A 57,671-nucleotide genomic window follows, 5' to 3' on the forward strand; every position below is an offset into this window, starting at 1 on the left:
ATACTTTGGCATTCTTAAAACTTTCAGCCACATGATTATTGGTGACAATTGTATTGGTTCCAACAACAAAGCCTGTTCCTAAAGAAATATAGCCTGGTTTACTGGCAGGGGAAATGATTCTTCCGATTGACGCAAAAGGCGCTTCGGTTGTATCTGCCACTTCTTGTCTTCTGTCTTCAGGGTCCAGTAACGATCTTTTTTGTCGTGAATGACTTTCGGCAGGAACGATATACTCTTCTGCATTTGCAGAGAGGCTAAAACCGGCTATCAAAGTTACTAAAATCAGAAACAAAAAACCAACACTAATTTTTCGTATGGAGAACTTTTTCATAAGATTATGCCACTCCTTATCCATTTTTATTTAATTGGGGAATTTTTTTCATTCATTGACCAGAACAGATTCACTTGGTTGGTTTACCTGAATATCCTCTTTAGCTCCGATTCCAGCAGAGTTAAAGGCTGCTGACACCACTGAAGCTGCTTCATCGCCATATTGAACTTTTGCAGCAGCAAGCATCGCATCACGAGCATCACTGAATTGTGCTTTAGGTGTTAAGTAATTTACTAACGAGCTGTAGAAAATAGTCTGTGCTTTTTCAATGCCTAAGTTCTGGATAATGGTGTAACCAATCCGATTAATAATTCCACTGTTATAATGAACACCGCCTTGATCATAATAAGGCGTTCCTTTATACCGTGCTCGATCGTCGTATTGAGCCATGGTTTCTGGTTGTCCGTGTTTACTTGGCGTTTGTAAATTTCGAATACCTGTTTTTCGGTCAACACTCTGAGTATCCGCACCAATTTCTGGATTAGATGCACCCGAAATAATATAACCCATCAAATCAGAATAAGATTCATTCAACGCACCTGATTGTCCTAAATATTCTAAACCGGCAGTATGTTCCGTCACACCATGTGTCATTTCATGACCAACTACATCTAAAGAGGAAGCATACGTTTTTCCTGTTGGTGTACTTGTTTCACCATAACGCATTGCTTTTCCATCCCAAAAAGCATTGTCATAAGCATCTGGATGTTGTTCATCAACAACTGACAAGATGGGCATCCCTCGATCATCAATACTGTGTCGTTGGAAATGATCTTCATAATATGTTTTTACAAATTTTCCATGCGTATAGGCGTCAACAGCATTCTGATTTAATGTCGCTAGTGATGGCGCTTGAATAATAGAATAATTATTTTTGCCATCAACTACTGCATGGTAAACCCCTGTGTTATCCGTTCCGTGTAAAGCAATTCCCGTATTGCTTTTTTCAACTGGTACATTAAACGCTACTTGAAAAGAGTTTTTTAACGTTACTTCGCTACCGACATGTTCCGTTAAATCTTGTTTTTCCATAATTGTTCCATCTGTAGCGTTCACTTTATAAACCAATGATACGGGGTCACCAGTTGGTGAAGAAGTTACTCTGACTTTATAAAATAATTGCCCTTCATTATTTACACGTTTGTCAATAGCTAAAAAGACAAGATCTTTAGTTTCCGGATTATCAGAAGCAATAATTTTTTTAACTCCTTCTTCACCGATTGCATCAACCGATTGAATTTTCACAACTTGATCAACTGGATTTCCTGTAACACTTGTTACTGCACCATTTTTATCTAAATGAATAATTACATTATCTGAATCAACAGTAACGCCTTCCGTTTGCTTTTCTAACTTAAGATGCTTCATCCCCCACGCATCTTCTTTTCGATCTACAACCGTATATTGTTCAGCAGCTGCCTCAGAAATTGCCTCCTTTTCCAACTTCGATAAAACTGTTGAAACTTCACTTTCTGAATAAACTTGTTCTTCTGCTGCTACAAAAAGTGAAGAAAATAGACATGAACTTCCAACAAAGATGCCTGTACCTAAAATGTATAAAATTTTATTTCCCTTCATTAAACGATTAACTCCTTCCCCAGTTTCCTTTTATTTCTTTTCCCAACAAAAGTATTGCTTTATCTTCCCTAATCTTTCCCGTTAAACGACCGCCCCTTTCCCTGCGTGAATATTTTGTTGCTATTTTCATTATAGATAACTACCTAACCGGCACTATCTAAATTCCTTAATTAGCCGACATTTTTCCCTGTATTGCCCCTCATAACTCAATACCATAGCAAAAAAGTTGTTAACAAATTCATTCGTTAACAACTTTTTTACTATTATGTTTTTTTTCAATAATTAAATGTTGAGTGACCGATCCTTCATTGAAGGACGTTTGTAAATCAAATTGATCTGAAAAATCAACAATTTCTTTTACATATAACAATCCCCAACCATGCTCTTCAGGGTTACTTTTAGAACTAAATTTGGTTTTCTTCATAACCCTAAAATCAAATTCGGCTTGAACACTATTTGTTATCACAAACTCTTGTGTTTCATTTTTATTGAAAATTGAGATAGCGAACATTTTCAATTCTGATTTTGCACTGTTTTCAATCGCGTTATCTAATAGAATAGCCAACAAACGAATCACAACCACTAAGTCGATTGATGTATCGAGAATAAATACTTCTGGCACATCAACAATCACTTTTAGTTTTGCTTGCTTTGCGGTATTAATTTTCATACTTATGAGTGCCTTAAGTTCCATATTTTTCAAACGATTTAACTTCATAAGTTCAAATTCTTCATTATCAATAATTTTTTTGGTTGGTGCAATCGTTTCTTCATAAATTCTTTTGATTTCCAGAATATCTTCGTATGAAATAGCAATTTGTAAACTATACAATAAATTTTTATAGTCATGACGAAACATCGCTAGCTCTTCGTTAATGGATTCTATTTTTTCAGTATAAATCGTTAAATTATTCAATAATTGAGTGTTGATACGTTGTTCTTCCAAATAAGCTTCAATGACTAAACCAATCAGAATTAAAAATAAACCTACACTTATTAATAACTCCAATTTAGAACTATTTACCGTGACAAATCCTCGCATAAAGTCAGGTGAAATCTCTGGCGAAATCAAAAACACAAAAAGTAACAACAGAATCAACAATAAAAGTAAACAACCAAAAAAAATTCGGCTATTTTCTAACACACGATTTAATCTTAAAAAAACACTATTGGGAATTTTTAAAGCAATCCAGATATTTATAAGCAACAGAAGAACATTTGAGGCAATCCATAATAATTTATTTTGATAAATCTGTTGAAAAAAAACACTTAAAATCGTTTGCTCCGTGTAATTGATAAACGAAACCATAAGCAATGTAAAAACGGATAAAAATATCGCTTTAAAAATTGAGAACCTCTTTTTGTGAATGAGTAAAAATCCTGTAAAAACAACGACTGTCAGCGCATAAATCAACCAAGAGTAGCCCAACATTAATGCCGCAAACGAACAAAGATTAATGACAATAAGCAATGAAAGTAACGGTATTTTACATTCAATCTTGATCAATGTTACTCGTAAAAAGACAAAAACGATAAAGCTAGATGCCAGCAAAACGTTAGTAGCTAATAACGACAAAATCATTTTTCAATATTCTTTTTAGGTTTTTCAGTTTGTCCCATCCATTGTCCAAATATATTGGGCGAATTTTGATTTAATCTAGGCTTAGTTCCCACACCATCACTGACTTTTGCAACTCTTTTTTCAATAACATTTTTAATTATTTTTTTACCAAATTTCATAAAAACACTTCCTTCAATTAAATTTTTTGTTACAGGGAGTATCATCAGACCTTGGATGACGAGACCGTAGAGTATTACTGAAGCAATCTTTTCTTTGACAAACAGACTACATAAAATAAGTAAACACACCCTTATAAGGCTTTGCTTTTTGAGCACGTTTAAATCAGATGGCTGAACAGGTTCAATCGCTGTTCCTTGTGGCGCATACCAATAAAATAATACGACTAAGAGGCACATCAATAGAATTTTATAAATAAACGGTAAGCTCACAGAAGAATTTTTCAATACAAATGGTATGGCGACATAGATAACCATGCTTTCTAGACGACAGAGCCATTTGGTTTTTGCATGCCAGCCACCTGCGACAGGCCGTAAAAAAATCAGTACGACGTATACAATAAAGGTTTCGCTTAACGTCCCAAATAAAACTGATAAAATCAGAATCATCAGAAAATTAAATAAGCCAGAAAAATAAACGGTTAGATAATACTTTGTCCATTGTGTTTTTCCTGATTGATCTTCCTGATCCATATCCATAATATTTTTTAGAATCCAATCGATTAGCATATCGCCCTCCTCTTCAAGTATTGCACTAAATTATAACGAATATAGCGACTAATAGATAGATAATTCCTTAATTAGTCATTATCCCTCCCTAAGTAAGAAATAGTGCCTTGACCTGAGTATAATATCTTCTTGAGACTGGTACTTCCGTTCCGTCTCTCATGGTTAAAAGATGCGTTTTATAATTTAATTTTGACGCATATTTTTTATTGATGATGATTGATTGATGGACTCTAATCAAATCTGGATGCAGTTGTTCAATTTTTGATAACGTTCCATAAAATTCTCTTTTAAAATTTTTACCAACCATTGATACACGATGATCGTATTCCGTTTGAAAGAAATAAATATCATTAATATCCATTTTTATAGAAGACGCTTTTAAGTTAATGATAATATATTCACTTTTTGTCTTTATATTTTCTTTTTGTTGAATATATGCATCGACACATGTTTCAACTTCTTTTTGGAAATCTAGAAAATCCACGTTCTTTTGAATAAATTGAAGAGCTGAAACCATATATTTGTAGGAAGTTAAAACTAATTCTGTGTGAGTAGAAATAAATACAATCAGACTTTCACTGTCTGTTTTTCTGATTTCTTTAGCAACCTCAAATCCTGCCTGGATATGATTGTTCATTTGAATATCTAGGAAAAAGATATTTAGTTGGGCGTCCTGGTGTGCCACTTGTAATAATTCATCTGAACGTGAAAATAAATGGATTGTTTCATTATAAATATTTCTTGAATGTAGGATATTTGTTAACAATGCTTCTAACGCTTTTGCTTGAATAATTTGGTCTTCTAATATATAAATAGCCATTTGTTCACTCATCCCTTTCTCAAGAAGATATAAAATTACACAACAAAAGACAAATGATTATAATGTTCAATCAATTTATACACCAATAAAAGAGATAAAAAAATTGATTGTCTGTTAGTATATTCACATAAATTTAGTATAGCGATTTCAGTAGTTTCCTGCAAACAAAAACATAAAATAACAAAGTATCAAGAAAGAGTACTTTGGACTATTCATCTTTTGCTAACGAATCATGAGGACTATTGTCTCTTCGTTGATGAAAAACAAAGAATCAACCGCCAAACTGTTCTTGTCATTTTATACATGACAAAATCAATTCATTGGTCGATTCTGGTTATTTTAATTTGTTAGTTCACACATGGATCATTGTGCTAATTTTTTACTTAAACATCCACAGTTCTTCCTGTTGAATGAGTCGATTAAGCGCCAATGTAGGTCACGCCACTACTATAAGCAATTACATTAGGTAAGACACGATACGAAATCGTTTGATCATTGATGACATTGCTTTCAGAAATAATGATTCCATCAGAAGTGACCGCTTCAACAAAAGCAACATGTCCATATTGATTATCTGCGCCAGCAACTCCTGGTTGGAAACTAATCGCACGACCAGCTTTAGGCAATGAACTAACTTGATAGCCTAATGCACGTCCTTTTCTTCCCCAGTCACTGCCATTTCCCATAAATTCATCCACAGAAGTGCCCAACTGTTTGAAACGATTATAGACATACCACGTACATTGGCCCACGGGATAGCTACCACTTCGATTATAATTGATCCCATCATAGACTGGAAAATGCATTTGTTGCTGTTCCGCTTCCGACAGCTCATTTTTAGATTGGATAATCAAACCGTCCACTGTTTTTGGTAAATCAAATTGCGTTAAGTTATAAACCGCAATTAACGAATTTAATTTATTATCGTATTGCTTGTCTGTTGCATATTTACCTGTTAAAAAACGCGTTGCTTGAAGGTAGTTTTTGGCTTCCGAACGCCACGCTGGTTTATAAAAATCTTGATTTCCGTCAATCCCTTGTCGGAGTAATTGAACATAATCTTGCAGTGAGTCATTATAGCCACCGTAATCGCGAAACCCAGCGGAAATTGTATAAAGTTGGCCCCTCTGATCAGCCTCTTTTGTTGAAAAGCTAACACTATTTCCTTGGAACGAACCTTTCACGCCAAAGAGATTATAATAAGGTTCTTTGGCTAGTTGACTTTCGCCAGAGCCACTTTCTAAAATAGCCTGAGCTATCATCACTGATGCAAAAACATCGTATTTTTCGCCAAGTTCTCTGGCTGTCTCACCAATTTTTTTAATAAACGCTGTGGTTTGTTCTGACTTCTGCATTTCAAATGACGCACCATATGTTGCTAAAACTTCTTTACCATACTCCGTTAATGTGAACTCCTTAAAAGGATTAGTCACTACCAAGCGTTTTTCCTCTTTTGAGTCTGGTTGTTGTTTGGCAGTATAGATATTCTCTAACTGAGCGATTACTTCTGGTTTCTCTTTAGAATCCGCTTCCGCTGCGGCAATTAAATATTTTCCTTGGCCAAGATAAACACCATTTTGAAGCGTTTTTCCTTCAGCTGTTTGCCAAAAAATCAGATCACCAGGTTCTGCCTCCTCTATAGAACGAACTTTACCAAATGTCATTTGTTCTTGCGGCGTACTGCCAATGTCTATTTTAAATAATTGTTGGTAAATTTTTTGGGCAAGGAAACTACTGGTCAATACTTGCTCCGTCAAATTAAATTCTTTTTTTGTTTTCCCAACGTGTCTTAATGCTTCAGCCACCACAACTGCCCGTTTCTTTTCGCCAAAAGACGACAACAGTGGAAGTTCGTAGCCTTTTAAATTTGAAGAAGCTATTTCATCTACTTTGAGGGACGGATTTAACGATACAGCCTGATTTTCTTCAACAACGTTATTGGTGGCTTCAGGAACTTGAATAGGTTCTTCAGGTTCTTGCTTGGTCACAGGAACTTGTGGTGGTTGCGATTGTTCAACAGGCTGCGTGATTTCTGATGATACCGTTGGCTCTGTAGGTTCTTTTTTTGTTTCAGAACTAGTATTTGTGGTTGTCGTTTCTGTCGTTGACTGACTCGTTGATTCGGTAGTCGTATCGGTAAAACTACTTGATTCAGATGACGAACTACTAGTGGTCGTTGTCGATGTAGCAACAGTTGTTTCGGTTGTTTCAATTACTTTTTCTTCCGAAGTAATTGTCGTTGCTGAGGACAGAGCTGTTTGTAGCGAGCTACTTGGTAATTCTGCAGCCAACGTAACAACTGGAGCGACTTCCAAACTCAGAAGAACGAGAATACTTGTTAAAACAAGTAGTTGATTCTTGATTTTCTTTCTTTTCATTCGTAAAAATCCTCTCCTATTACTTACTTGCGCATTTGCACACTGTTTTTGTACAAATGCGCCTTGTAAGTTAATGATACGCTAATTTTGGTCTTTTTTATTTTTGAAGAATAATTTTCCTAAACCAATACTTACTATCAATAGAAAACCACTGATTGACCAGATTGGCGAAACAACTTCATTTGCTTTTGGCAAAGTACCAGAAGTGGTGGTTTTTGTTGTCGTTCCACCTGCTGCTGTGCCCTTTCCTGGACTGGTTACACCACCAGTCCCGCTAACCGTGCCATGATTTCCATTGTTGCCTGTAGAGTTGCTACTGATTGGCTCTTCTGCCATTGCTTCAATGGCTTGTGCTAAAATACTTAAACATTTGTCCACAGCTTCTTGCGTCGCATTTGGGTCCTCAACAAGTGCTTTTGCTTGTTTAATTGCTTCAGCTAAAGCTTCTTGCGATGCTTTTGTAAATTGTTTTGCTGCTTTAGGTTTCAAGGTTTCTGCTTTTTGAAGCAGTTCTCTCAACTTTGTTTTATCCGCTTGAAGGACTTGTTCCTCTAAACTATCCAAAGCAGTTTTTACATTTTTTTCAGCAGTATCAATTTGTTCTTGCCGAGCATTTTTATCAGCTAAAATCCCTTCCGCTTGGTCAATTGCTTCAGTTAAGCGCGCTTTAGACTCGCTGGTAAATTCTTTTCCGGCAGATGGTTTGATTGCTTTTGCTTTGGCTATCATTGCCTCTAAGGCTTTTTTATCTGTAACTAACGCTTCTTCTTGTAACCCATCAATGGCACTAGTTAATTCAGCAACCGCTTCCTCAATCATTTTTTGATTAGCTGCTGGGTTTTCCAATGTGTTTTTAGCTGCTAAAAGCGCTTTTTGTAAATCTTGTAACGAGGAGGCAGTAAATTGGTGCCCTTCACTTGGAGTGACTTGCTGCGCTCGTTTGACAACTTCTTGTAATTGGTCTTTATTTACAAGGGGTACTTCTTTTAATTGAGCCATTGCAGTTTCCAATGCGTTTAGAGCCGCTGAGACTTCTTCTTTTGTCGCCGTTTCTTTCGCTACGATTGCTTCAGCCGCTTGAATTGCTTCTTGCAATTGTTTTTCTGTTTCTTTTGTAAATTGGTATCCTTCTTCCGGCTTTCTTCCTCGGGCTTGAGCGATTTTCTCTTTTAAGGTTTCCTTATCAACGGCGACGGGTTGTTCTTTTAATTGTGCAATTGCTTCACGCAATGTTTTAGTCGCTTGGTCTATTTCTTCTTGGGTAACTTTTTCTTGAGCAAATACTTTTTGAGCTGCTGCTAATGACTCTTCGAGAACTTTTTTAGTTTCTTCGGTGAATTCTTGCCCATCACTTGGTTTCTTTGTTAGCCCCTCTTGAATTGCTTTTTCTAAATCAGCTTTATTCGCTACATCAGGCATTTTTTCCAACTGTTCTACAGCCTTTTCTAGATTTTCCACAGCAGCAGAAACGTCTGTCTGTGTGGCTTGCTCATTGGCTAGAACAGCTACTGCCTCATCTAAGATTGGTTTAAAGATTGCCCAAGTTTCAGGTGTATATTCTTTTTCGACACGTGCTTGATTTAGCGTAATTAGCGCTTGTAATAACTCTTTATCTACTAGCTCTGTGGGCTTCACTGTTACAGAAAAATCTGAAAGTGTGGCTTGTTGGAATCCTTGGCCCACTAATAAGCCTTGACTCATATCAAATTGTAATGACTGCTCAACAGTTGTCGCACGTTTTACGCGAGTTGTTTCTTTTACTTTAACTTTAAAGGTAACTAAGTCCATTGAACCGTTTAACAATTGTTTATTTCCTTGATTACTAAGAACTAAATATAGATTCTCCACATCATTTGAATGTTTCCGATATTTAGAATAATTTTCCATGTGTTGTGTATTATTCGTGGTTGCAGGCTGACCGACAAGTTCAAATTTGCTAGAATCAAAGGACATTTTTATGCTTAACGCATTAATGTTTTTTAAGTCTTGACCTTTAAGTGTAAAGGTTAATGTATCGCCAGGAAGATAAGTATCCTTGCCATTTTCATTAACCACAGCAAGGGATAAACCGCCCGCAATTTCTTCGACATCAGGTATCTCAATCCCACCATCTAATTGTCGTAAAACATAACTGATATCATAAGCATCAATTACCCCATTTTTATTTAAATCGCCTTTTTCAACATAGCCATTAAAGTCACTGTCCGCCGATTCTAAGCCTGTATAGTTTCGATAACTCATTGCATCATTTTCATCAATCGTTCCATCGTTAGTAATGTCTCCATGTAAGATTCCTTCTGTTCCTGGTTGTTTGTAAAAGAGCATCTCACGACCAGAGCCAAAATTACCCACCGATTTTAATACCTTCATTTCAACAAAACGATACGCTTGGTCCTTCGTTTCAATGGTTTTTGTCAAAGCATCTTGCTTCCAGTTAATAGGTTCTGAAAACTCTGTCCAATTAGCTCCATCTTTCGACGTCCGATACTGGAGTTGCAAAATATTTCCGTTGCCGGCATTGTCTCTTGGCAAGTATTCAATTTTATCCATTTGATACTCCGCACCAAGATCAAATTTTAAAGTCAAGAAATTCCCATCACTTGGATTAGCGATGCCAGTTGACCAGTTCGTATGCCAGCCTGTACTTAAATCTTTATCTGTTAATTTCTTCAATTCTGCACCCGGTTGTTCTGGTAAATTACTTGTTGCTTTGACTTGATTAATTGTTTCTTTATAGGGATCATCTTGTGTTTTCCCTTTAATCGGTTCACTCCATTCAGAGACCCCGTTTTTTCCAACAGCTCGAACTCGAAAAGTATGTTCGCTTAGGAAGGAAAATCCATCAAATGTTGCTGTATTCGTTTGAATATTTCCGAAAACAGTCCCGTCACGCTCTACTTCATAGCTTGTTGCCTCAGTTACTTGATCCCATTGAAGAGTCAAAGAAGATGGCGTTGTTTTTTCTTCATTGATTGCGACATTTGCCGGAATAGTTAACTGGTCATCGACCGTTGTATTTCCTCCGTCAACCGTTCCTTTATTAATGAAACCTTTGACAGTTATTTGAACATCTTTGGCGGTCACAGATTGTTTCGCTAGTTTTACTGATAACGCTGATTGGTTCAGTTTTTCTCCTGAAGCTTCAGAAAGATACTGATTCACTTGGAATTCTTTATCAAAATAATATAGATTTGTGCCAGCTAAAAATTCTTCTTTATTAGCTGCTTGTTTCAAGGTTACTTCTGTTCCCCCCACCATTGCTGTTACGCTTTCGGGCGCTTCTGAAGCTAGCAAATCAAGCGTGGTGCTTCGTTCATCAACAAAGCCTTTGTAACTTCCTTTTGTCGGTTCGATAGTAACGGTCAGATCCCCTTTTTCGTTTGATTTAGGGCCTTGACTATTTATTTTAGTCGTAGCTGATTGCCCAGCTTCATAACTAGTTGAAATTCCGTCATCTTCATACATATTAAAAGAAGTGGCGCCATTTGGATAAATCAAGAAAGATCGTTGATCCCGTTGGATTTCCTTTGGATTGTTGTTTGGATTCGTCATTGGGATAATACTGCCATCTTTGACGAAAACAGGCACCTTCCACAGCGGTGTTTTTACTCCATTTAAGACACGGCCACCTTGATATTTTTCGCCTGTAAATAAGTCAACCCAGACTTGTTTTTCATCTGGTAAATAGATTCCATCACGGATTGAATTTCCTGCCTCATCTTGATTGCCATTATAAATTGGGGCAACGAGTAAATTGGGTCCCCACATATATTGGTATTGAGAATCTTTTGTATATGCTGTTCCTTCATTAGGAAATTCTAAAGCCATGGCCCGTACCATTGGTAGTCCATCAACTGATTCCTTGGCAATACTGTAGTTATAAGGCATCATCATTGATTTTAATTTTAGATACGCTCGGTTCAAATCTGTGGCTTCTTGATCAAAAGCAAATGGCGTTTTTGGATTGGAGCCCCAGCCGTCCATATTTAGCTGCACTGGTGTAAAAGTTTTCCATTGGAAATCACGTATGTTGACCTCTTTATTTTTTCCACCAAAAATTCCATCCATATCTGAACCGACATTTGGTTGTCCAGACAACGAAGTCCCGATATATGTTGGGATATGGAAGCGAATATATTCCCATTGACCACCCGTTTGATCGCCTGTCCAAATACCAGCGTGCCGTTGGGTTCCGGCCCAACCATCTAATGAAACAATCATCGGACGAACTGCGCCGTCTGTTTCTTTTACAAAAACATTCGCGGCATCTTCTACACCATTTAAGCCAAAGGAATACCCATACCCGACCCACGCCACGTCAGTTTTGAGGGCTTTAACACCAGCGACACTAACTTCTTTCGCAATATCCCGTTCTCCTTTTTTAGGTTTTTTAGGATCCGCTGGATGGAGATTAGATTGAGTCCATAGCCCCACTTCAACACCATTTGCTTGAGCATAATCAGTAAATTCTTTTAAGTTTTGTACATCGCCATCCAATGAATCTGTTTGACCATAGCCAGCACCGTAGCCGTCATTTGGCAAGAACCACCCTAATGGCATATCGTTTTTCTTATACCGATCAATAACTGCGCGTGCAGAAAATTGATAATTCTCTTTTTCTCCATTTAAAGATTCTAGCGTGCCATTTAAGTTTCCTAGATCGCCTGGTTGGTATTCTTTGTAAAAATTACCATCTTCAAACTTAACTGCTCCCGCGGTTCCTTCTGCTACTTTCACCCAATAGTCCCGATTATACGCGTTTAAATGCGCTTCATAGAACCCGTATTCTGGCATCAAAGCTGGTTTCCCGGTTAATTCATAGTAATCTTTTAAAATACCTGCTGAGGAATCATTAAAGAAATAAAAAGCATCAAAATCTGTTCCTTCGTGCGTTGTTGTGGTTGTCTGTGGATCATGACTGCCAAAATCATAGTTGCCAGGTTTCCATGTATTTCGAACAACGCCATACCCTGCAGTTGACCAATAAAATGGGTTAGGCGATGCTACTCCGCCATCTACCCAATTGTTCGTATTGACAATCTGGATAGCTGTTCCTTTATGCGTAAATCGACCATTTTGAGTTCCTCCGCCAAAATAATTTTCTTGACTACTTTGTTTTAACGTTTGTGTAGCTTTATCATTTTTAAAGGATAGCGGAGCGGTTTCTTCTAAAATGACTTGATTCTTTTTCTTGTCTAGAACCTTCATTAAAGCGCTTTCTTTTTCGAATATAATTTTTAAACCATTATTTTCTAGAATAAATTGGTTTCCTGAATCTGTGACGTTCGTTTGCTCAAAGGCTTGTGTACCATAGTCGGCCATTGTTTTAGCCGTAATTTTCGCAACATGCTTTGGATCATTTGGCGTTGGATATTCTTCAAATTTACCAGTTGGATCTAGATGATAGCGAAAAAGATGGTCGTTTAAAATACTAATTTGTGCTTTTTTTCCAGAAGCATACGTAATGACAAAGTTTTTCTCCGCTTTTTCAATCGACACAATTGCTCCGACTGACGTTGCTGAATCAGCTACGTCTTCTTTTGCTGTTTGCTCTTGCGCATCAACCACTTGAGAATCCATCGTAACAAACGAATGGAACGCCAATACAGACGAACTCACTAATAAAAATGTCAACCAGTGCTTTTTACCGTAAATTTTTTTACCCTGATACTCTTTGTTCATTTTTTCCTCCTTAAAATTGCTCCCCATAAAATAGTTCCGACACAATTACTCACAAAATCCAAAACCCAACAAAGTTTTATCCAGATGAAAAGTCATAACGATTTTCTTAGTTTACTGAGACTGTTAGAAAGTCAGTTTCAGTACCCCCTCCATAAACACATCCTTTCAATAAATTATTAAATGAAAACAATCTATTTTCATCTTATATAAAAATTTTAGTACAGAATCACAATTTCCCAATAAATGCGTTTTCATTTGTTGACTACCAATTTTTCACTTTTTTAATAACATAATTATCGTATGATGGTTTTTTTGTGTTTGTCAACGGTTAATTATAGCAGCCACCATTAACAAGTATTAACCCTTGATAAACCTGTTAATTCACTTATAATAATGATTTTATTGCGAAAATATCCACATCAGAAAAAGAAAGACTTTTTTCAAAAATCTAATACCTGTTGCTCAAATTTAGTCTATTTAAAAATAATCAACACCCTCCTGCTCAGCAAGAGGGTGTTAATTACTCGTTTTTTAGTGATTGATTTGACTTGCTGGTGTGAAAAGCAAACTAATGATTATGCCAACTATCAGTACCGCTAGCAATATAAAAATTAACTTTCCAAACCGGTGATAGGGATTGATCGAAAGCCCAATCCCATAAACTTTCGGAACCCACAAAGGAGGCGTTGGATTATCTTTTTGATCTTTATAGGCTATCTTTAAAATCTGCCACGCAAAATACAACAATGGTAAAACCATAATTACCCCAACTATACCTAGCCATTTTGCTAATAAGTCACTAGTATGCAAAAGACTGATTGTCAGAATTAGTACAAACAAAAGAATAAAGCTAATTGTGGCTCCCACTTGTGCTTGCTTAAGCAGTCGTCTCTCACGGAGAGTAAGATTCGCAAACATTCCATCCATCCTTTCATGGTTTTCAGATTAAATCAACGAATCACTAAAAAACTAAATTAACTGCGAAAATCAATGACCATGCGCCCGCGAATTTTTCCTTGTTCCATTTCTTCAAAAATAGCATTAATTTCTTCTGGTTGACGTGTTTGACAAACAGGAACAACTTTTCCTTCTGCACCGAATTGGAAAGCTTCTCTTAAATCTTGACGGGTTCCAACTAACGATCCGACTACGTGAATGCCATCAAGAACAAGACGTGGAATAGATAAATCCATTGTCTCAACAGGCAATCCAACAGCGACAACCGTTCCTCCCGCACGGACTGCATCGACTGCGCCATTAAATGCTGATTTAGCTACCGCAGTGACTACTGCTGCATGGACACCACCAATTTCTTTTTGAAGTTGTGCAGCAAAATCAGGATCTTTAACTGGATTAATTAAAAGATCAGCACCCATTTCTTTCGCAAAAGCTAACTGATTATCATTCACATCAACAGCTACTACTTTTGCATTAAAGACATGCTTGGCATATTGTAAAGCTAGATTACCTAGCCCACCTAATCCTGAAATCATTAGCCATTGACCTGGACGAATCCCAGATTCTTTTATCGCTTTGTAGGTTGTTACCCCTGCACAAGTAATAGAGGAAGCTGGCTCTGATGCTAAATTTTCTGGCACTTTCACTGCATAACCGTCTGTGACGATGCATTCTTCGGCCATGGCACCATCAACTGTATATCCAGCATTTTTTACTGAACGACAAAGCGTTTCTCGACCAGAAGTACAATATTCACAATGCCCGCAACCTTCATAAAACCATGCAACAGATGCACGATCACCAATCTTTAAACTAGTAACGTCTTTTCCAACCTCCGTCACAATCCCAATTCCTTCGTGACCTAAGGTACAACCGCTAACATCGCCAAAATCTGCATTCTTAACGTGTAAATCCGTATGACAGACACCACAGACTTCCATTTTCAACCGCGCTTCATTATCTTTCAATGGACGCGATTCTTTTTCAACAATTTTTGTTGTTTTTCCTTTTGCTGCGACAATTGCTTTATACATGGTTCTTTCCTCCTTGTTTCTATTGTGAATCATTGAACAATAATAGTATAATACTACTTTCCAAAATAAGGAACACCAATGACTTGCGTAAATTAACGCTAATTTGACAATTTATCCTTGCTAGACAGCTATTCTTCCCTTATGTCATAGATAATTCATACTGGCATGATTTTTTCTGCATAATTGTCAACTATTTTAAAGGCAGGTTTTACAACCTCATTTTCCCCTTCTTTTTTCCTAAGATATAGCAGACGGTACCTAAAATAACTAGAATTAAAAAGGCCATGAGGTACTTAAGCCAGTGAAGGTTTTTGGCTTTATGATCAACAGAACGCTTATTATACTGATCAGCTTGCTTCTTGTTTATCGTGAAATCCTTTGAGAACGTCCAGTTCCCCTCATGATTTTTCAACTTAATGGTATAGGTATAGTCTCCAGGTTTAAACGAATCTTTCAGTAAAATAGGTAGGTCAAACCTTGTGTTTGGTGCAAAACTCAGATTATTTTTCTTTTCGTGAATGATCGTTTTGTTTGTTCCTTTTTCTTTAACAAAAAAATCTCCTTCGACTTTTGACAATAACTTCCGCTGTGGATTTTTAATTTCCATCGAAACAGTATTGTGGCGGTTAATTTGCCCAATTTTAACAGAACCACTTTCCAATTTTGCAGGTCTGGTCTCTGCTGTTTCATTCACCCGAATAGCAATCGTATGCATATAAACATTTTGAATCCCACCCTTGCTTTGGTCCCCAGCTATCTCTACAGGTCGAATCGTCACTCCACCTAATAAAATTCCTGAGAATAACTTTTCTGGCATCGTTATTTGAAAATCAATCGTTTGTGATTGTTTACCAGGAACACTAATATCCTTCCAATTAGGACTAATCAAATCACTAAGTACCAAACTCATCGATGAATCTTTTTCAAAGCTACTTTTTGTATAGTCAACTATCCCATTACTATTTGTTGTTGCTGTATTTACCTGAACTTTAAATTTTTGAGGGTTCGGCGTAGTATTGGTTATCGTTAATTTGAATGTATCTTTTTGTTTCGGAGTTAATGTCATATCAAAAAAATTACTGGTTTTGTTATTTTGAGTTGCTCCGAAAACGGGTGTGACTGTATACGCATTCGCATTGTCAATTGTTGCTGAACTATTGGTATTAGACGGCTCTGCCCAGGCACGCATCGCTCCACCTAAACAGAGAATAGTCAATATAAAAAGTATCTTTAAAATTCTTTTCAATTTATCTGCCTCGTTTTCTTACATCGTTTTATGTTAAATTCTTAGGCGGGTGCTCCATCGATGGCATTCCAGACGATGGTCCCAGAGTAGGTATTTGCAGCAATACTTTTAGGTATATTTAACGTTGCATTTAAATCGGCTGTCGTGACAGTGTCTGATAAACGGATATCACTTTTATCTAGCGAAATAATGGTTGAAGCATCTGTGGTTAAATCAACGCCCGTAAAGGTACCTTTTTCAGAAGATCCGTCAGGTTTTTTAGTGTCTAAATGAAGTGTCATTCCGTCTAAGCCAGTGACACCTTTTCCTTTATCTTCTAAATTCGCTGTCAGATACCAACCTGTATTCGTTGTCCCACGATTATCATTAATGATAAGTTGCGACTTGCTTTGATCTGGTTGCGTATGATCTTGGCCGTCTTTTGTCACCGTCCCAAAGTTAATTTGTGCTAATGGTGTAATGGTTAATCCGCCACCTAAAACCGACACATTCGCTGTGGTATTGGTATTATCAGCCGCATTCACAGTTTGTTGTCCAATTAAAAAAATCCCCGTTCCTAAAGTGACAGTTAAACCAATTATTTTTTTATTCATTATTTTTCCTCTTTTCTTTATAAAGTCCGACGATTAATGTACCTCCGAGTACCACGATCCCAAAAAGCGTCTCTTGAGACGTAATCTCGTTTGTTTTTGGTAAAAAATTAGGTTGTCCTCGTGAAGTTGGCATATCGTTAGTCTGCGGTATAAGCTCATTGGGATGTGGAACAATATCCTCACTCTCTTTCACTATTACCATGACTTTTGTGCCAGCTTGTGCGTCAGTTGTCTTGTCTTCAGCTTGTGCTTGAATTGGCAAACCGAGAATAAAGGCAACAAACAATAAATCATAGATAAACCATTTCACAGCTATTCCCTCTTCCCTTACGGTGTTGCTTCTAAGTTCCAAATTAACTGAGCTTCATATTTATCAGCAGGTGTGACTTTTGAAATAGTTAATGTGGGCAATAATTGTAATTTCGTCAAAACTTTTTTATTTTTGATAGATTGGTTACTTACATCAGCTACTAATTGTTGCTCATCGTTAACCATAATATTTTGCTCAGTTGTTACATAATCGACTGACTTTGGATTTAGCGTGAGATCAAGCCCTGCGTCTTTCCACGCTTGTGTTTTCTGATCATTTAAATTATAGGCTACTTCAAGCTGCCAGCCAGTTGTCCGATTAGGATCCCCCGTATCTTCAATGTTCATCTCACAACTTTTTAATGTCTGTGTTTGATCTTGGCCATTAAATTTTACGTTCTCAAAAGGCATTAGTTGTTCAGATAAGTGATAAAAGTCTAGACGATTAGAGTAATAGTAGGTCCAATCAACGGTAATATTTTCACTAAAACCTACTATTTTAGAGATATCATAAGTAATTCTATAAATGCCCGCTACTTCATCGTTTACCTGCTTAGGCGTATAGCGAATCGTTATCTTACTATAAGGAATGGACTGTCCATCATTATCTGTTGCACTATCAAAAAGACGTTTTGGATCGAAGGGCGTCCCCACAGAAAAGCTACCGTTATGTGCACCAATATGAGCTGAAGAGGGAATGACTTCTAGTGCAGTCTGCGCCTCTAATCCTAGGTAGTTATAATCAATTTCATATTTACCAACCACTTTTGTATCCACCGCATCTACTGGGACCTTTTGCTCTCCGTCCAGTTTATATATGGTGACACTTACGTCTCGAAAATCACCTTTTTTACCATCTGGTGTTTGTAGGATAGTCACTTCACTTTCTGGTTGCCATTGAGTATATTGATAAACCGTATCTTGAGATTTAACTTTAATTTGCGCTTGATCAATGTGCACAGCTAAACTTTTCTCATTTGAGTAGCTTTTAGATGTATCATCAACATCAAGAATTCTAAATGTTAATGTGTAATCTCCTGAAGTTGGTAAAGCATCTGCTAAACAGTTAAAACTAACGCAATCATCTGTGACTGGTAAATTTTTTAAATCTTGCTCCCCAATTTTATGAAAATCAGTTTGGGCAGCACCTGAAATTTTTTCTTCAATCTGAACTTTTCTAGTTGTCGGAGCCTTAACGGTTAGTTCTACTGGTATCTTTTGTTGCGGATGAAATGTTGTTTGACCTTTAACAAAAGCTGCCTTTTCTAAACTTGGCACTTGGTATGGATCTATTGTGACGCGCATATATGTTTTATCTGTGGGCTCTGAAGAATCCGTTCCTGGCGGATTGACTAACGGCAGCCCACAACCATCTTTGCCACTAAATAAATAGGTTGTTAACCCGTTTTGTTGTTGTGAAGAGACATTCACATTGGCCTTAGGATCAACTGTGTGAGTATGAAAATTAACTACGCGCGCAAACCGTTGAGCAACATACCCATCTGTCCAATTAAGCGGATTGTCTTGTCTTTGGTTCATCGTAAACTTTGGTGATAAAAAATCCCCTGGTAACATCGTTTTGCTTTCAGGTATTTCAGGATATTTAGAGGCATCTTGGGTATTGTAATTGGATAATGGATTGTCTTTATCGCCGCTGTCCCATGGCGAGATATAAGAAGACCAAGTAGCCACTTTCCCAGTGATTCCAGTGATAATTTGATGATTCAAATTATTTGGATCTTGCTTTGCTGCTGCCGCTAAACTTGTCGCACGTAACCACATATCCGAACTAAACAATAGCCAATTATGATTAACCGTATTCGTTGTATCTGATTCGTAAGTTCGACCAAAAAAATCTGCCGACAACGAAAATTGATCACTTTCAGTACCATCTGACAAAACATTTGATACTGGTAAGCGATGTTTCGTTAAATTTTTATTGAGGGAATAATCCTTTGAATCGCCATCCTTCATTAAAGTAGCAACATCTAAATCAAAATGAAGTTCAAATTTTATGGCCGATTTGTCAGGTTCATGTCGCCAAATTTCATAAAGTTTAGTAAAAGAAAAATTAATAGTGTCCCCCCGTTCACAAAACATCACCTGATGCTCAGTATCAATTCCGCTATAATCTTGATCAGGATCACCCCATCCCGGTGAACCATCTTCTGAAGAACCGTTAAACGTCCGCATTCCTTTTGTGTTAACAATTGGTATTTGTGTGTTTTTTTGTCCACTAATTGAATAAAAATTTTCTGGATTATCCGCAAAAGCCTTGTCATAAGCCGCTTTAAAATTATCTGCACTTATATTTTCTGGCAAATGAAACATCAGTCCATATTGCATTCCTACAGTACCAAAAGAAAGAAACTTCAATGCTTCTGTATGAGAAGTGTCCACTGTTCCGTATAATTTTACGTGTAATTTTCCTCCAAATGATCCATCAGGACCACCACCACCGTCATGGCTTATCTCCATTCCATAAGGTAAATCAGTTCTCAAATCAATGGCTATCCCTCCCGCTTGATAGAGCGAAGCTGCCTCGCATTTTTGAAAATGCACGCTCAAAAAACAAGAAATCGATACCAATAGTAGACAAGAGTAAAAGAAATAAGCAATGCTTTTTTTTCTTTTGTAGGTTGGCATTTTCATTTTTAATTGTTCGTTGATTTTTTTCATTGCTTACTCACCTTGACCTTTTTTGGAATTAGAAACTAAATAATAATTATTCTAACTACTGCTAGCTTATCAACATTGAAATTGCTTTGCCACACACAATTAATGTATAAGGCTGTACATTAATTGTGATGGCCGCTTCTTATTGCGCTTGTGTTAACATATCAATACAAAAATTTAAAGAAAGTAGACTACAATGAACCTAAATTTTACTTTTGGAGGTCCATAACATGTTTCCATCCTACCTAACGAATGAGCTAGAAATTTTATTTTATATAGTGAAGCGAGCTCATACGTCATTAAATGAAATTTCTTCCAATTTAAAAATTTCAAAAAGAACGGTCAAAGAAAATCTGATAAAAATAAATCAAGAATTCGAGGATACTTATCAAATCCAACATTTTATTGTCTCTAACAATAATGGCATTGTTTGTGTAAATCCAGCGTACCGAAAAAGCGCGGTCGAATACGCCTACACGTTAAAACTTAATCTTTTAAAAAACAATGTACAATTTAATTATTGCGTACAATTGGTCACACATTCTTCCATTGATAAAAACGAATTAATTAAAGTTTTATATATTTCTGAACATTATCTGGTAAAAATCACGAAACAACTGAATAACTTTTTTAAAATTTTTGATATAGTGATCGTTAGTATTAAGGGTATTTATCAATTAACTGGCAATGAATTATCGATTCGAGTGTTTTCTTTCATTTTCCTACAAGATTCCTTTCAAGAATTGGCTTGGCCTTTTTCTAAAATAAGTCTTGAAGAAATAAAAAAAAGTCTACCCGATGAACTTCTTGAACGATCCTATAAAAATGTCCGAATGAAGAAAAGAGCGTTTTATATTTTATATGCGATATTTAAAACTAGAACAAGTGCACAAAACTTCTTAAAGATGCCGCACTCTAAAAACCTGCATTCTTTTTTTATTCTGATCAATCAATACAGTCATGTGACTTTATTTTTTCTTGAACACTCCTTCGCTGACATTCAATGCGAAACAAGAAAAACTGAAATTTTATACTTTAATTTTTTATCTCGCATTTTTATCCCTTATATCTTTTCGGAAAAGCAAACGAAACAAATAGAAAAATTATTTATAGAATCTAACCATCCTTATTGTGTCTTATCAAAAAAATTATTTAAGCAAGTAGCCTACTTACTGACAAATCAGCATGATTATCAATACGTTTACTATCTTTCTATTTTTAATGCTTGGTACTTTTTAACGGAGGGCAATTATTATACTTTTTTAACACTTTATTTACCGCAGCCAGAAATTTGTACTCCGTCAGATGTGGCATACTTTAATCGAATAAAACGAACGGTGGCAAAATTAGTTCACCAAGAAACGCATTTAGAGTTACTCAGTCAACTGCTTTACACATTGTCTGTGTCCGAAAAAAAAGTACAAGTGAGAATCTATTTACAAATTATCAAAGATTTTTATGCAAGTTATTTTATTAAAACACGGTTATCCTCCTTATATAATACAAACGCAATCTCTATTACCGAAGACTTCACAAATGCGGATATCATCATCACAGATTCCTTCGAAAAAGCTACTTCTAATCAAGATATTTTCTACTTAGATTCCATTGAAAATGAAGAAAGTTGGCATGAGCTTACAGAATTTATTCAACAAAAATATATGGCTAAACTTAATGTTGGCTTATAATTGTGAGTTTTCTTAAAAAGAGCAAATTTGAAAAAAAAAATTAGAGGTGTATACTAGCAGAGGAATAATTTTTTAGCTTTTAATAAATTTTTAAAGAAGGAATGTTTTGTGAAATTATCTATCAAAAAATTTTTTGAGGTCTTCTTAGAATCGTCTTGGGCGTATAGTCGCCCTATACTAACTTTTGATACAAGACAGAACTGGTTTGCCCTTGTTCTTAGTATCATTATTGCAAATACTGTTGGTGCTGTTCTAACAATAGTCTTTCCTTTCGCTTTTGTTTTAGTAAATGTTGGTAGCTTTTTGGGCACTGTAATTTGTGTCTTACCACGACATAGCTCTCCACAAAGAAGTGCCATAGATGGTATTTTAATGATTTTTCTTGGTGCCAGTCTGGGGATACTTTTACAGTCGTCAAGTATATTCATTATTTTATTATTCGTCCTTGGTTTGTATTTTTCAGGGATTGTAAGAAACTTTAGTATTGGTCTGTATATTCGATGTCTCTTTGGGACCATTTCTTTACTAGCTGGTGCGCAATTAAAAGGCAATTTGTCTATTGGTCAAACTTTTGAAGGTCTGGGTGCAATAATTTTAGGTATGTCCATCCTTTGTTTGTTCTATTGTCTTTATTCTAAGCCGCAAAATAATGAAGCACGAAAATTAGTAGCCGATTTATATGAACAATTATATTTATTAGCACAAGGAAACCCCGCACGCTATGTCCATTTCAGAATAAAAGTACGCGAATCTGTTGAAACGATGCCATGGGTCAATCATCAAAAAACACCATGGATTTATCCCTTGGTTTCACAAGCAGATGCAATTGCAGGCTCGTTAGATTCAACCAATGCAGCTGAAAATCTTCCTGCTTTAAAAGCAATTCTACTCTTTTTAAAAGGAGAACAATTAACCCTGCCTCTTCAAGAATTTGCTTCAGCAAACACCGAAATAAAATCAGCAATCCTTTTGATACAAAACAAACAAACCTCTAAAAAAATCTCATTTAAATCTTTCTTACCCACAAAAGAAGGACTTGCAGAAGCCAAAGAGATCCTTCATTCTTACAAAGGCAGCTCTGCTAGATTCGCAATTCGTTTAGCTTTAACAGGTTTAGTGTGTCATTTTTGTTCGCTTATACTTAATTACATGTACCCTTTGCCTTTAGCTAATCACGAATTCTGGGTAGTTATTTCTGGTTGTTTAATGGTTATGCCAGGTTATCATGGTACACTCGGTAAAATCACTTCAAGAACTATTGGTTCTATTTTAGGTGGTTGTTTAGGCATCTTTTTGTCTCAATTAATTGCTAACTTAACAAACCTAAATCCTTTATGGCCAATGCTATTGTCTTGTTTGCTAGTTATATTGTATGAAAGCGTCCGTAAATTAAGTCAAGCATTTCTAATGCTAAGTGTGACCACTTGGTTAACTTTCACATTAGGTGGTAGTTCTGCAGGCTATACAAGAGTTTTTGATGTAATTATTGGTGCGCTGATTGCTTTTGTTATGTTTTTTATTTTCCCAACATGGCATAGTCAAGTATTAAGTAAAAATATCAATAGTTGGTCAAAAACGATCAGCTCTATTTTGCTAGCGTTAATCAATGAAGAGACCACGTTACCAAGTGATGCTTGGGTGCTAGCTTATCGAGTACAACGTAGAGTAAACTATTCTATTCAAGAAATTGTTCTTGAATCTCCTATTTATAGTAACGATGCCTCCGCTGAAAGCTTAATGCAACAAAAACAACTAAATGATCAACTGTTGGAAATGCAAACTGCTATGGAAGAGCTTCTTTTAGAACTTATGAAAACACAACACTACTTAAAAAAATTAACGCCAGTTAGGCCAGACACACTAAACACTGAGTTATTTAACTATTCACAGCAAATACTTTCACTCACGAATCCCCAAAATAATCGACTAATCAACCAGTCCAAACAATCCATTTATTTTCCTCAAATTGAACAATCACTGGTAATCTTAAAAAATTCTACAGCTAATTTCTTTTTAGCAAATATCAAATGATTAAATAGACAAAAAGCCTAGGAAAAATCCAAAGGGAATTTTTCCTAGGCTTAAAAGTTGATAAACTACTGGCAGAGTAATCAATGAAAACAACCGACCTAATCGAGCAGAAAACTTGGTTTTTGTAACGGAATGCCCCTGTCCTGACTCCGTTACACCGACTCAATTTTATAAACTTATCTGTCTAACATTCACAAAAAACTTTTTTTTCAGTTTCTGTGAGGATATCATTCATTCGGCCAGATTTAAATCCCTCTAAGTCAAAAGTTACATAATTAAATCCTTGTTTTTTAAGATAATCTGCAATTTTTCCTCTGTTTTCTAATAACAGAGAAAGTTTGTCTTCTGGAATTTCAATCCGTGCTAAATCATGATGTGCTCTGACACGGACAATTGGAAAACCTATTTCCCGTAAATATTTTTCACTAGCAAATACTTGATCAATAGCTGAGCGTGTTAACTTAATGCCATAAGGAATTCTTGAAGCAATGCTACATGAGGCAACTTTACTCCAATTGGAAATACCTGCGTCTTTAGCAAGTTGACGTATTTCAATTTTATATAATTTAGCTTGTTGTAGCGGACTGATGACCCCTTCTTGATCTCTTGCTCTTAATCCAGGACGAAAGTCAGTATTATCATCCATAATCATCCCATCGGCAAGAACATCAAATCCCTCTTTCTGAATAGCCGAACGAATAGTTTTATATAATAATTTTTTACTGTAGAACCAGCTATTAGGGTTATTTGCAACGATTCTATCATCCGCTAATTCGCTCATTTCAAGGCCTAACACATTTGCTCCCAATCCATTAGCTAAATCGACCGCTTTATCAAACTCATCATCAGAAAATAATTCTGAATTTACAACAACCGCAAGTACATTTTCAGCACCTAAAGTGTCCAAAGCTTTTTTTAGCAAGTAAGAGCTATCAATTCCACCTGAATATGCAACAGCCAACTTATCCATTTTTTGTAATTCGCGAACTAAATTTTGTTCTTTCGTTTTCATGACAGACATTTAAACCATCTCCTATTGATTTTCTTTTACATAATTAATTATAGACATCTCCACATTAGAAAAAATCACGATTCATAGTATCAATTATTGTCAATATTTGTACACTTAATACCGTTTTAAATGTTGTAACAAGTTAGCATTGGCTTCTATCTCTTCCTTTGAGTACCTTGTGACAGCCGAATCAAACAATAAAATGGAATCAGCTTCCTCGCAAATACTCAAATAGTCATGGGTGGAAAGGATAATTGTTTTACCAAGTTGATGCAGATTTTTTATTATCTTTTTAAATAATTTTTCCGATTCTTTTGTCAACCCAGCAAACGGCTCATCTAATAAATACACGTCTGGATTCATTACTAACAGACTAGCAAAAGCCACTTTTTTCTTTTCTCCTCCCGATAATTGATAAGGTACTTGATTGCTTAAATGGGTAATTTTTAATAAATTCAAACAATCATTAATTCTTTTTGCTGTTTCATGCTCGGATAGTTGGAGCTGTCTAGGGCCAAATGCCAATTCGTCATAAACTGTTGCATTAAATAATTGTGTGTCCGTCTCTTGAAATAATATACCCAAATGAGCATAATACTTCTTTTTATGAATAGGGTCTTTTTTCCAGGCCGTTAATGATTGTTCCATAAAATAAATCGTTCCCTCGGAAGGTTTTAAAAAACCTGCGAGCAAATTTAAAAAAGTGGATTTTCCACTGCCGTTATCTCCCATCAAAACCAGATATTCTCCTCTGGCTATTTCCAAATTACAAGGCGAAAAAACAGGCTTCGTTTGATAGCGATAAACCAAATGATTTACTCGATACATATTAGTTCCTCCCTAAATAAAGCAACCCCCCGAAAAATAAAAGATAGACAATACTAACCAAAAAATCTTTCGTTTTTAATGGTTGCTTTACTCGATAATATTGACCAGTATATCCTCTTGCTTCCATCACCATGTCCAACTTTTTCCCATACGTAAAAGATTTTAAAGAAATAAGACTGATTAAATTACTACCCGTACTCAACTGGATATTCCCACCAACTGCTCTAGCTTCTACAGCGGCAAGCAGTTGGATTAAGAGATTTCCAAAGAAAAAGATATATTTAATCGTAATATCTAATTGTAAAAGTATTATATTCGGAAAATGAAAGATTTTTAATGCTGCTATAAATTGATTCATGTTGGTTGTTTCCATATATTGACTAATCGCTATGGCTAAAAAAAACAAATGAACAATAAATAATAAACTAAATTGACCTAAAAAAAAGATCGGTAAATAGATAATCAGCGGCATCAAAATGAGGATACTAGCTTTTTTGACAATGTTTCGTAGAATAGTTGGTTTTTCAACTAAAAGTAACATGCCTAGGTAGATGCCTAAGAGCCACAAAACAAGAACCTTTTGTGTTGTGCTGATTAAAACAATTAGTAAAAAAGTACTGATCAGTTGAATTGCTGGGTGTATATCACTGAGAATAGTCTTATTGCGTTTCCCACTCACCTGAAATTTATTTAATAAAAAAAGGATTCCTTTTCGATTTTTAAGCATAAAGGTTTCTTTTTTATTAGGTTCAAAGGACGTGGAAGATTCTTTCATCCATTCAGGCATCAACTTTGCCTTCTTCCATTAAATAAACGAAAAATGAGTAAAAAAACGATTATGGCTGTTACGCCACTTAAAATATACCCAAGTGCTAATGGCAGTCCTGGAATAAAGTAATCACTGAAAAGTGCATGAAATGAAAAACCATTCACCATACCTTTTGGTTGTACTGCAGGTAAATGATTCTGTTTTAAATTCTTGACTAATTCAGATAAATCCCATTCACCCCAAGCAGTGGCATGATCAATCAAACCTAATGGACATAAAATTACCATAACCAATAACAGTCTCTTTAATCGCAACAACGGAGTCCTTTTCTTCTTTTCTTCGATAAAAATTGCATCTTTTGACACACTTTTTACAAAATTATAGACACACACGGTGAAGAGACCTTCAACAATTCCTATTACTAACAGATGGACACTCATCATTGCTGGTATAGTTATAGAAAGACCATATGGGCTATAAAGTGGCGTACCATTCGCTTCATGGAATAGTAAGGGTTGGATACCTAATAATACAGAAGTAGAAAATGCCGCAACATTTACACCAAGATACCCAGCTAAGAAAAGACCCATTGTTTCAAATTTTTTTACACGCGTAACTAGCTTATAAACTCCATATCCCACGAATGGCATCACAAACGCCATAGAAAAGGCGTTTGCACCAAAAGCTAATATACCACCATCACCAAATAAACAAGCCTGTAATAGTAAAGCCACCGAAACAGACAGCGTCGCGGCCCAAGGTCCCATCAATAATGCGATGAGAACAGCCCCAACAGCGTGCGCAGTTGTTCCACCAGGTACTGGCAAATTAAACATCATTATTAAAAATGACAAGGAGGAGGAAATCCCTAACATGGTCCCTGTATCTTTTTTTAATTTAATTTGAACGTCAACTTTTTTTACCGCGCGGTACCATACAGGTACCATAATCGCGCCCATCACTGCGCAAGTTTGTGGGCTTAAATAATTTTCTGGAATATGCATGTTCGTCAGACTCCTATCTTATCGATCAATATAATCAGCTAAATAACTTTGATCGTAAATCACAATTTTTTGTTTTTTGATATCGATGACTTTTTCCTCTTTTAAATCATGGATAATTCGGTTTACGCTATTTCTCGTTGAAATCCCGCAAAACCCCGCAATATCCTCATTAGTTACTTGAAAATCAATTAATATTCCTTCCTCTGTCTGTACACCAAACAAATCAATTAATTGGTAAATAAAAGTACAAACAGCCCCTTTCTTACCATTCATTGTCATATTCTGTAAGGAACTAATACTCTCCGATAATTTTGCTCGGTAGTAATCCCGTACATAATCTTGAAGAACAGCATCTTCTCTAACATATTCCCAAAATACAGTCCTTGGTATCCGATAAAAGCTAGCCTCTTCCGACTCAATGCGGATATTAAAAGGAGCAGATGTATAATTTGATACTTCATCACGTAACAATGAAATAATGTCAGGAGACACAATATACGACAGATTAAATTCTCGTCCATCCTTTAAAATAATACTCGTCTTAACGACCCCTTTCTTTAATACATAGGTGTACGCTTCCTCCAATCCATGATAAGCGAGATAAGTATGGCGTTTTTTTTTGATAATCGGCGTCTTCTTTCTATCTAAGAAAGCTGTAAGATAATCTGACTCCATAATTGTCACTCCTTTGACTAAGTTTCTGTTTGATTCGTTAACTATTATAAACACTCTCACCAACCTTTTGTTAGCAAATGTTACCCACAATAAGGACTGTGTGATTTCTAAATTTCATTATACTTAGTCTCGTAAAATATTACTTAGGAGATGATTGCTATGGTAGAAATTAACCTACCTTATGACAAGAAAATGATTACTGCAAGAATTCCCGATAAAAATTTTATTGGGCTTCTCGAATCAAAAGCTGAACATTTTTCAAATCCATATACTGAGAAAGAAACAGTCGAAAAATCGCTGGACAATCCTATTGGAAGCCTTCCATTAGAAGAATTAGCTAAGGGTAAAAAAGACATTGTCCTCATTAGTTCCGATCACACACGTCCCGTTCCTTCACATATTATCACCCCAATTATTTTGCGTAGAATTCGTTCAGTGAACAAAACAGCTAGAATCCGGATTTTAGTTGCTACAGGCTTTCATCGCCCTTCTACACGAGAAGAACTGATTAGCAAATATGGTAAAGAGATCGTAGAGAATGAAGAAATCGTTATGCATATCTCTACTGATGATTCCTCAATGGTCAAAATCGGTCAACTACCTTCAGGGGGCGATTGTATCATTAATCGCATTGCAGCAGAAGCAGATTTACTGCTGGCCGAAGGGTTTATTGAATCACACTTTTTTGCAGGATTTTCTGGTGGACGTAAATCTGTTTTACCTGGAATTGCTTCTTATAAAACCATCATGGCTAACCATTCTGGAGAATTTATTGATTCCTCCAACTCACGGACAGGAAATTTAACGGATAATCCGATTCATAATGATATGGTCTACGCTGCCGCTAAAGCGAATCTAGCTTTTATTGTTAATGTCGTTTTAGATGGTGACAAAAAAATTATTGGTTCCTTTGCAGGCGATATGGTTGAAGCGCATAAAGTTGGTTGTAACTTTGTAAAAGAAATTGCCCGTGTCAAAAAAATACCTTGCGACATTGCGGTTTCAACGAACGGCGGATTTCCACTTGATCAAAATATTTATCAAGCAGTTAAAGGGATGACCGCTGCAGAAGCAACCAATAAAGACGGCGGTGTCATTATTATGGTCGCTGGTTGTCGTGATGGTCACGGTGGTGAAGGTTTTTATGAAAATATTGCCAATGTTAAAAATCCAAACGAATTTTTAGAAGCAGCCATCCATACACCACGATTAGAAACCGTGCCAGATCAATGGACTTCGCAAATTTTAGCGCGAATTTTAGTTCATCATCATATAATTTTTGTTTCAGATCTTGTTGATCCTGAGCTTATCACTTCGATGCATATGGAAATAGCAAAAACGTTTGATGAAGCGTTAGAGCGAGCATTTGAAAGAGAAGGTCTAAATGCAAAAGTGACTGTGATTCGAGATGGCTTGGCTGTCATTGTAGAATAATGATCCTTGAGAAATCAGGAATAAGGAGCGTTGTATTATGCAACCGAAAGAAATTTTAGGAGCTTTTAAAGAGGGAAAATTATCTTTAGAAGAAGCAACAAACAAATTAAATGGCTTTTGCGAATTAGACTTTGCAAAAATTGATACGCAGCGTAAAGAAAGAACTGGTTATCCAGAAGTCGTTTATGGGGAAGGGAAAACAATTGAGCAACTCATCAAAATTATCAATAGCTTAAGAAAAGAAAACAATACAATCTTAGTTACTCGCGTTTCACAACAAAAAGCCCAACCTTTAGAGTCGAACTTTCCTCATGGAACCTACTATGAACTTGCACGTTGTTTCGTTATCAACCAAATGGAGACTACAACAAAAAACTATATTGCGATAGTTACTGCTGGAACGTCAGACATGTCCGTTGCTGAAGAAGCAGCAATCACTGCAGAAACTTTCGGGAATCAAATAAAACGTATCTATGATGTAGGCGTTTCTGGCATTCATCGTTTGTTCGCTCACCTAGATGAGATTCAACAGGCTTCGGCGGTTATTGTGATTGCAGGCATGGAAGGCGCACTGGTGTCCGTGTTAGGCGGACTAGTTAGCGTGCCAGTGATTGCCGTCCCTACTAGCATAGGCTACGGCAGCAATTTCCAAGGGCTGACTGCTCTTTTAGGAATGCTAAATAGTTGTTCCTCTGGCGTTAGTGTAGTCAACATAGATAACGGGTTTGGTGCCGCTTATAATGCAAGTATGATTAATCAAATAAAGGAGTCTTCACTATGAAAAGCTTATTTTTAGAACCATTTTCTGGTCTTAGTGGTGATATGTTAAATGGATTGTTGCTTGACTTAGGCGGGGATTTAAACAAACTGTTAATCGAATTAAAAAAACTTCCCATCGATGGGTTCACCATTCAAGCCCAACGAATTGCTAAAAGTTGTATTTACGGAACAGATTTCGATGTTCTCCTACAACATGGAAAAAAGGATTACGGTATAAAACACAGTCTCTCTCCTCACCACGAAAATGAACATCATGAAACGAAAGAACATGCACATCATCATAGCCATTCTAGAAATTTAAAAGATATTTATACATTAATTGAAAAAAGCGACTTGTCCAATTTTGTAAAAAAACATAGTAAAAATGTTTTCTATGACATTGCAAAAGCTGAAGCTGCTGTTCATCAACAAACAATTGACACTATTCATTTTCATGAAGTCGGAGCAATTGATTCAATTGTTGACATCGTTGGCTTTTTTATCCTATGGGAACAGTTAGAGATTGAACAAGTCTATTCAACGCCAATTACAGATGGAAGTGGTACTATCACAATTGCCCATGGAGTCATGCCAATACCAGTTCCTGCGGTGATGGAATTACGTAAAGAAACGAATTTAATCATTCAACAAGACTTTGAGATAAAAACTGAACTTGTCACACCGACTGGCTTAGCTATTTTTAAAGAACTTAATCCTCTATTTGTCGCACCAGAACAACGATTAATTGAAAAAATAGGTTACGGATTTGGCAAACGGGAAACAGGCAAGTTCAATGCCCTCAGAGGATCAATCTTTACTGAAACACATAGTAAAAAAAAGAGGACAGAACACCATGACCAAGTCTTAAAAATTGAAACAAATATAGACAATCAAACTCCTGAACAGTTAGGTTACGTAATGGATCTATTATTGGAACATGGTGCTCTAGATGTTTTTTTCACGCCCATTCATATGAAAAAAAACCGAAGTGCCATTCTATTAACGGTTTTAACAACAACAGAGGAAAAAGAATATTTTACAGAACTACTCTTTAAACATACTTCTACAATTGGTATGCGTTTTCAAACAATGGAACGTAGTGTGATGGACCGTTCTTTCAAAATCTTGGAAACACCTTTTGGTAAGGTCCATATTAAAAAAAATCATTATCATGGCCTATTGAAAGAGTCTATTGAATACCAAGATTGTGAACGAATTGCTAAACAATATAATTTTACAATCGAGGAAGTCTATCGCCTCGTCCAAACATTAAATAACAAAACTATTGATTAAAGGAGCTTTATCTTATGTTTCATCATATCTTATCAGAATTTATGGGAACTGCATTAATGATCGTATTTGGGGTAGGTGTTCACTGCGACGATGTCCTAAAACGAACAAAATACGCTGGTTCTGGTCACATGTTTGCAATCACTACTTGGGCTTTTGGAATCTCTGTTGTTCTGTTCGTCTTTGGCGGAGTCTGTATTAATCCAGCAATGGCCCTTGCTCAAGCTATTTTAGGAATGATTCCATGGTCTTACTTCATTCCCTATGTCATCGCTGAAATGTTAGGCGGCATTTGTGGCGCCGTCATTGTTTATATTATGTATGCTGATCATTTCAAGCTATCCGCCGATAGTGTCGATCCAATCGCCATTCGTAATATTTTTTCTACAAATCCGAACCAACGAAATTTACCAAGAAACTATTTTGTTGAAACTTTTGCAACATTCATTTTTTTAACATCTATTTTAGCGATTGCACATTCCTACGAAACACAACTACCCATTGCTGTTGGCTTGCTTGTTTGGGCAATCGGCATGGGGCTAGGTGGTACTACAGGATTCGCAATGAATCAAGCACGTGATTTAGGTCCTCGTATCGCCTATCAACTTTTACCAATCAAAAATAAAACCAATAATGATTGGCAATATGGGTTGATTGTTCCCGGAACTGCACCGTTTTTAGGAGCCATTTTTGCGACACTTTTCGTAAAATTTTTCCTAAAATTCTAATAAACCAACTAAATTTCTAAAACAAAAAAATATATAAAATAGAAGCTAGTCTCTAAATTTCTTCTATTTTATATATTTTTATTTTAATCACAAGATTTTTTCTGTGTCTTAGAGAGTAAGAATTTAATTTATTAGCTTTTTCGTCATCGATTTTCTGCAAAAGCCAGTTCACTATAACACTTAGAGTCCTTTTTGGTGATTGTTCAGTAAGTTAATCCTGGATTGAAAACACCTAATAAAACGCCAACGAGAGAAATAACAACTAAAATAAGCATCGTCCAAATAGCGGAAACATGTTTTTTTGACATTAACCACCAACAAAACAAGGTAACAAGTATCGTTAATAATCCTGGATAAATACTGTCAATTTTATCTTGCAGTTTAAGGAAAACTTTTCCGTCAGCACCTATTAATTTAAGAGAAGTAGTTACATTTACCCAAGATGCAAGGACCCCACCAACAACCATACTACCGATAACTCCGATAGCAACTCTAACGGCGGCTCCTTCTTTCCCAACTAAGAAACTTACTGCTTTATCGCCAAAATGATAGCCTCTAAAATACAAAAAGCGTTGGCCAAAATAGGAAATTAACGTCCAAACAATAATATAAAATATGGCACCAATTGGCGAACCGCCCGTGGACATTCCTAAGGAAATTCCTAACAAGATAGGAATCAAGGTACCATCAACTAATGAATCACCAATCCCTGCAATTGGTCCCATTAATCCTGCCCTCATATCATTAATGGTTTCTCCATCAATTTCATTCTTACTTGCTCTAGCCTCTTCCATACTAGCAGTCACACCAACAATGACCGTTCCAAGCATTGGATTTGTGTTAAAAAAAGCTGTATATGCTTGAATGGCTTTCACTTGGTCTTCATGTTTTGGATAAAGTTTTTTGATAATAGGAAGCATTGAAGAAAGATAGCCGAAGGTTTGCATATGCTGTTGTGAAAAACAAGTTAACGCTCCCCAAAACCATAAATGAAAAGAATGCTTTAACGTTTTTTGGTCTAATTTATTTGCTTTCAACTCTTCCATCTCATATGTCCTCCTCTTCATCATCATTCGTCAGACTTCCTGTTGAATCAACCAGTTTAGTATTGTTTTTAATCAAAGCAATTTTATAAAAAATTACAGCAAAAAGAAGCGCAATAATCGTTATTGAGACTAAATTGAGTTTTAATGAAGCAGCTAATGTGAACCCTACAAAAAAAGGGACAAAATCAATGTTCTTATTAACAATTTGACGTAACAAAATTGCAATTCCCACACACGGAAGCATGCCACCTACAGTAAAAAGCGTTTTCATTGCAAGACCATCCATAGGTAATGCATCTCTCATTGCTGTAACAGCCGTAGCCCCAAAATAGGTTAAAATCACGGTTGGCAAAAAGGAAAAAAGTAGATGAGAAATCCACGGCCAACCAAAATTAATGGCATATAAATGATCAAGCTTGCCTTTTTTTATATCTTTCCAACCAAACGATTGCCAAACTAAATTTAACGCGGCAACAGAATAAAATAATACCGTTCCGATCGTTCCAACTAATGTGCCGACCGATTTAGCCAGGTCGGCTGCAGAGCCGCCAAGTGGATCTAACCCTTTGGTCGAAATCGCCACCATCGCCAAAGGAATCCCGATATATGAAATTGCCCGCACATCAGCAGACACTGTGCCTCCAGGTGTGACCAAAGCAATGTAAACTAATTGCATTGCTACGCCACAAGCGATTCCTAATTTTAAATCTCCTAAAATAATGCCACAAACTAATCCGCCGACTAAAGGACGCCCAATCGTATAATTTCCCACCGCTTGTCCAGCCATACAAGAATTTGAACACAGACAAGCAAATAGGCCTAAAATAGCCGCTTGTATCCAGTTGATTGTCATAATACTACTCTCCTCTTTTCAAAACTTCTAGAATCAGTAACCAAATTTAGCTTTAAAATGCGCCCAAGAACCAATTCGTTGATCAGGTAACAAGGCAAAATCCACTTTGTAACCAGCCTTTTCAATTTCTTCAAAAGCCGCTGCTTCTTCTGCTGTAAAGGATTGGTTATCCCCTAATTTAATTGTCCCTTCGCGATCATTCCCCGGTCCAACATTAATCATTTTTACTTCACTTGGAACAAAATGCCAATCTACCAAAATTTTTTTCATATCCAAAGGGCTCTTTGTAATCAAAAAGTATTTTGACTTAGACGCTAATACTTTATCCTTTACATCAAAAAAATGCGCCATTGTCCAAATAAAGGTTTTTTTATCTTGTGCAGCTGCTTTATATGCTTCCTTTAAAATAGGGTTACTTGCTGCTTTGTCATTCACAGCTATAATGCCATCACAAGGCATTTCTTTAGTCCAACGTAAAGTAATTAAGCCATGAATCATTCGATCATCGATTCGAACAAAAGAAATTGACATGTTCATCTTCTCCTTTAGATATCCTCTTCAGTTACATCGTCTTCAGTTACAGTTAACTCTCTAATACCATGACAAGCATCTGCTACTATCATTTTTTTCAAATCAGATAATTCACTAGTTTCTTTCAATAGAAGCGCATTTAAAGCCATTGGAAAATTCACTCCTCCAACAATCAGAGAATTTTCTAGCATTTTTTGCTTATCTAATACTTTACAAATAGTAGCAAGTGGACTCCCGCCTACAATATCAGCCAAAACGATTAGCCTCGTTTCCTGCGGTAATTTTTCAACTTCACAAAGAAACCGCTTACCAAAATTATCGGTAGATTCACCAGGTTGTAAGCCAAACACTCTGACTGTCTCTATATCATCGCCAGCAAACATTCCTAATGAATTTTTTAATCCTCTAGCAAAATCGCCATGACTGACCAGAACTAAATAAGTCATTTCCTCTCTCCTTTCTTAACATTTCCACTTCAAAATTTTTTAAATCACCTCTTTTTAAGAGTCCATAATACAACTTTTATAAAATGAAAATATTTGCTTCGTTCGCCTCACACTCCTTTGATAGCATGAATGTTTAACAACAGTACCTTTCTAAAATTAAAGTCATTCACTAAAAAAGTTCTAATGAATTTGGCTGTTGTAGCTTGATGACAAGGAACAATGACTTTCTTTATCCATAAAAACATTTAGTTGATTACGCTTAAAAAAATAAATAATATAGCAATTCCCAAAAAAGTTGCTTTTGAATAGTCCCTTTTCTAAATTTATTGATTCATTTTTTCAACTATTAGGTTAGCAAAGTCCCAACACACATTCCACCCACAATAGGTGTACATAGTTGTACATTATTCGGAGTTAATCAACTCATTTAAGCTATGGTAAAATAACTATATATCACTCCAATTTTCTAATTATATAGGTCATTCCAGGTCATCCTCTTTTGGATACAACAAAATGAACTTATATCGAATCTATGGTTTTATGCTCTTGATAAATTAAAAAGTAAAGTAGGGATATTTATATGTCAGTAAAAGAAAAAACGATGAAATATGGATTGGTAGGCCTCTTTTTGGGGATATTGTTATTAGCTCATCTAGATTTATTAGCTGAAAATCTTAGTTATCTTCTCTTAGAATTATTACTTTTACTTGTTGCATATCTAATCTTGGTAAAAAAATTGTATTTTTTCTCAAACTTGATTCCTAAAAATACTACTGATATAAATTTAGGTAAAAAATATGGTACGGCTTCTGGCATCGGCAGTTTAGTTATCGGGATTATTTTAATAATTCTGGGACTATTTTTATAGAAAAATAATTACTAAAATAAAACAAGCAGCGAAACCATAAAAAGTACACGAGTTCTTTTCTCGTGTACTTTTTATGGTTACCTGTATAGCCTTCAATTTGTTCCTTTGTTACTTCTTTTTCTTAATAATGCTCTTTACAGTGCCACATTAAAACAGCAATAAAAATTACTGAAGGGGAATTTAACTCAAATACCAATGATTATTATTTAAGACCGCTTTCTCAAATAACCCTCATTGATTACGTACTAATCGTGATAGACTCCTCGTTGCCATTTATCTAAAAATTCATCGAAAAAGTGCGCATCTTGTTGTTCTGGATGTTGTTTTTCAACTTGATTAATTTTTTCAATTAGTTGTTCGTTGTCTTCTGTTGGATGATAGTGTGCTTCAATAAAGGCAGCAGCGATATCACAGATCAAGAATTCTCCTGTTATTTTCCCACCGAAACCAATAACATTTGCGTTCAATTCCTCTTTCGCATACAACGCTGTAGTCATATCGCGAACTAAAGCAGAACGGATACCCGGCACTTTGTTAACCGCATTGTTAATTCCAACGCCTGTTCCGCAAATACATATACCCAAATCAGCCTGATTGCTCATTACGGCTTCTCCCACTTTTTTTCCGAAAATAGGATAGTGAGTTCGAGTAAAATCATACGTGCCTACATCTAAAATTTCATATCCCTTTGCTTTCAAAAAATCAGAAACTGCTATTTTGGTATCCGTCACAATATGATCACAACCAATGGCAATTCTCATAAAAACGCTTCCTTTCTATTATTTGTTAAGCCATTTTATTTAACATATCTACACGTATTTGATGACGCCCGCCTGCATAATGACCTGTTAAGAATTCTTTTATTATGTTTTTGGCTAGTTCCGTTCCAACAATTTTTGCGCCCACCGTGATCATCCGAGCATTGTTGTGTTCTCGCGCCATATATGCAGAACGCTCATCTGACAATTCAGCGACAATCATTCCTTTAATTTTAGCAGCAGTCATAAAACTACCTGCCCCATAACCATCAAAAACGATTCCTAAACTTTCAGTATCCTTTAAAACTTCATGAGCAACAGCAAGCGTTGCTTCTATAAAGTCTTCCGAAGCACTTTCACTTTTATCGATTACCTCAACTTTTTCTTGCAATAAGTATTGTTTCATTTCTGCTTTTAATTTTATTCCATCTAAATCTGAACCAAGTATGACACGCATTTTGTTTTCCTCCTTACCTCGTGTATCTACTATTAAAATTCTGTCCCTTTCTTTAAACTCAAATCCCCTTCTCGAAAACATAATAAAACAATATCGAACTTTATTCAACATTTATTTTCTTTTTTGTTTATTATTGTTTAATATTGTGTTGACATCTTTTTGAAAGCGTTTTATATTATACTTGTAAATAAATAATAGTATATTAAAGAAACGAGGGGTTCTATGGTTATTAAAACATCGATTTTTTCATTAGATACTACCTATATTTCAAACAAAAAAACACAAGAAGAAGTTTTTGAAGAAGTTTATTTAGACTTGTTAAAAAAGAAATTAGTTACACCTGATTTTCTAACTAATTTATTGGAACGAGAACATAACTATCCGACTGGTTTAAGTTTAACACCGATTGATCCTGCACTACCGAATATCGCCATTCCGCATACCGAAAGTACCTTTGTACGGACGACAAGAATTATCCCGATTAAATTGAAACAATCCTTATCATTTCATAACATGATTATCCCAGATGAAACGCTCTCTGTTTCCTTTCTTTTCATGATTTTAAATGAAAACGGTATTGAACAAACGGGTCTTTTAGCGACTATCATGGATTTTATTAACACGACAGACCGTTCATCACTATTGGCTTTTTTTCAATGTGAAGATAAAGAAGAAGTTTATCGTTTTTTACAAAAAAATTTTAAAGGAGAGATTTAACATGATTAAAATTTTAGCTGCATGTGGGGCTGGGGTAAACTCTAGCCATCAAATCAAATCTGCATTAGAAACAGAATTATCTAAAAGAGGCTACCAAGTTTCTTGCGATGCCGTAATGATTAAAGATATCAATCAAGAGATGCTATCCCATTATGATATTTTCGCCCAAATCGCCAAAACAGATTTAGGTTTCCCAATCACGATTCCTGTAGTTGATGCAGGCGCAATTCTTTATCGAATTCCAGCAATGGCTGAACCTGTTTATCAACAAATGGAAAGTATCATTCACTCTTTAAACAAATGATTTCCTTTTTAGACTAATTACTTACGCTTCATTGTCAACAATAACAAAACTAAGATAAAAATTTTGTTATCTTAGCTTATGAAGGAGAAAATAAATGAATACGATTATTGACCTAGCAAATACAATTTTTAAACCTTTAATTGATTTAGGTGCTGCTCCTTTAATGACTATTGTTTTAACACTGATTGCCCTTTGTTTTAAGGTAAAACCCACTCGCGCATTAGAAGGTGGTCTTAAACTAGGAATTGCTTTAACTGGTATCAGTGCTATTATAGGAATTTTAACTACTGCTTTCTCAGATGCAATGGCCTCTTTCGTAGAACGTACAGGAATTTCTTTAAATATTACCGATGTTGGTTGGGCACCTTTGGCCACCATCACTTGGGGATCTCCTTACACCCTTTACTTTCTTTTAATTATGGTGATTGTCAATGTCATTATGTTAATTCTAAATAAAACGAACACATTAGATGTGGATATTTTCGACATTTGGCATCTATCGATTGTTGGTTTATTTGCTATTTTTTGTGGCGCAAACTTAATAATTGCAACAATCTTAGTTATTTTCATAGGTGTTTTAAAAATTATCAATTCTGACTTAATGAAACCAACGTTTAACGATTTACTTAACGCCCCAGATACCAATCCTATGACTACCACGCATATGAACTATATGATGAACCCAATCATTATGGTTTTTGATAAAATTTTTGATAAGCTTTTCCCTTGGTTAGATAAATACGATTTTGACGCTGCCAAATTGAATAGTAAAATTGGCTTTTGGGGATCAAAATTTGCCATCGGGATTTACTTAGGGATTTTTGTGGGTCTTTTAGCTGGCCAAACACCCACGCAAGTTTTTTCTCTATCCTTTACGGCTGCAGTCTGTTTGGAACTATTCTCTTTAATTGGAACTTGGTTTATCGCTGCAGTTGAGCCTTTATCACAAGGTATCACTGATTTTGCTTCGAATAAATTAAAAGGACGTACACTTAATATTGGTTTAGATTGGCCTTTCTTAGCTGGTCGTGCTGAAATCTGGGCAGCAGCTAACGTATTGGCTCCAATTATGCTATTAGAAGCCATTGTCCTACCTGGCAACAAACTTTTACCACTTGGCGGAATTATTGCAATGGGTGTAACCCCTGCTCTACTAGTAGTAACAAGAGGTAAACTCATCCGAATGATTATCATTGGAGCAATCGAATTACCTTTGTTCTTATGGTCTGGTACCCTAATTGCACCGTTCGTTACCGAAACCGCAAAAAAAGTTGGTGCTTTCCCAGCGGGTCTAAATAATAATACTTTAATTTCACATACTACCATGGAAGGGCCAATGGAAAAATTCTTAGGATACTTAGTCGGCAATGCATCACAAGGTCAACTAGAATTTATTTTATACGCATGTCTGGCGCTAGTCGCCTATCTACTGATTTTCATTTGGTATGCAAAACAAATGAAGAAGCGAAATATTATTTATGCTCAAAAAGCTCAATAAGGGAAACTAAAAAGAAGAGGTGCAGATGCACCTCTTCTTTTTAGTAGATCACCCTGACAACTTTTTCCAATACTTTAGATGTGTCAAATTTATCTTTATTTGTAACTACCGCTGTCACTTCTTCTAATTGATAAAAAGAATAAAAATCCTGTTTCTCTACTTTAGAAGTATCCATTAACAAATATTTTTCTATTGAGTTATCTAATGCAATTGCTTGTGTTTGTCCTTCTTCAATAGTGGCTGTCATAATTTTATTATCTTTTAACGCATTACAACTAAAAAATGCTTTATGAAAATGCATTTCTTCTAATGCTTTATTAGCGATTTCGCCAAAAAAAGATTTAGTTAAAAGTCGCATTTCTCCACCAATTAAATAAATGGTTAACGCATTCTTTTTTTTACTTAACGTTTCAAACACAGGCAAACAGTTTGTTACTACTCTTAAATGTTTAAATTCCATTGCCTCGGCCAAAAGTTCAATAGTTGTTCCTGGTCCTAGGAAGATAGTTTCTTCTTCGTGAATTAAACTTAATGCTTTTTGGACAATTTCTTTTTTTTCAACACTATTAATAATTTGTTTATCAGCATGAGACAATTCATGTGGACGATATGTATTTAAACTGCTAGCTCCTCCATGTACTCGTTTTAAACGCCCCGCTGCTTCTAATTCTGTCAAATCTCTACGAACAGTCATATCCGAAACATTTAATCGTTCCATAATTTCAGTAACTTTGATTGCCCCTTTTTGATCTACTAGAGAGACTATCGCATTTAATCTTTCTTCTTTTAGCATTTTCATCGCTCCATTGTTAGTATATCTTTTATTCTACGATAAAATACTTACTATGAATACTAAAACATTTCTCCATTTATTTTAACATGAACGACGATTTTTAAAAAATTGACGATTTAGCCTATCTTTATATAAACAGATATCACTCCAACGATTGATTTAGATCTATTTGAGCCTAGTCAAATAGAGATCTAGCATAAAAACTTCCCAGAAAAACATCCCCTACTCTGAGCACCTCTATCCAAAAAAATAGCACATAGGCAAAGGCAGGTTACTTATAAAATGGTAAGCACCCCGCCTTTGCCTATGTTTAAGTAAGCGACGTATTTCCCCTATTACTGATTCAAAGTCCTTAAAACTTTATAATCACTGTTTTGCACAAGCAAGACGCTACTTGGGTTATCGGGATAAGCGGCATTACCATCAAATGATACAACAACAGTATTCGTACCAACTTTCGTGAATTGTGTGTATGAGCCCCCAGCACCGCCCACGTTGGCAAAATGCAATGTCAACGTGTCGCCTTTTGTTTCTACCTCGCGCCAATTTGCCCGCTGATAGTTATGCCAGTCAATTTGAGTTGAAATTTCGTTTGCCGTGTTTTTATACATTCCTTCGTAAAAATCAATCGCTTCCTCTTTTGAAGACCACGGATTGACTGAAATATTTGGGATTTGTTCTTTAGTAATTGACGGGGCACCTACAATTTTTTCAAACCCAGCCCTCAACTCTGCATTATCTGTTGCTCCAAAATACAGATAGCCATAAGGATCTCCTTGATTTTGCATCGTCACTAAAACTAAGGGATGATTGTTAACGATGGTGAATAAATACAAATGCTTTTGCATTTCTGGTTGCGTTTCTGCATCAGAGTAAACAGCAACTAACGCATATCCATCCTTCACTTGTCCATTTTCAGACCATTCTAAATAAATGGGATGCTGATCAATCGCTGGTTGCATAGTAGCATTTCCTACTAGACCATCAGGCGCTTGGATGCCATTGAAATTGATTGAATTTCCTGGTGTATATTCTTTATACGTTTGGTTCATCCGTTGCCCCCAATCAGCCATAAATTGTTGTAGCTGTGCCTTTTTTTGCGCAGACCACAACTGATTTTCAGCTTTACTAGAAGCAGAAGAATTACTTTGAGTCGTACTAGATTTTGACTCCGTGCTCATTTGACTTGCTTGGCTGTTGTTAACGGTAACAGGTACTTTCATTTCTGATGTTGCTGTCGGCTTGCTTGCAGTGCTATCACCACTTTTGTTGGAAGAACATCCTGATAAAATACTCAATAAAAGACCTATCAAGATTATTTTTTTCATTGGGAATCCCTTCTTTCTGACAAGAATACTGTACTACTTTTCCACTTTTCTCACCAGCAAAACTCGATTAAAAACGACTATGTTTATTTGTTATTTAATTATCAAATTAAGTTGATTGTAAGCATCCCATAACCAAGGATGCACGACTTTAATATCGTGTTTCAAAATATAATCGATATAGAAATATGCGGCATTTTCTAAAGAACAATTTAAAGCTTGTAATAAACCATCTAAGTATGGTGGCTTCCCTTCTTGATCCCACTTTATTTTATCAGCGACAAACAAAACTAAATCTATGTCCGAATAGTTTTTCTTCAATGTTGTATGGCATTCAATAGCTGATAAAATTTCATTGTCTTCAATACCAAAATCCATTTTCGCAATAGACTTAGAAATTTTTTGATGAATTATCATTGGAAAGGCCATTTCTGCTTCGTTTAATTCAATCCCATATTTTTGTGCGACATTAATTCTCTGATTATTTGGATAAACCGCAGAGATATCGTGTAAATATCCTGCAATACTTACTTTTTCTGGACTAGTTAAATATTTTTCACCAAGTTGATAGGCATACTCTCCAACTTCCATACAATGATAATACGTCTTCTCACAGTTTTTACTCACTAAATATTGTTTAATTTCATTTTTCAACACCTGTTGATGATCCATTTCCACAGTCCTTTCTCATTCCGATTACTCTTCTAGATAAATAAATTATACTCCTTTCATCCTCTAGCAACCTTTTATTTTTTATTAAATAAACAACTAACTAAATTGAAAAAATTGAAACTTTTTGGTCCTCAAATTCGTCTATAACTAATAGGACGTTCAATTTTGTATAACGTGGAGGTGTATTTTTTAACTTTTTCATTAACCAAAGAGGAGTGAAAGTATGCGACATAAGAAAAGAAAATTCAAAATAAACGAGTATGTATTATTTGGTGCGTTAATCCTCATTGTTCTTGTTTTCATTCAAACGTTCCTATTAACTCAACCCAAGATAACAAGTAAAAATGATGATACTACGCAGACATCGACTAAAAATTCAACTGCAAAAAAAGATTCCCCGACCAAGTTAGAAAAGGAATCAACACACATGACTATTTCATCAAAAAAATATGCTTACTCAGCAGACAAAATCAGAAAATATATAACTGGAGAACAACCTTACAAAGGTGAAAAATTAGTATTCTTAACCTTTGATGATGGCGTTAATAATCAAATAACCCCACAAGTCCTAGATACATTAAAAAAGTATAACGTCCACGCAACTTTTTTTCTTGTAGGAAATACCCTAACTTCCGAAAATCAAAAGATAGTGAAACGCGAAGTTGCAGAAGGGCATTCAATAGGCTTTCATAGTTCAACTCATGATTATGCAACGTTATATCCAAACGGGATTGTCAACACTGAAGAAATACAAGCGGAAATAGCAACCATGGAGAACTCTCTAAAAAAAATACTGGGCGAAACATTTCAAACAACTCTCTGGCGATACCCAGGAGGTCATATGTCATGGGGAGGTACAGAAACATCTGATGAATTATTCAAACAACTTGGCATCCATTGGATTGACTGGAATGCGATGGTTGGGGATGCGGAGCCGTTAGACAGACAGCCTACTACAGTCGCAGAAATGCTTGCTTTCCATCAACATTCACTTGAGGTTTATCCAGATTATAATATTAGAGTAGTCTTAATGCATGATTCAGTAGATAAGGAATTAACAAAACAAGCATTGCCACAATTAATAGAGTTTTATCAAGCAAATGGTTATCAATTTGGTGTCTTATATTAGAGCAACTAGGAGCACTAAAGAAAGCATTTCTGGTCTTAGTCAATGTTGATTTTTTGTTTAATTACACAAAAACGTCTCTATACTTTCTGATGTTGGTAAAAAAACTAACATCAGAAAGTATAGAGACGAAAAAAATAAAAATTTTTAGCCTTCTTTTTTATGACTTAACTATCCTATTTACCACCAAAATCACCATACACATTACCTTCTGCATCAGATATACGTTTACCTTCATCAACTTTTTTAAACTCTATTTTTTTCGTTTTTTTGTCCAATTGACCTGTAATTTCATAGCTCTCTTTATTTTCTTGTATTTTAATATTTTTATATACCTTTTTTTCTGTTCTACTTGTTTTTTTTGTATCTTCATTATTGGGATTAACTAAATATTCTTTTTCAAGCGTCATGGTTTTATCCTTGTTGAAAAAAATTGAACCTTTCGTTAGGTCTTCTTCCTTTTCAATAATCGTGGTGAGTATTAAAGGAAACGAACTGGCATTCAAAAGATTGCCGTTTTCTTTTTTGTTATTACTACAACCTACCAAAAACATGAAAAAAATAATACAACTAAAATACCCGATTTTTTTCATGATTACTCCCTCCTATTACATAAAGTTAGAATAGCTATTGTTCATTAATATCGACAATTCTTTGCGCCGGGCTTGAACCATTGGTAACGTAGCCTCCATAAGTACAGATATATCCTCTTATGTTTGGATCTTCTCCGTAGTCTTGCCAACGTTGAAGTTTTAGATTTCCTCTAAATTGACCATCATCATACCAATAGTAATTAGGTATACTTGCACCTTTTCTTATTGTAATGGTTTGGTAAATAAACTTAGTCGTTGTCCTACTTAAAGAATAATTTGTATCAGAAATGAATTATCTCTTGGATCATAAGGTGGCACTTTTTCAAACTCAGGAAGTTTTCTCTGTATTTGTACTTCAGGAGTATTCGCAAAGTAATCTACTATCTTGACAGTTATTAAAAGAATCACTACCCTCAAAACTATAGCAAACATAAAAATTATTCCATTCTAATTCTTCCATAATTATCATGTCCTTTTACAATTAATATACTTATTTTATCGTATATATTTTAAAAGGAAAAGAACACTATTTAAATAGCAAACGATTCTTAATTAAGTTTACTACTATTTTCTTGTATTCTTATAGCACCAACAGTCCTGCTATTTATTGGTTACTTGCTAAAATACTTATCTGTGCTCTTTGTATTTATTTCTTTTTGATTGAATATAAAAAACAAAAATCCTGTAACTATGGCCCTGAATAATTGATTTGCCAATACTATCACCCCATTCTGCTTCTTCTCCAATTTCAACTGATATTGACAAACTAACGTAGTTTTTGTTTCTTGATCCAAGCACTTAACTGAAATTTTGGTTTTCAGTACTCCCTCTTTTTATCTTTCTAAATTTCCTCACACCTTCAATTTTCAAAAGATTTCTGAATCATTGTCCAAAAACCTAATTTTCACACTTATGTGACTTCAAAAAAAAGTCAAAGTGATTTTCCACTTAATTACACACAAAAACACCCTCTTGCTGAGCAAGAGGGTGTTCGTTTGTCGAATAGTAAAGATTAACGACGGATTTCTTTGATACGAGCTGCTTTTCCGTGTAATGCGCGTAAGTAGTAAAGTTTTGCACGACGTACTTTACCGTAGCGAACCACTTCAATTTGAGCAACACGTGGTGTGTGTAATGGGAATGTACGTTCCACACCAACACCATTTGAAACTTTACGTACTGTATAAGTTTCGCTGATTCCAGCACCACGGCGTTTAATTACAACACCTTCGAATAACTGGATACGTTCACGAGTACCTTCGACTACTTTCGCATGAACGCGAACAGTGTCACCAGGGCGGAACGCAGGAATATCCGTACGTAATTGTTCTTGTGTTAATTCTTGAATTAATGGATTCATTTTATCCTTCTCCTTATTCCCAAATATTCTTATGGTCACTTCTGCCACAGCGGAATATTGTAATAGTTAGAGCGCATTGCACTCACCAAATTAGTTTACCACAGACAAAATAAGCTGTAAAGAGAATTTTCTTGAAAGTTCCCTTATTTTTGCTCTTCTTGTTTAATTTCTTCTAATAACTTCAACATTTCAGGCGTCATTTCTACTGATTCCAACATGTCAGGTCGACGCAAAAAGGTCCGTCGTAATGATTCTTTTAGTTGCCATTCTGCAATTAATTTATGGTTCCCATTCGTTAGCACGGCAGGGACTTCCATATCATTGAAAATAGCAGGTCTGGTATATTGTGGATGCTCTAATAGGCCAGTGGAATGTGAATCCGTCTGTGCAGAAAGATTGTTACCTAAGACATCAGGTAATAAACGGACTGTCGCATCAATCATGACCATTGCGCCTAATTCGCCCCCTGTTAAAACGTAGTCCCCCAATGAAACTTCATCTGTGACCATCGTGCGAATTCGCTCATCATAGCCTTCATAATGTCCACAAATAAAAACTAAATGATCTTCTTGTGAAAATTCCTCGGCCATTTTTTGATTAAACGGTTTTCCTGCTGGATCTAATAAGATGACCCGTTTTGGTTGCTGGTTTGTCTCTTCTTCAATTGCTTTTAGGTTATCATAGATCGGTTGTACTTTTAAAAGCATCCCTGCGCCACCGCCATACGGATAATCATCGACCGTTTGGTGTTTGTTATCTGAAAAATCGCGAAAATTAGAGACATTCAATTCTAATAACTGCTTTTCCCGAGCTTTCCCAATAATTGATTCCCCCATTGGTCCTTCAAACATTCTAGGAAAAAGAGTTAATACATCAATTCTCATCGTCAATCAATCCTTCTGGAATGTCCACATCAATCCGTTGATTTTCGACATCGACTTTTGTAACAACGCCTTCAATATACGGTAAAAGCAAATCTTTTTTCTTTGGTCGTTGGACGACCCACACATCATTCGCACCAGGAGATAAAATTTCTTTAATTTTTCCCAGTTCACTACCGGTTTCATCATAAACAGTGGCACCAATGATTTGGTGATAATAAAATTCGTCCTCTGCCAATTCAGCGAGATTGTCTTTTGCAACTTTTAAAATACCGTCACGATATTTTTCAACATCGTTGATATTTGGATGTCCTTCAAAGCTTAAAATGTCAAAATTCTTATGCTTGCGGTGTGACTTCACGACCAATTCAATTGGTGCTTTTTTCTCTTGAAATAGCAGTAACGTTGCCCCTTTTTGATAACGTTCTTCTGGAAAATCCGTTTTCGAAATGACCCGAACTTCCCCTTTGATTCCTTGTGTGTTCACAATTTTTCCTACATTTAAATAATCTGTCACGTGAAAGCCTCTCTTCCTTGTATTTCATCTTTCCTATTCTACCATTTCTTACGCGCAAATTCTATGAAAAAACAAAGGCCAACTTTTCTAGTCAGCCTTTGTTTTTATTAATTCGTTAAACCAGTTAATGTGCCATAAATTAAAAATAAATTCAATAACGTCAAGGCAATAGCAATAATCCAAGCTAAAAATTTCACCCACGCTGGATTCGCAAATTGGCCCATTAATTTTTTATCACTTGTATACATCGTTAAAGGAATAATCGACACTGGCAAAGCAATACTTAGGAAAACTTGCGTATAAAGTAACAAGTCTTCAACAGCCGTTTCGCTACCGCCATAAATAATGACACAGATAATGACTGGCACAATTGCTAACAAACGAGTTAACACTCGTCGTGCCCACAACGGCATTTTTAAATGGATAAAGCCTTCCATTACAATTTGTCCTGACAGCGTACCTGTAATCGTTGAATTTTGACCCGAAGCCAGTAAAGCAATTGCAAAAAGAATACTTAACACTGGGCTAGCAATATTACCAACAATATCTGGATTTTTCAGAGCATCAAATAAATCAACAAATTTACCTAATTCACTGTTGGTTCCATAAAATAATGCTCCTCCTAAAATTAGCAACAAACAATTTACGACAAAAGCGACAGTTAATTGAATATTTGAATCCCAAGTAGTGAAACGAATTGCTTTGGCTTTCTCAGCATCATCGTTACGATCAAATTTCCGAGCTTGCGCAATGGAAGAATGCAAATATAAGTTATGAGGCATGACTGTCGCTCCAACGATTCCCAAGGCTAAAAATAACATGGATTTATCTGTCGCTATTTTTGTGTCTGGAATAAAACCTCGTAATACTTCACCAACATTTGGATCTGCTAATGCCACTTCATAAGCAAAAACAAAAAAGATGACTGCAATTAAACAAGAAACAATTGCTTCGATTTTGCGAAAGCCTAACTTTGTCAGTAGCAAAAGTAATAAAACATCAAACGTTGTTATCAACACACCAATTAATAATGGAAAACCAAATAATAATTGCAAAGCAACGGCACCACCAATTACCTCAGCGATATCTGTTGCCATTATGGCTAACTCCGTCACCACCCACAAGGCAACGCCCGTTCGTTTACTTGTATGCTCTCTAGTCGCTTGAGCTAAATCCATTCCTGTCACGATTCCTAAGCGCGCAGCCATACTTTGTAGTAACATGGCAACTAAACTAGAAAGTAAAATCACACTAAGTAACGTGTACTTATATTCCGCTCCGCCAGCAATTGACGTAATCCAATTTCCTGGATCCATATAACCAACAGCCACTAAAGCGCCAGGTCCGCTATAGGCTAGCAAAGTTCGCCAAAAGCTAGCGTTTTTAGGTACCTCGACGGTATTATTTATCTCTTCTAAACTAGGTCCATTTGCATAATTAAGCATTTTTTCCGTTTTCTTTTCTTTCATCCAACATCCCTCAATCTATCTTGTTCACACATTTCACTTTTAGGTACACCTAAAACTAGTTAACATAATTATAGTCTTCTTATTCTTCGTTGTAAACTGTTACATTCTAATTTTTTAAGCACTTTCGCTATAAATCGTTTGGTTTTTACCAAAAAATCCCTTACACTTATTTTATCATAGATCGGAGGTTATGAGGATGAAGTTAGATATGGTCGGTATTATCGTCAACGATATGACACAAGCACTCTCTTTTTACCAAACGCTAGGTTTTAACGTGCTGGGAGAAGCTTCGCCCGATTACACAGAATTACAAAACAATGGCGTCAGGATTTCTTTAAATTCACTACAAATGATTACTGGTGTCTATGGGTTTGCGCCTAGCCAGCAAGGCGATAAAATCGAACTTGCTTTTCTTTGTGAAACGGCCGCAGAAGTTGATAACACCGTGAAAAAAATGAGCCAAGCTGGTTACATTGTTTTTAAAGAACCTTGGAATGCACCTTGGGGCCAACGATACGCAATCATTAAAGACGTGGATGCAAATTTAATTTCACTCTTTGCCCCTCTATAATATTACTAAAAAATGCGCCACTTTCGTTTCTTTTACTCTCTTTCGAAAGATCAGTGCAGAATGGGTCTTAAGTAGGATGTCTTTTCTGTCTCTTTTTTTGTATAATAAACTTATCAAATGATGTGTATCTTACAACTTTGTTCGTTTGCAGAAAGAACAAACGATGTTTTTTATTGATAAAAAGTTATATACTAAAAGTACGATGAGTATAACTAAAGGAGATGAGAAATGTGAGTGTTACCCTATCTAGAAAAATTGTTAATATTATTTCCATTTTGGGCATTGTTGCAACCATAATTGCAACCATCTATTTTATCCGATTAGGTGTCTTCAAGGACATCAATGCACTAAGAGGACTAGTAGGGCAATCTGTCATTCTCGGTCCGATTATTTTCATGTTAATTCAGATTATTCAAGTGGTTATTCCGATTATTCCTGGTGGTGTTAGCTGTGCTGCAGGGGTCTTGATTTTCGGGCCAACAATGGGCTTCGTCTATAATTACGTTGGTATTGCACTTGGCTCTATTATCATTTTCTTATTAGGTCGTAATTATGGGAAACCATTCATTATGAGCCTTGTCAGTGATAAAACATATAACAAGTATATCGGTTGGTTAGACAATGAAAAACGTTTTGAACGATTGTTTGCTTTAGCAATTTTCTTCCCGATTGCACCGGATGATGCGCTTTGTTTAATGGCCGGTTTAACAAAAATGTCTGTGAAAAAATTTACTCTGATTATTTTATTAGCAAAACCTGCTTCTATCTATTTATATAGTCTTGCGTTAATTTATGGCGGTACATTTTTAACTAGCTTACTGGGAATGTAAAATAAATAAAAAAGCGAACGGACTAAATCAAAACTCTGCCTGTGTCAGTTTGATTTAGTCCTTTTATTATGGAATTTTGGTAGAAACTGGGGGACTTTTGATGTTTAGTTATTTTAAAAATAGTATTGTGAATACGCTAGATTTTCTTAAAGGGACAACGGCGTATTTTCGCGATGTGCTCTTGATGCACGGATTTATGTTATTCGTTCTATTGCCTTTATTGACAAGTTTGTCCAAATTGGTACTCAAAGAAGGTGGGATTGATTATATTTCCTACGATAACTTAGGGGCAATTGCTACGCAACATCCCTATGTCCTTTTGACTTTTCTACTAATTGGGCTGTTAATTTTACTGGCGCTCTTTTTTGAATTTACCTTTTTATTGCTTAGTGTTTATTTTATTAAGAAAAAGCAACCAATTACTCTAACGCAATTATTGCACGGCACCTTGCTTCAGATCAAAAAAGTTCGAGGAATTACCTTTCTGTTTTTCCTGGCATATTTCTTTTTGATTTTACCATTAAGTGGGTTAACCTTCCGCTCTTATTTATTAACAAGAGTTAAGATTCCAGCCTTTATCTTAGATTTTATTTTTGCAAATCGCGTCATTATTATTATTGGTTTCGTATTGTTAGAACTGATTATCTTATATTTAGCGATTCGACTTGCTTTTGCCCTTCCAGAGTTGATTTTACGTGATGTTGGTTTTCGTGAGTCTTTAAAACGTAGTTGGCAAATTACAAAGCGACGCTTTTTCCAGATTTTAGGACAATTTATTATCATTGGAGGAACTGTTTTAGGGATTTTTACGGCTGGCTATTTCTTGATATTTTTAGGTCAAACCGCAGTCGAAACGTTTAAGCCTGAGTGGTCTTTACCTAGCGCTGTCATCGCTATGACGCTCCTTCAGGTTATGATGCTCTTAAACTTGGTGTTGTCTAGTGTTGCTATTTTTTACATTATTGTTGATGATATGGAGGATGAAGGGATTTTGCCTGACACGCCAGAATGGTTCACCCCGAAATCAGAGGTTCGGGTAGAATGGACCACCTTCAGAGTCGTTCTTTTTTGTTTGATTGCAATCATCTTCGGAATTGGTGTAGGCACCTATAATACGAATTACCTAAGTCATACACCTGACCGAAAACCGGTTACCATCTCCCATCGTGGTGTCAATGGTAACAATGGCGTTCAAAACACCTTAGACTCTTTAATCGAGACCAATAAGGCAAAACCTGATTATGTTGAAATGGATATTCAAGAAACCAAAGACCATCAATTTATTGTCATGCACGATTTTAATTTACGGGCGTTAACGGGCGTTAATAAACGACCGAATCAATTAACACTTAAAGAATTAACGAATATGAATGTCACAGAAAATGGTCAAACTGCTAAAATGGTTTCTTTCGATGTTTATTTAGCCAAAGCCAATCAATTAAAACAACGTTTATTAATTGAAATCAAAACCACGCCTCAGGATAGCCCTGATTTAGTACAGCGTTTTGTCAAACAATACCGCGAAAATATTTTAGAAAACGGCCATATCCTTCATACCTTAACCTATGATACGGCGATGGCCTTAAAGAAAGAAGAACCACGCTTTTATGTAGGCTACGTTATTCCTTTCAACATTGTGGGACCGCCTAAAATGCCAGTTGACTTTTTTACTATGGAATACAGTACAATGAATCGTAACTTTGTAAATGCCGCTCATCATGATGGGAAAAAGGTTTATGCTTGGACAGCAAATGATGAAGATGTTATGACACGAATGATTTTTTATGGCGTCGATGGCATCATTACCGATCAGCTCAGTCTACTGAACGAAACAATGAAAACCGATTTAGAAAACCCAACATACTCCGATAAACTGTTGAATTTCGCTATTGGAATGGGTTAAAAAAAGAGCCAATCTGCTGAGCAGATTGGCTCTTTTACGTTCATGTTAGTTGTTTTTACCAAAAATTCTTAAGAAAGCTAAGAATAAGTTGATGAAGTCAAGATATAATTGTAATGCGAAGAAAACGGCCATCCCAGTACCTGCTTGATCACCTGTTTGCGCATAGACTTGGCGTATACGTTGGTTATCATAAGCAGTAATCCCTGAGAAAATTAGGACCATTAAAATGGAAATAAAGAATTCTACAGCATTACTGTGTAAAAGGAACATATTTAGCAACATCGCAATGATGATTCCGATTAAGGCACTATAAGCGGCATGACCAACTGCTGATAGGTCTTTCTTCGTAAAGACACCTACTAATGACATCGCGCCAAAGGTAGCTGCTGCACTTAAAAATGCGCCGGTCACTGTTCCACCAGTATACATTAATAACGTCACGGATAAAGTGACACCATTTAATAATGCATACGCAACAAATCCTGCAATCGCAATGGTTGGATTCTTCTGTGCTTTTGCGCCTAGATATAAAACTAAGCCAATTTCAACAAGCCAAATCATCCAAAAAGCTAAGCTTGATTGGAATAAAGTAGCTAGAACGGGTAAAAAGACAGTTGTCATTGCATAAGCCATGATTGCGCTAATACCAATTCCTAACGCTAAAAATCCGTAAATTTTGGCATAAAATTTATTCAAACCTGTGCCAGTTTGGATATACTCTTGATTATTCATAAGTTAAAGTCCCTTCTTTCTCTGTTAGTTCATCAATCGTCACTTGGGGTGGTTGAACCATCACCACTGCATCTAACACGCGATTTTCTTGCTCATTAACAGCCTCAACTGAAATGGTAATCACATCTTTCATTTTGTCGACTTTGATTACTTCTAATTGGAAAGTCAATGTTTCGTAATGAAAAACGGGTTCCACAAAGTTCACAGAAAAATTCACAACATGGGAACCTGGTCCTGGCAAATGTTTAGAAATCGCACTAGTGATAATTCCCATCAGCATAATTGATGGTACGATTGGTTTTTCATATTCTGTTTTTTGGGCATAATCATGTTGGATATATAAAGGATTCGCATCATTGGTCAAGCCCAAGTAAAGTAATAAGTCCTTGTCTTCAATTGACTCTGTCAAGGACAACGAATCTCCCTCTTCGATATCTTCGATGGTTTTGCCTAATTTTCTCGGTTTTCCGATATTCAAATTAGTACACCTCCGTTATTGATAAGATAATTGTACCAAAATGTACTTAAAAGGCAAGTTAAAAAGTAGTCTTTAAAGGATGTTTAAACAAAACCAACTTATCTACCATGCTAGATTTTAAAAACAAACAACGGAACAGGAGCAGCTTCTTATTTTTTGAAGCCAGATACCCCTGTCCCGATTTTGTTTCTTTTTATTATAAAACGTTTCTAGTTGTGTTACTTAGTAATGTTTCGTAAGCTTGTTCAAATTTCTGAACATCGCCAGCGCCCATAAAGACAACCACTGCATTTTCAAAATCTAGTAAAGGCGACACATTATCTTCGGTAATTACTTGTCCACCTTTTTGAATTTTTTCACCTAAATCTTCAATGCGTACCTCGCCTTGTGTTTCACGCGCAGAGCCAAAAATATTACATAAGAATACTTCATCTGCTAAATCCAGTGCTTCAGCAAATTCATCCATTAAGGCAATTGTTCGTGTAAATGTATGTGGCTGGAAGACAGCAATAATTTCTTTGTCAGGATATTTTTGACGAGCGCCATCAATCGTTGCTTTAATTTCGGCTGGATGGTGCGCATAATCATCAACAATAATCATGTCACTGACTTTTTTCTCGCTAAAACGACGTTTTACACCTTTAAAACTTAGCATTTCTTCTGCGACTTTTTGCATATCAAGTTTTTCAAAATAAGCCACAGCAATCACACCTAGCGCATTCATGATATTGTGATGGCCAAATGCTGGTAAGACAAAATGACCTACAAAATCATCCTTGTGATAAACATCAAAAGATGAGCCTTCCGTTGTTCGTTGAATATTTCGTGCTTGGATATCATCCTCTTCGCTGACACCATAATAATAAACTGGCACTTCTGATTCTAACTGGCGAAGATACTTATCATCACCATAAGCAAAAATTCCTTTTTTGACTTGATGAGCCATTGTTTGGAACGCTGAAAAAACGTCCTCAATGCTCTTGTAGTAATCTGGATGATCAAAATCGATATTCGTCATAATCGCATAATCTGGTGAATAAGCCAAGAAATGACGGCGATATTCACACGCTTCAAATGCAAAGAAATCAGCATCTGGTTCGCCGTGGCCAGTGCCATCCCCTATTAAATAACTAGTTGGATTGATACCACTTAATACATGTGCTAGCAAACCAGTCGTACTTGTTTTCCCATGTGACCCTGTTACAGCAATGCTTGTGTACGGTTCGATAAAACGAGCAATGAAATCGTGGTAACGAATTACTTCTGCGCCTAATTCGATGGCGCGGGCGATTTCCTCATGGGTATCTGGAAAAGCATTTCCAGCAATAACAATCATGTCTTTATCAATATTATCTGCATTAAATGGTAAAATAGGGACACCTGATTTTTCAAGATCCCGTTGTGTAAAGAAATACTCTTCTACGTCTGATCCTTGAACGTTGTAGCCTTTTTGGTGTAAGACCAACGCTAATGAGCTCATGCCAGAACCTTTAATTCCGACAAAATGGTATAATTTGTTCTCTTGATTTCCCATTATAATCCTCTTCTCTGTCACTATATAAAACATACCTTTTTTAAAAAAATTTCAATCATACGAGATTCATTATCGTATAAAACAAAAAAATAATCAACTATTAAAACAGAATAAAAAACTTACATGTTTCAATTCCACATGCAAGTTTCATCTCTTAACTAAAATATTTACTGTTTTCTAATACAGAACTTGAATCTTCTAGCATCCCACTTAATGGTTTATCCAAGATGCCCTTTTTCTTCTCTTCTGTCACAGGTGCTTCCGGCTCCACTTGAGCATTCGCTTTAGCTAATTTTTTCCCATAAGCAGTTTGACTTTTAGCATTTTTCTTTGCGGCATTCAAACGGGAACGCGAACGTAAATCCAACGCATCTTCGCCAAAACGTTCTAAGTCTGGTTTGATTTGTTGATATTGTCGTCTAGTTAAAGGAATCTCAGGTTCTGAGGTTGGAATATTAAACTTCCGCACCGTTGGATCTTCTTCCGTATCTTTCACTTGAAAAGCCATTGGTTCATCATCAAGAATGACATATGAACGCCGATCTTTTTTCATTGCTTTTAGCAACTCTTCTTCAGTAAAACTAGGTTCCTGTTCCTCAGGAATCACAGAAGCCGGGATATATTTAGGAACAAAATAAGAAGGTGTCGTTTTCTGCACTAATGGTGATGCGGCAGGTCTACTTGGTTTCGCTACGACTTCTTTTTTTTTATACGTTTGTGTCCAGCCATTTCCTTTTGGCGTCCCAAAAAGGCTATTATTTTTTTTCGTTGCTTGTTTATTTTTCGTTGCTTTACTAGCATGTTTTGTGTAGTCTGGCAAATTAGAACGATGACGTGCTAATTGCTCTTGTTGTGCTGCCGTTAATTGTTGTGTTTGTTTATTTGTAGTTGATTGATTCGTTGTTGGTTGTTGGACGGATGGTGTGCTTTGTCTAGTATCTTCGGCAGATGTTGCAGTTCTTCTGCTACCAGACATTGCTTTACCAATCAGATCATCTTGAAATAAGTTACGTTCATTATCTGTTGGTAATTTTACGCCCTGTTCATCATCATACGCTGGAAAACGGAAATGTTTTCTCTTCACTTGAGCATTATCCATTGCGGTCATTCCTTTTATTTTTCTTTCTCATTAGTTTAACACATTCTCAATGAATACTAAAGAACTTGCCTGAATTTTTAAGAGAACAAAAAAGAAACCTCTGTTTAAAAAGGTTTCTTTTTTGTTTATTTATCTAGTTGTAATTTGGCAAAGTCCGCTTTGACTTGAATGAATGACTGAAACAATTGTAAAAACTGAAAGAGCCGCGCCCGATTTTCAAATTCACTTCTTGTTTGCGGCAATGGTTTTGTGCGATAGGTTTCATAAACGGTCTTAATTCGATTCATAATTTCTTGTCCATCATTATTCTCTGCAAATGTTTCTGCCGTATATTCCAATAATTGTTGAATATAGCGAACTTGTTGCGCATCAACAGTAATATCTTCTAATAATTCCAACATGTTTTTTAGAATATTACTTTGCATTTTTCTCATCGCAAAGTACTCTAAATAATACGTATTGGTAGACAGCAATTGATTCTCGGCATGATTTTTGGCCCACGTCTCGCCTGTGCGAATAAAGGTTTTTAAATCTGCACAATGCATAACCAAATTTCGCTCTCCTGCAGCGTTGTTTAAATGTAGCGCCATTTCCCTTAAAATTTTACGAAACATTGTTTCAATGACTTCTTGGTCTTCTCTTAAACGTTTTTCTGTATCAGGCATATAGGAATTAGCTAATAACGCTAGTCCCACACCAATACTCATTAATAAAAACTCATTTCCAATAATCGCCCAAGAAAGATTTTTTTCGACTAAATAATGAGTTACCAAAACGGAACTCACAACAATCCCATCAGATAATTGAAAATACACAGCTGCTGGAATAAATAATAACAAAAAAATACCAAAAGCAATCGCTGTAAAACCTAAAAAAGTAAAACAAATATACGCTAAAATAGTTGCTAAAGCTAAGGATAACAAACGATAAATCCCTGTCATGACAGATGTTTTTTTCGTGCTAGTAACACTTAAAACCGAAATAATCCCTGCCGAAGGGGCATAAAGTAATCCCAGTTTTTCCGCAATAATCATTGCTAATGCAGCGCTAATGGCTGTCTTGACTGTTCGTAAACCAATTTTCATGCATACTCCCCTTAAAAAATAATAATTCTTCACTTTTCTCTAGTAATTTTACCTCTATTTCGGTTATCATTAAAGAGAAAAGTTATTTAGGAGCGAATATTTATGATAGTGGGTCGATTTCGTTTAGGCATGCGAACGTTAAAAACAGCAATTGCTGTCATGCTGTGTATTCTTTTATTTCAATTTTTCCATCGTGGCTCACCTATGATTGCCTGTTTAGCAGCTGTTTTTTCGCTAAGACAAGATTTAAATACCAGTTTGTCTTTTGGAAAATCGCGCATTATTGGAAACACATTGGGTGGCTTTTTAGCTTTGCTTTATGTATTAGCACAAGATTATTTTCCTAATCAACACTTAGTAGAATTACTGCTACTACCACTTTTAGTCATTATCGTCATCGTTGTTTCTGATGGGATTAATAACAATGCTGGAATCATTTCTGCAACTGCGACACTTTTAATGATTTCTTTAAGTATTCCGCAAAGCGATTCCTTTCAATATGCAATGGAACGTGTGTTGGATACATTCATTGGGACCTTTATAGCGATTGGTTTAAACGTCTTTTTACAACCTAAGCCAGCAGAAGAAGCCCATGAAATTTCTGAAGATTTAGCTGAATTAGAAAAGAAAGAAAAAGAACTAGAAGCTTTACGCCAACAAGTTCAAGCGCGGATTGACGCAGAAGAAAGCACTGACGACAAGGCAAATAAATAAAGAAACAGCCGATTGAAGAGAATAACAATCGGCTGTTTCTTTATAGTTCCCAATTCGTTTTTGCTTGAAAGTTGGCGGCTGCGCCAATCAAGTTGGCATCATTTTGATAATGGCAGGTCACGATTTCTGGAACAAAATCTTTTAATTCAAAGGTCTGTAAATGCGTTAGCATCCGGCGATTAATCTCTGCTAATAAGCCTTCTTTAGCAGAAACACCGCCTCCAAGTACAATCATTTCAGGATCATAAGAAAACTGTAAGCCGAATAATCCTTGTGTTAAATAATCATAAAAATTATTGACTTCTTCGCGAGCAACCTCATCCCCTCGTTGTGCCAGTTCAAAAACTTCTTCTCCTGTCACCGCCTGTTTTTCGACTCCAAT

At 35.9% G+C, this 57,671-nt stretch carries 53 protein-coding genes (2 of these 53 running past the window's edge); 15 read left to right on the forward strand and 38 right to left on the reverse strand.

All coding sequences use genetic code 11. The features are described 5' to 3' along the window. The 13 genes from sprE to IGK03_RS07980 form a co-directional block, all read right to left on the reverse strand. Positions 1-331: the 5' portion of a serine proteinase SprE gene (gene sprE, locus IGK03_RS07920; protein WP_202334850.1), read on the reverse strand. The gene continues 524 nt to the left of window position 1, outside the view; 331 of the gene's 855 nt are visible here — the first part of the coding sequence; the start codon lies at positions 329-331; the stop codon falls past the left edge of the window. Positions 332-379: 48 nt separating this feature from the next. Further along, positions 380-1,909, reverse strand: coding sequence for a M4 family metallopeptidase coccolysin (gene gelE, locus IGK03_RS07925; protein ID WP_010707475.1), 1,530 nt, complete (start codon positions 1,907-1,909; stop codon positions 380-382). Between the two features lie 238 nt (positions 1,910-2,147). Further along, the gene (gene fsrC, locus IGK03_RS07930; protein WP_126268244.1) at positions 2,148-3,491 is read right to left on the reverse strand and encodes a sensor histidine kinase FsrC; all 1,344 of its coding nucleotides are present in this window, start codon (positions 3,489-3,491) and stop codon (positions 2,148-2,150) included. Continuing rightward, on the reverse strand, positions 3,488-4,216 hold the full coding sequence (locus tag IGK03_RS07935) for an accessory gene regulator AgrB (protein ID WP_033625015.1): 729 nt from the start codon (positions 4,214-4,216) through the stop codon (positions 3,488-3,490). Before IGK03_RS07935 ends, fsrC begins: the two co-directional genes overlap by 4 nt. Before the next feature lie 88 nt (positions 4,217-4,304). Further along, entirely contained in the window at positions 4,305-5,036 is a 732-nt protein-coding gene (gene fsrA / locus IGK03_RS07940) for a response regulator FsrA (protein WP_078126945.1), read from the reverse strand. Between the two features lie 419 nt (positions 5,037-5,455). Then, positions 5,456-7,414 (reverse strand): amidase domain-containing protein, encoded by a 1,959-nt coding sequence (locus tag IGK03_RS07945; RefSeq protein WP_202334851.1) that lies wholly within the window; start codon positions 7,412-7,414, stop codon positions 5,456-5,458. Positions 7,415-7,495: 81 nt separating this feature from the next. Then, positions 7,496-13,123 (reverse strand): TIM-barrel domain-containing protein, encoded by a 5,628-nt coding sequence (locus tag IGK03_RS07950; protein WP_430602207.1) that lies wholly within the window; start codon positions 13,121-13,123, stop codon positions 7,496-7,498. Positions 13,124-13,627: 504 nt separating this feature from the next. Next, entirely contained in the window at positions 13,628-14,023 is a 396-nt protein-coding gene (locus IGK03_RS07955) for a hypothetical protein (protein WP_202334853.1), read from the reverse strand. A gap of 47 nt (positions 14,024-14,070) precedes the next feature. After that, a complete protein-coding gene (adhP, locus tag IGK03_RS07960) occupies positions 14,071-15,087 on the reverse strand; it encodes an alcohol dehydrogenase AdhP (RefSeq protein ID WP_002357219.1) in 1,017 nt (338 codons plus the stop codon). Between the two features lie 208 nt (positions 15,088-15,295). Beyond that, a complete protein-coding gene (locus IGK03_RS07965; RefSeq protein WP_430602209.1) occupies positions 15,296-16,276 on the reverse strand; it encodes a DUF916 and DUF3324 domain-containing protein in 981 nt (326 codons plus the stop codon). Between the two features lie 98 nt (positions 16,277-16,374). Beyond that, positions 16,375-16,926: a hypothetical protein gene (locus IGK03_RS07970; RefSeq protein WP_002357217.1), complete on the reverse strand. Its 552-nt coding sequence runs from the start codon at positions 16,924-16,926 to the stop codon at positions 16,375-16,377. Then, positions 16,919-17,278: a hypothetical protein gene (locus tag IGK03_RS07975; protein ID WP_016616911.1), complete on the reverse strand. Its 360-nt coding sequence runs from the start codon at positions 17,276-17,278 to the stop codon at positions 16,919-16,921. Before IGK03_RS07975 ends, IGK03_RS07970 begins: the two co-directional genes overlap by 8 nt. Beyond that, positions 17,254-19,914, reverse strand: coding sequence for a bacterial Ig-like domain-containing protein (locus IGK03_RS07980; protein ID WP_202334855.1), 2,661 nt, complete (start codon positions 19,912-19,914; stop codon positions 17,254-17,256). The genes IGK03_RS07975 and IGK03_RS07980 overlap by 25 nt, the downstream gene beginning before the upstream one ends. Before the next feature lie 227 nt (positions 19,915-20,141). On the opposite strand from IGK03_RS07980, the gene IGK03_RS07985 reads away from it, so the two are divergent. Both IGK03_RS07985 and IGK03_RS07990 read left to right on the forward strand, forming a co-directional pair. Beyond that, the gene (locus tag IGK03_RS07985; protein WP_010710266.1) at positions 20,142-21,599 is read left to right on the forward strand and encodes a helix-turn-helix domain-containing protein; all 1,458 of its coding nucleotides are present in this window, start codon (positions 20,142-20,144) and stop codon (positions 21,597-21,599) included. Positions 21,600-21,707: 108 nt separating this feature from the next. Further along, positions 21,708-23,630, forward strand: coding sequence for an FUSC family protein (locus tag IGK03_RS07990; RefSeq protein ID WP_202334856.1), 1,923 nt, complete (start codon positions 21,708-21,710; stop codon positions 23,628-23,630). A 184-nt stretch (positions 23,631-23,814) separates the two neighbouring features. On the opposite strand, the gene larE is transcribed toward IGK03_RS07990, so the two are convergent. From larE to IGK03_RS08015, 5 genes are all read right to left on the reverse strand, one after another. Then, positions 23,815-24,651, reverse strand: coding sequence for an ATP-dependent sacrificial sulfur transferase LarE (gene larE / locus IGK03_RS07995; RefSeq protein WP_002394537.1), 837 nt, complete (start codon positions 24,649-24,651; stop codon positions 23,815-23,817). A 105-nt stretch (positions 24,652-24,756) separates the two neighbouring features. Then, entirely contained in the window at positions 24,757-25,470 is a 714-nt protein-coding gene (locus IGK03_RS08000) for an ABC transporter ATP-binding protein (RefSeq protein WP_002361995.1), read from the reverse strand. Between the two features lies 1 nt (position 25,471). Beyond that, positions 25,472-26,257, reverse strand: coding sequence for an energy-coupling factor transporter transmembrane component T family protein (locus tag IGK03_RS08005; protein WP_010709508.1), 786 nt, complete (start codon positions 26,255-26,257; stop codon positions 25,472-25,474). Next, positions 26,257-27,243, reverse strand: coding sequence for a cobalt transporter CbiM (gene cbiM / locus IGK03_RS08010; protein WP_002374603.1), 987 nt, complete (start codon positions 27,241-27,243; stop codon positions 26,257-26,259). The genes IGK03_RS08005 and cbiM overlap by 1 nt, the downstream gene beginning before the upstream one ends. A gap of 18 nt (positions 27,244-27,261) precedes the next feature. After that, positions 27,262-27,918, reverse strand: coding sequence for a Crp/Fnr family transcriptional regulator (locus IGK03_RS08015; RefSeq protein ID WP_002361998.1), 657 nt, complete (start codon positions 27,916-27,918; stop codon positions 27,262-27,264). 159 nt (positions 27,919-28,077) lie between these two features. Here IGK03_RS08015 and larA point away from each other — a divergent pair, with 159 nt between their 5' ends. Genes larA through larD form a run of 4 tightly spaced genes read left to right on the forward strand, consistent with a single transcriptional unit; the run spans position 28,078 to position 32,129 of the window. Next, positions 28,078-29,352 (forward strand): nickel-dependent lactate racemase, encoded by a 1,275-nt coding sequence (gene larA / locus IGK03_RS08020; protein ID WP_202334857.1) that lies wholly within the window; start codon positions 28,078-28,080, stop codon positions 29,350-29,352. Between the two features lie 37 nt (positions 29,353-29,389). Continuing rightward, a complete protein-coding gene (larB, locus tag IGK03_RS08025; protein WP_002362000.1) occupies positions 29,390-30,133 on the forward strand; it encodes a nickel pincer cofactor biosynthesis protein LarB in 744 nt (247 codons plus the stop codon). Further along, the gene (gene larC / locus IGK03_RS08030; RefSeq protein WP_002374601.1) at positions 30,130-31,404 is read left to right on the forward strand and encodes a nickel pincer cofactor biosynthesis protein LarC; all 1,275 of its coding nucleotides are present in this window, start codon (positions 30,130-30,132) and stop codon (positions 31,402-31,404) included. Before larB ends, larC begins: the two co-directional genes overlap by 4 nt. 14 nt (positions 31,405-31,418) lie before the next feature. Next, positions 31,419-32,129 carry a D/L-lactic acid transporter LarD gene (larD, locus tag IGK03_RS08035; RefSeq protein ID WP_002357197.1) on the forward strand — a complete coding sequence of 237 codons (711 nt, stop codon included), beginning with the start codon at positions 31,419-31,421 and terminating at the stop codon, positions 32,127-32,129. A 203-nt stretch (positions 32,130-32,332) separates the two neighbouring features. On the opposite strand, the gene IGK03_RS08040 is transcribed toward larD, so the two are convergent. Genes IGK03_RS08040 through IGK03_RS08055 form a run of 4 tightly spaced genes read right to left on the reverse strand, consistent with a single transcriptional unit; the run spans position 32,333 to position 35,005 of the window. After that, positions 32,333-33,202: a PTS system mannose/fructose/sorbose family transporter subunit IID gene (locus tag IGK03_RS08040; RefSeq protein ID WP_002394543.1), complete on the reverse strand. Its 870-nt coding sequence runs from the start codon at positions 33,200-33,202 to the stop codon at positions 32,333-32,335. Next, complete coding sequence (locus tag IGK03_RS08045; RefSeq protein ID WP_002357194.1) at positions 33,177-34,028, reverse strand: PTS mannose/fructose/sorbose/N-acetylgalactosamine transporter subunit IIC; 852 nt, start codon at positions 34,026-34,028, stop codon at positions 33,177-33,179. Before IGK03_RS08045 ends, IGK03_RS08040 begins: the two co-directional genes overlap by 26 nt. Positions 34,029-34,061: 33 nt before the next feature. Next, positions 34,062-34,559 carry a PTS system mannose/fructose/N-acetylgalactosamine-transporter subunit IIB gene (locus IGK03_RS08050; protein ID WP_002357192.1) on the reverse strand — a complete coding sequence of 166 codons (498 nt, stop codon included), beginning with the start codon at positions 34,557-34,559 and terminating at the stop codon, positions 34,062-34,064. 14 nt (positions 34,560-34,573) lie between these two features. Then, entirely contained in the window at positions 34,574-35,005 is a 432-nt protein-coding gene (locus IGK03_RS08055; protein ID WP_049095599.1) for a PTS sugar transporter subunit IIA, read from the reverse strand. A gap of 580 nt (positions 35,006-35,585) precedes the next feature. Here IGK03_RS08055 and IGK03_RS08060 point away from each other — a divergent pair. After that, on the forward strand, positions 35,586-35,873 hold the full coding sequence (locus IGK03_RS08060) for a hypothetical protein (protein WP_430602214.1): 288 nt from the start codon (positions 35,586-35,588) through the stop codon (positions 35,871-35,873). A 245-nt stretch (positions 35,874-36,118) separates the two neighbouring features. On the opposite strand, the gene lacB is transcribed toward IGK03_RS08060, so the two are convergent. Together lacB and lacA are read right to left on the reverse strand one after the other, a co-directional pair. Continuing rightward, positions 36,119-36,634, reverse strand: coding sequence for a galactose-6-phosphate isomerase subunit LacB (gene lacB, locus IGK03_RS08065; RefSeq protein ID WP_002357189.1), 516 nt, complete (start codon positions 36,632-36,634; stop codon positions 36,119-36,121). Positions 36,635-36,659: 25 nt separating this feature from the next. Next, positions 36,660-37,088 (reverse strand): galactose-6-phosphate isomerase subunit LacA, encoded by a 429-nt coding sequence (gene lacA, locus IGK03_RS08070; protein WP_002357188.1) that lies wholly within the window; start codon positions 37,086-37,088, stop codon positions 36,660-36,662. A 222-nt stretch (positions 37,089-37,310) separates the two neighbouring features. On the opposite strand from lacA, the gene IGK03_RS08075 reads away from it, so the two are divergent. The 3 genes from IGK03_RS08075 to IGK03_RS08085 all read left to right on the forward strand — a co-directional run bounded on the left by IGK03_RS08075 (position 37,311) and on the right by IGK03_RS08085 (position 39,607). Beyond that, a complete protein-coding gene (locus tag IGK03_RS08075) occupies positions 37,311-37,805 on the forward strand; it encodes a PTS sugar transporter subunit IIA (RefSeq protein ID WP_002357187.1) in 495 nt (164 codons plus the stop codon). A gap of 1 nt (position 37,806) precedes the next feature. Beyond that, positions 37,807-38,109, forward strand: a complete 303-nt coding sequence (locus IGK03_RS08080; RefSeq protein WP_002357185.1) for a PTS fructose transporter subunit IIB — start codon at positions 37,807-37,809, stop codon at positions 38,107-38,109. 94 nt (positions 38,110-38,203) lie between these two features. Continuing rightward, a complete protein-coding gene (locus IGK03_RS08085; protein ID WP_430602216.1) occupies positions 38,204-39,607 on the forward strand; it encodes a PTS galactitol transporter subunit IIC in 1,404 nt (467 codons plus the stop codon). A gap of 40 nt (positions 39,608-39,647) precedes the next feature. Here IGK03_RS08085 and IGK03_RS08090 read toward each other — a convergent pair whose 3' ends face one another. From IGK03_RS08090 to yqeK, 3 genes are all read right to left on the reverse strand, one after another. Then, positions 39,648-40,400, reverse strand: a complete 753-nt coding sequence (locus IGK03_RS08090) for a DeoR/GlpR family DNA-binding transcription regulator (protein WP_002374588.1) — start codon at positions 40,398-40,400, stop codon at positions 39,648-39,650. Between the two features lie 335 nt (positions 40,401-40,735). Next, a complete protein-coding gene (locus IGK03_RS08095) occupies positions 40,736-41,728 on the reverse strand; it encodes a DUF4767 domain-containing protein (RefSeq protein ID WP_430602218.1) in 993 nt (330 codons plus the stop codon). Positions 41,729-41,818: 90 nt separating this feature from the next. Beyond that, a complete protein-coding gene (yqeK, locus tag IGK03_RS08100) occupies positions 41,819-42,397 on the reverse strand; it encodes a bis(5'-nucleosyl)-tetraphosphatase (symmetrical) YqeK (protein WP_010775916.1) in 579 nt (192 codons plus the stop codon). A gap of 223 nt (positions 42,398-42,620) precedes the next feature. On the opposite strand from yqeK, the gene IGK03_RS08105 reads away from it, so the two are divergent. Beyond that, positions 42,621-43,526, forward strand: a complete 906-nt coding sequence (locus IGK03_RS08105) for a polysaccharide deacetylase family protein (protein WP_430602220.1) — start codon at positions 42,621-42,623, stop codon at positions 43,524-43,526. 173 nt (positions 43,527-43,699) lie between these two features. Here IGK03_RS08105 and IGK03_RS08110 read toward each other — a convergent pair whose 3' ends face one another. The 5 genes from IGK03_RS08110 to IGK03_RS08130 form a co-directional block, all read right to left on the reverse strand. Then, positions 43,700-44,116, reverse strand: a complete 417-nt coding sequence (locus tag IGK03_RS08110) for a hypothetical protein (protein ID WP_010823753.1) — start codon at positions 44,114-44,116, stop codon at positions 43,700-43,702. Between the two features lie 1,012 nt (positions 44,117-45,128). Continuing rightward, positions 45,129-45,476, reverse strand: a complete 348-nt coding sequence (rplS, locus tag IGK03_RS08115) for a 50S ribosomal protein L19 (protein WP_002357176.1) — start codon at positions 45,474-45,476, stop codon at positions 45,129-45,131. A gap of 143 nt (positions 45,477-45,619) precedes the next feature. Further along, on the reverse strand, positions 45,620-46,360 hold the full coding sequence (gene trmD, locus IGK03_RS08120) for a tRNA (guanosine(37)-N1)-methyltransferase TrmD (RefSeq protein ID WP_010821691.1): 741 nt from the start codon (positions 46,358-46,360) through the stop codon (positions 45,620-45,622). Then, entirely contained in the window at positions 46,350-46,874 is a 525-nt protein-coding gene (gene rimM, locus IGK03_RS08125; protein ID WP_002360070.1) for a ribosome maturation factor RimM, read from the reverse strand. Before rimM ends, trmD begins: the two co-directional genes overlap by 11 nt. Positions 46,875-46,981: 107 nt before the next feature. Further along, the gene (locus tag IGK03_RS08130; protein ID WP_002360069.1) at positions 46,982-48,343 is read right to left on the reverse strand and encodes an Nramp family divalent metal transporter; all 1,362 of its coding nucleotides are present in this window, start codon (positions 48,341-48,343) and stop codon (positions 46,982-46,984) included. Positions 48,344-48,539: 196 nt separating this feature from the next. Here IGK03_RS08130 and IGK03_RS08135 point away from each other — a divergent pair, with 196 nt between their 5' ends. The 3 genes from IGK03_RS08135 (at position 48,540) to IGK03_RS08145 (ending at position 51,647) form a co-directional block, all read left to right on the forward strand. Beyond that, positions 48,540-48,914 (forward strand): VOC family protein, encoded by a 375-nt coding sequence (locus IGK03_RS08135; RefSeq protein WP_002381774.1) that lies wholly within the window; start codon positions 48,540-48,542, stop codon positions 48,912-48,914. Between the two features lie 221 nt (positions 48,915-49,135). Beyond that, positions 49,136-49,744 carry a TVP38/TMEM64 family protein gene (locus IGK03_RS08140; RefSeq protein WP_002383106.1) on the forward strand — a complete coding sequence of 203 codons (609 nt, stop codon included), beginning with the start codon at positions 49,136-49,138 and terminating at the stop codon, positions 49,742-49,744. Between the two features lie 100 nt (positions 49,745-49,844). Then, entirely contained in the window at positions 49,845-51,647 is a 1,803-nt protein-coding gene (locus IGK03_RS08145) for a glycerophosphoryl diester phosphodiesterase membrane domain-containing protein (RefSeq protein ID WP_126268238.1), read from the forward strand. A gap of 45 nt (positions 51,648-51,692) precedes the next feature. Here the strand turns inward: IGK03_RS08145 and IGK03_RS08150 are convergent, their stop codons facing one another. The 5 genes from IGK03_RS08150 to IGK03_RS08170 all read right to left on the reverse strand — a co-directional run bounded on the left by IGK03_RS08150 (position 51,693) and on the right by IGK03_RS08170 (position 56,575). After that, complete coding sequence (locus IGK03_RS08150) at positions 51,693-52,379, reverse strand: Bax inhibitor-1/YccA family protein (RefSeq protein ID WP_016615206.1); 687 nt, start codon at positions 52,377-52,379, stop codon at positions 51,693-51,695. After that, complete coding sequence (locus IGK03_RS08155) at positions 52,372-52,857, reverse strand: MaoC/PaaZ C-terminal domain-containing protein (protein ID WP_002357164.1); 486 nt, start codon at positions 52,855-52,857, stop codon at positions 52,372-52,374. The genes IGK03_RS08150 and IGK03_RS08155 overlap by 8 nt, the downstream gene beginning before the upstream one ends. Positions 52,858-53,053: 196 nt before the next feature. Next, on the reverse strand, positions 53,054-54,391 hold the full coding sequence (gene murC / locus IGK03_RS08160; protein ID WP_002357163.1) for a UDP-N-acetylmuramate--L-alanine ligase: 1,338 nt from the start codon (positions 54,389-54,391) through the stop codon (positions 53,054-53,056). 154 nt (positions 54,392-54,545) lie between these two features. Next, positions 54,546-55,499 (reverse strand): hypothetical protein, encoded by a 954-nt coding sequence (locus tag IGK03_RS08165; RefSeq protein ID WP_025190552.1) that lies wholly within the window; start codon positions 55,497-55,499, stop codon positions 54,546-54,548. A gap of 116 nt (positions 55,500-55,615) precedes the next feature. Next, positions 55,616-56,575, reverse strand: a complete 960-nt coding sequence (locus IGK03_RS08170; RefSeq protein WP_002360063.1) for an aromatic acid exporter family protein — start codon at positions 56,573-56,575, stop codon at positions 55,616-55,618. A gap of 102 nt (positions 56,576-56,677) precedes the next feature. Here IGK03_RS08170 and IGK03_RS08175 point away from each other — a divergent pair, with 102 nt between their 5' ends. Next, the gene (locus IGK03_RS08175) at positions 56,678-57,289 is read left to right on the forward strand and encodes an FUSC family protein (protein ID WP_010713300.1); all 612 of its coding nucleotides are present in this window, start codon (positions 56,678-56,680) and stop codon (positions 57,287-57,289) included. A gap of 40 nt (positions 57,290-57,329) precedes the next feature. On the opposite strand, the gene IGK03_RS08180 is transcribed toward IGK03_RS08175, so the two are convergent. After that, positions 57,330-57,671: the final stretch of an ROK family protein gene (locus tag IGK03_RS08180; protein ID WP_002365792.1), read on the reverse strand. It continues 540 nt past the right edge of the window; only the last 342 of its 882 coding nucleotides appear in the window; its start codon lies off the right edge, out of view; the stop codon is at positions 57,330-57,332.

Source organism: Enterococcus sp. DIV2453a (assembly GCF_050533535.1).
Lineage (GTDB): Bacteria > Bacillota > Bacilli > Lactobacillales > Enterococcaceae > Enterococcus > Enterococcus faecalis.

Bases quoted from the DNA above. Each gene is read 5' to 3' on its own strand.
- IGK03_RS07945 (WP_202334851.1), bottom strand. From the start codon at position 7,414: ATGAAAAGAAAGAAAATCAAGAATCAACTACTTGTTTTAACAAGTATT.
- IGK03_RS08040 (WP_002394543.1), bottom strand. From the start codon at position 33,202: ATGATGATGAAGAGGAGGACATATGAGATGGAAGAGTTGAAAGCAAAT.
- adhP (WP_002357219.1), bottom strand. From the start codon at position 15,087: ATGTATAAAGCAATTGTCGCAGCAAAAGGAAAAACAACAAAAATTGTT.
- larC (WP_002374601.1), top strand. From the start codon at position 30,130: ATGAAAAGCTTATTTTTAGAACCATTTTCTGGTCTTAGTGGTGATATG.
- gelE (WP_010707475.1), bottom strand. From the start codon at position 1,909: ATGAAGGGAAATAAAATTTTATACATTTTAGGTACAGGCATCTTTGTT.
- IGK03_RS08000 (WP_002361995.1), bottom strand. From the start codon at position 25,470: ATGTATCGAGTAAATCATTTGGTTTATCGCTATCAAACGAAGCCTGTT.
- IGK03_RS07935 (WP_033625015.1), bottom strand. From the start codon at position 4,216: ATGCTAATCGATTGGATTCTAAAAAATATTATGGATATGGATCAGGAA.
- IGK03_RS07950 (WP_430602207.1), bottom strand. From the start codon at position 13,123: ATGGGGAGCAATTTTAAGGAGGAAAAAATGAACAAAGAGTATCAGGGT.
- IGK03_RS08015 (WP_002361998.1), bottom strand. From the start codon at position 27,918: ATGGAGTCAGATTATCTTACAGCTTTCTTAGATAGAAAGAAGACGCCG.
- IGK03_RS08080 (WP_002357185.1), top strand. From the start codon at position 37,807: ATGATTAAAATTTTAGCTGCATGTGGGGCTGGGGTAAACTCTAGCCAT.
- larB (WP_002362000.1), top strand. From the start codon at position 29,390: ATGCAACCGAAAGAAATTTTAGGAGCTTTTAAAGAGGGAAAATTATCT.
- IGK03_RS08050 (WP_002357192.1), bottom strand. From the start codon at position 34,559: ATGTCAATTTCTTTTGTTCGAATCGATGATCGAATGATTCATGGCTTA.
- fsrC (WP_126268244.1), bottom strand. From the start codon at position 3,491: ATGATTTTGTCGTTATTAGCTACTAACGTTTTGCTGGCATCTAGCTTT.
- IGK03_RS08165 (WP_025190552.1), bottom strand. From the start codon at position 55,499: ATGACCGCAATGGATAATGCTCAAGTGAAGAGAAAACATTTCCGTTTT.
- IGK03_RS08095 (WP_430602218.1), bottom strand. From the start codon at position 41,728: ATGAAAAAAATAATCTTGATAGGTCTTTTATTGAGTATTTTATCAGGA.
- IGK03_RS08085 (WP_430602216.1), top strand. From the start codon at position 38,204: ATGAATACGATTATTGACCTAGCAAATACAATTTTTAAACCTTTAATT.
- IGK03_RS08140 (WP_002383106.1), top strand. From the start codon at position 49,136: ATGAGAAATGTGAGTGTTACCCTATCTAGAAAAATTGTTAATATTATT.
- IGK03_RS08105 (WP_430602220.1), top strand. From the start codon at position 42,621: ATGCGACATAAGAAAAGAAAATTCAAAATAAACGAGTATGTATTATTT.
- IGK03_RS08130 (WP_002360069.1), bottom strand. From the start codon at position 48,343: ATGAAAGAAAAGAAAACGGAAAAAATGCTTAATTATGCAAATGGACCT.
- fsrA (WP_078126945.1), bottom strand. From the start codon at position 5,036: ATGGCTATTTATATATTAGAAGACCAAATTATTCAAGCAAAAGCGTTA.
- cbiM (WP_002374603.1), bottom strand. From the start codon at position 27,243: ATGCATATTCCAGAAAATTATTTAAGCCCACAAACTTGCGCAGTGATG.
- IGK03_RS08175 (WP_010713300.1), top strand. From the start codon at position 56,678: ATGATAGTGGGTCGATTTCGTTTAGGCATGCGAACGTTAAAAACAGCA.
- IGK03_RS08135 (WP_002381774.1), top strand. From the start codon at position 48,540: ATGAAGTTAGATATGGTCGGTATTATCGTCAACGATATGACACAAGCA.
- lacB (WP_002357189.1), bottom strand. From the start codon at position 36,634: ATGAGAATTGCCATTGGTTGTGATCATATTGTGACGGATACCAAAATA.
- yqeK (WP_010775916.1), bottom strand. From the start codon at position 42,397: ATGGATCATCAACAGGTGTTGAAAAATGAAATTAAACAATATTTAGTG.
- IGK03_RS07980 (WP_202334855.1), bottom strand. From the start codon at position 19,914: ATGAAAAAAATCAACGAACAATTAAAAATGAAAATGCCAACCTACAAA.
- IGK03_RS08145 (WP_126268238.1), top strand. From the start codon at position 49,845: ATGTTTAGTTATTTTAAAAATAGTATTGTGAATACGCTAGATTTTCTT.
- IGK03_RS08055 (WP_049095599.1), bottom strand. From the start codon at position 35,005: ATGACTTATTTAGTTCTGGTCAGTCATGGCGATTTTGCTAGAGGATTA.
- IGK03_RS07985 (WP_010710266.1), top strand. From the start codon at position 20,142: ATGTTTCCATCCTACCTAACGAATGAGCTAGAAATTTTATTTTATATA.
- IGK03_RS07955 (WP_202334853.1), bottom strand. From the start codon at position 14,023: ATGGATGGAATGTTTGCGAATCTTACTCTCCGTGAGAGACGACTGCTT.
- IGK03_RS08005 (WP_010709508.1), bottom strand. From the start codon at position 26,257: ATGCCTGAATGGATGAAAGAATCTTCCACGTCCTTTGAACCTAATAAA.
- IGK03_RS08045 (WP_002357194.1), bottom strand. From the start codon at position 34,028: ATGACAATCAACTGGATACAAGCGGCTATTTTAGGCCTATTTGCTTGT.
- trmD (WP_010821691.1), bottom strand. From the start codon at position 46,360: ATGAGAATTGATGTATTAACTCTTTTTCCTAGAATGTTTGAAGGACCA.
- IGK03_RS08060 (WP_430602214.1), top strand. From the start codon at position 35,586: ATGTCAGTAAAAGAAAAAACGATGAAATATGGATTGGTAGGCCTCTTT.
- IGK03_RS08170 (WP_002360063.1), bottom strand. From the start codon at position 56,575: ATGAAAATTGGTTTACGAACAGTCAAGACAGCCATTAGCGCTGCATTA.
- rplS (WP_002357176.1), bottom strand. From the start codon at position 45,476: ATGAATCCATTAATTCAAGAATTAACACAAGAACAATTACGTACGGAT.
- murC (WP_002357163.1), bottom strand. From the start codon at position 54,391: ATGGGAAATCAAGAGAACAAATTATACCATTTTGTCGGAATTAAAGGT.
- IGK03_RS08075 (WP_002357187.1), top strand. From the start codon at position 37,311: ATGGTTATTAAAACATCGATTTTTTCATTAGATACTACCTATATTTCA.
- larD (WP_002357197.1), top strand. From the start codon at position 31,419: ATGTTTCATCATATCTTATCAGAATTTATGGGAACTGCATTAATGATC.
- IGK03_RS07965 (WP_430602209.1), bottom strand. From the start codon at position 16,276: ATGCGTGCCTGGGCAGAGCCGTCTAATACCAATAGTTCAGCAACAATT.
- larE (WP_002394537.1), bottom strand. From the start codon at position 24,651: ATGTCTGTCATGAAAACGAAAGAACAAAATTTAGTTCGCGAATTACAA.
- IGK03_RS08150 (WP_016615206.1), bottom strand. From the start codon at position 52,379: ATGAATAATCAAGAGTATATCCAAACTGGCACAGGTTTGAATAAATTT.
- lacA (WP_002357188.1), bottom strand. From the start codon at position 37,088: ATGCGTGTCATACTTGGTTCAGATTTAGATGGAATAAAATTAAAAGCA.
- larA (WP_202334857.1), top strand. From the start codon at position 28,078: ATGGTAGAAATTAACCTACCTTATGACAAGAAAATGATTACTGCAAGA.
- IGK03_RS08110 (WP_010823753.1), bottom strand. From the start codon at position 44,116: ATGAAAAAAATCGGGTATTTTAGTTGTATTATTTTTTTCATGTTTTTG.
- IGK03_RS08090 (WP_002374588.1), bottom strand. From the start codon at position 40,400: ATGCTAAAAGAAGAAAGATTAAATGCGATAGTCTCTCTAGTAGATCAA.
- IGK03_RS07970 (WP_002357217.1), bottom strand. From the start codon at position 16,926: ATGAATAAAAAAATAATTGGTTTAACTGTCACTTTAGGAACGGGGATT.